Below are 42,077 nucleotides of genomic sequence, written 5' to 3'. Positions count from 1 at the left end.
GCCTGCGTGGCGGGCTGTAGTGGGCACAGCCCGGTGAACAGGCGCCACTGGTTTCGAGGCTCGGCCGCGGGCGGCCTCGCACCTCAACCAGCGGCAGGCAGTCGGTACCAGGGCGCCTCAGACCTCAACCACCGGCGGGCTGGCGCGTGCTGGTGGCTCCGCAGTTTGAGCACCGGCGGGGTGCGCAGTTTCACGGTTCTCCGGACAGGTCCGCGCGCCGGACGTAGCGTCCGGGACGGAGGTCGGAGATGTCATCGATGGGACGCCGGGTGCGGCGGGGCGTGGGCGCCCTGGGGGCGGGCGCGTTGCTCGCGCTGACCAGTTGCGAGCTGGACAGCGGGACCGACGCGGGGCAGGTGGTCGTGACCGAGACGGTCACCGAGACCGTCGTACCCACGCCCGAGCCGACCGAGGTCGACGAGCTGCTCGACGAGCCGACCGACGGCGCCACCGTCGAGCCGGCGGTCGAGGAGGCGACGTACGTCGTCACCCACGTCGTCGACGGTGACACCGTCGACCTCGACAACGGCGAGACGGTGCGGCTGGTCGGGATCGACACCCCCGAGCGCGGCGAGTGCGGCTTCGGGCCCGCGCAGTCCACGATGAAGCGGCTCGTGCTCGGCAAGGAAGTCGTGCTCGTCGAGTCCGACGAGGACCGCGACGTCTACGACCGGCTGCTGCGCTACGTCGAGGTGGACGGCCTCGACGTCGGGCGGCAGATGCTCGACAAGGGCCTGGCGATCGCCCGCTACGACTCGCGCGACGGCTACGGCCGGCACCCGCGCGAGGACGACTACATCGCCGCCGACGAGGCGGCCCCCGACATCACCTGCAAGAGAAAGCCGCAGCAGGACAACCAGCCGCGCGGCCTCCTCGGCAGCGGGAAGAAGGACAAGGGCAGCAGCTGCGAGCCCGGCTACGACCCGTGCGTCCCGCTCTACCCGCCCGACCTGGACTGCGCCGACGTCGGGCCAGTCACCGTCACCGGCCCGGACCCGCACGGGCTGGACCGGGACGGCGACGGCCGGGCCTGCGGCGGGGACTGAGTTGTCACTGACTGCGCGAGCGTGTCGCCTCTCGGGGGCTGGGTCCGCCCAGCAGCAGGCCGCGAGTCCTGGGCTCGCCACGCCGTGCTCCCGGTGGTTGAGGTGCGACGAGCGCTAGCGAGGAGCCTCGAAACCTCCGGGCCTGGACGGCGGACTGTGGCGGGCACAGTCCGGTGCACCACGGCCGGTGGTTTCGAGGCTCGGCCGCGGGCGGCCTCGCACCTCAACCACCGGACCCGGATGGGGCGGCCTCGCACCTCAACCACCGGACTTGGGGTGGGGCGCCTCGCACCTCGCCCACTGGCGCAGGACCGGGCCTGTGGATGACGGCCGACGCGTTCCGCCGAAAAGGCGCAGGGTGGTCGCATGACCACTGACGACCAGCAGATCCCGCCCCGGCTCTCGCCCGACGAGATGCCGCCGTTTACCGACCAGTCCTCCGTCGAGCACGCCTGGCGCTCGCTCATGGGGGAGCTCGGCTTCGCCACCCCGCAGCTGTGGCTGCTGTTCGTGGACGGCGACCGGCCGCGCCACGTCCTCAACGTGGAGGACGTGCCGCTGCACCCCGGCGCCAGCGAGTGCGCCACCCTCGGCCGGCTGGTCGAGCAGCTCGTGGGCGGGGACCGCACCTGCGCGTTCCTCTACGCCCGCCCCGGCGGGCCGGGCCGCACGCCCGGCGACCTCGCGTGGGCGCGTGCCCTCAGCGCGACCTGCGACCGCTGGCCGGTGCACCTGGCCAACGACGTCGAGCTGCGCGTCGCCGCACCGGACGACCTCGCGGCAACCGGCTGAACCGTAGGCGCGACAGGCGCGAGTCTTGCCGCCAGCGGGAGGCTGGGCCTACGGGAGCCGACAGGCGACACGCTCGGCCAGTTCAGCTCAGCCGCAGTTGTCGCAGATGCCCGTCGCGGGGATGGCCATGAAGCAGGTCGGGCAGACCGCGACGACCGGCTCGGCCTTGACCGGCTTCGCCGGCGCCTTGGGCGCGCGCGGGGTGGCGGCGCGGCGGGCCTTCTCGGCCGGGGCGGTCGGCACCCGCGACTCGCGGACGACGGGGATCTCGGGCACCTCGACCACGGGCGGCACCCAGCCCGGCGGGGGCGGGTCGGTGATCTCGAACTGGCCGAGGATCTCGCGCGCCGCGTCGGTCGGCTGGTGCTTGGGCCGGGTGACGATGTCGAAGGGGGAGGACGCGCCCTCGAGGAAGGTCTGCGCGTCGGGGCGCAGTGTGTCCGGGATCCGCCGGTGGCGCCAGCGCTGCGGCGCGGCGCCCTTCTGGGTGATGGTCACCAGGTCCGGACGGTTCCAGCACACCAGGGCCCAGTCGTCGTGGTGGCTGGTGGCCCACACGGCGACGGCGATGTCACCGGCGTCGGCGGCCGCGCGCAGCGCGATCCGCTCCGGGTTGGAGAAGCGGCCCTTCACGTGGATCACACCGGGCAGCGGCTCGGTGACGGTGTACTCCTCGGCCTGCAGCTGGTCGACGAGGCGGGCGAGCTCTGGCGTGGTCTCCATCGTCAACCGAGCCTAGTCGAGTCCTCCCCGTCTGCACCCGTCGCCTCCGCTGCGTTCTCGGTCACGGCGCCGGTCGCCTCCGAGATGATCGTGGCCATCGCCGTGCGGGCCGCGTCGGCGTCGCCGGAGCGTACGGCGCGAGCCACCTCGACGTGCAGCGCCACCGCCTCGTCCTTGGGATGCTCGGGCATGAGGTGGTGGTGGGTGCGCCCGGCCAGCACCTCGGCGACGACGCCGTCGAGCGCGGCCAGCATCTCGTTGCCGGACGCCGCCAGCAGGATGCGGTGGAAGGCGATGTCGGCCTCCAGGAACGCCTCGAGGTCGCCGGCGCGGCCGTGCACGACCATGTCACTGGCCGCGGCCGTCAGCGCCGCGCACTGCTCGGGCGTCGCGCGCTGTGCGGCCAGCCCGGCGGCGACCGGCTCGACGCCGCTGCGCAGCTCGCCGAGCGAGCGCAGCTGACGGGTGCGGTCCTCGGAGTCGAGGCGCCAGCGGATCAGCCGGGGGTCGTAGACGTGCCAGGCCGAGCGGGGGAGCACGGTGACGCCGACCCGGCGCCGCGAGGCGACCAGGCCCATCGACTCCAGCACCCGCACGGCCTCGCGGGAGACCGAGCGGCTGACGTCGTACTCGGTGTCGATGGTGTCGAGGGTGAGCACCGCGCCCTCGGCGAGGTCGCCCGAGACGATGCGACCGCCGAGCGCCTCGAGGACGTCCTCGTGCAGCGCGGTGCGGGCCACGTTCCCTCCAAAGATCAGATTTAATGCGCCGGCGGGGTTGTAAAAAGCAGATTAATACTTGCAGACTGTGACGGCCAGCACACGGGGTACTCCGCCAGGAGTCCGGGTCATCGTCCTCCAGGAGGAGTCATGAGCAGCACCCTGCCGCACCACGGGGGCGCACCGCTGATCGTCGTCATGGGCGTGTCGGGATCGGGGAAGTCGACGGTCGGCGCGGCGCTCGCCCAGCGCCTCGGCGTCCCCTACGAGGACGCCGACGACCTCCACCCGCAGGCCAACATCGACAAGATGACGGCCGGCGTCCCGCTGGACGACGACGACCGCCGTCCGTGGCTGGAGCAGATCGGTCGCTGGCTGGCCGGTCACGGGGAGCGCGGTGGCGTCGTCAGCTGCTCGGCGCTCAAGCGCGCCTACCGTGACCAGCTCCGCAGCCATGCCCCGCGTGCCGTCTTCGTGCACCTGCACGGCACCCGCGAGGTCATCGCGCGGCGCCAGGCCGCCCGGCCCGGCCACTTCATGCCGGCCTCGCTGCTCGACTCGCAGTTCGACACGCTCGAGCCGCTCGCCGACGACGAGGCCGGCACCGTCATCGACGTCGACCAGTCGGTGGACGCGATCGTCCAGCAGTACGTCGACCAGACCGACCCGTCCTGAGGAGTCCCTGCATGTCCGCACAGCTCGTCCTCGCCGCCGGCACCGACCTCGTCGAGCCGGTCGCCTCCGAGGGGCGCCTGGTGGTCGCCGCCCTGCTCGGCATCGCCGTCATCGTCGTGCTCATCATCGGCGCCCGGCTGCACCCGTTCCTCGCCCTGACGGCCGGCGCCCTGACGGTCGGCGTCGTCGCCGGGGTCGGCGTCGAGACCTCGATCGCCAGCTTCACCGCGGGCTTCGGCTCCACGGCCGCCGGCGTCGGCATCCTGATCGCGCTCGGCGCGATGTTCGGCAAGCTCCTCGCCGACAGCGGAGGAGCCGACCAGATCGTCGACACGATCATCGGCCACGCCTCGCCGCGCGCGCTGCCGTGGGCGATGGCCGTGGTCGGCGCGGTCATCGGCCTGCCGATGTTCTTCGAGATCGGCCTCGTGCTGCTGATGCCGGTCATCTACCTCGTCGCCCGCCGCTCCGGGCAGTCCCTGGTCACCATCGGCATCCCGGCCCTGGCCGGCCTCTCGGCGATGCACGGCCTGGTCCCGCCGCACCCCGGCCCGCTCACCGCGATCGACTACCTCGGCGCCGACCTCGGCACCACCCTCGCGCTCGGCATCGCCGTTGCCGTCCCGACCGTGATCATCGCCGGCCCGGTGTTCGGCCTCGTCGGCCGGTACGTCGACGTGCCGGTCCCCGCGGGCTTCGAGGCCACCGACGCCGAGGAGCTCCCGCAGCGGCCGTCCTTCCCGGTCACCCTCGCCTCCGTGCTGCTGCCGGTGGTGCTGATGATGGGCAAGGCGCTGGCCGACATCTTCATCGACGACGAGTCCGACCCGCTGCGGCGCACCCTCGACGTGCTCGGCACCCCGCTCATCGCCTTGCTGATCGCCGTCGTGGTCGGCATGTTCACCCTCGGCATGGGCAGCGGGATGGGCCGCGACGGCATCGCGAAGTCGATCGAGTCCTCGCTGCCGGGTGTCGCGGGCATCCTGCTGATCGTCGCCGCCGGCGGCGGCTTCAAGCAGTCGCTGGTCGACACCGGGATCGGCACGATCGTCGCCGAGCGGGTCGCCGACAGCAACGTCTCGGTGCTCCTGCTCGCCTGGTTCGTCGCCGTCCTGATCCGCCTCGCCACCGGCTCGGCCACCGTCGCCACGGTCACCGCATCGGGCCTGCTCGCACCGCTGACCGACCAGCTCTCCACGGGCGAGGTGTCGCTGATGGTGCTCGCCATCGGCGCCGGCTCGGTGTTCTTCTCCCACGTCAACGACGCCGGCTTCTGGCTGGTGAAGGAGTACTTCGGGATGACCGTCGGCAAGACCCTCGCCACGTGGTCGGCGATGGAGACCCTGCTGTCGGTCAGCGGCCTGGTCTTCGTGATGGCGCTCAATCTGGTGATCTGACACGCTGGACGGGTGGCAGCCCCCGCGCCTGACCCCCTGATCCTGCTGGTGTCGGGGGAGCAGCTCGACGTGATGGTCGAGCAGTTCCACCGCTACGACCGGGAGTACGACGTCCGGTCGGCCGCCAGCGCCGCCGAGGCCACCGCGCTCCTGGAGCAGGCCCGGGCTGCCGGGCAGCCGGTGGCCCTGGTCGCGACGGAGTCGCGGCTGCCGGACACGGAGGTGCTGCACGCGCTGCACGTCTGGCGCACGCTGGTCCCGACCGCCCGTCGGCTGGTGCTGATCCCGGTGGAGCGGCTCGCCGAGGAGAGCGCGGCGCTGCGGCCCTACCTGCGCAAGGGGAAGTTCGACACCTACCACGTCCTCCCGCAGGCCCGCCGCGACGAGGAGTTCCACCACGCGGTGACCGACCTGCTCAACGACTGGGGCGCCACCGTCGCGATCAACGAGGTCGACACGGTGCGGGTCATCACCCCGGACGCCCGACCGATGGCGCTGGCCGTGCGGGACCTGCTGGACCGCACCGGCATGCCCTACTGCGTCTACACCCCCGACAGCCCGCAGGGGCAGGAGGCGCTGGCGAAGGTCGACGGCGAGCCGTCGTACCCGCTGGTGCACCTGACGGCTGCGGTCTGGGAGGACCGGCCGGTGCTGTCGCCGCGCTCGACGCGCGAGCTGGCGGCAGCGTTCTACGGCCGCCCCTCCGACATCGACTGCGGCGAGGTCGTGGACCTCGCGGTGGTCGGCGGGGGTCCCGCCGGGCTGGCGGCCGCGGTCTACGGCGCGTCCGAGGGGCTCTCGACCGTCGTCGTCGAGTCGGAGGTGGTCGGCGGGCAGGCCGGCACCAGCTCGATGATCCGCAACTACCTCGGCTTCCCCCGTGGCATCTCCGGTCAGCGGCTGGGCCAGCGCGCACGGGTGCAGGCGATCCGGTTCGGCGCCCGCTTCTTCACCGGCTGGCCGGTCGTCGAGCTGCGTCCCGCGCAGGACGGGGCACCGCACGTGCTGGTCACCGAGGGCGGTGACGTGCGCGCCCGCGCGGTCGTCGTCGCCTCGGGCGTCGCCTACCGCCGGCTCGGGGTTGCCCCGCTGGAGGACCTGGTCGGCGCGGGCGTCAACTACGGCGCCGCGATGACCGCTGCGCGGGAGATGGAGGACCGCGACGTCTTCGTCGTCGGCGGCGGCAACTCCGCGGGCCAGGCGGCCGTGCACCTCGCCCGCTTCGCGCGGTCGGTCACGATCCTGGTCCGCCGGGAGGACCTGTCGTCGACGATGTCGCAGTACCTCATCGACGAGATCACCTGGAACCCGCGGATCACGGTGCGGCCGTGCACCGAGATCGTCGACGGCGGCCCCGACGAGACCGGGCAGCTGGGCTGGCTCCAGCTGTGCGACGTGCGCACCCGCGCGCAGGAGCGGGTGCCTGCGGGTGGGCTGTTCCTGCTCATCGGCGCCGCCCCGCACTGCGACTGGCTGGGCGAGTCCGTGCTGCGCGACGACCACGGGTTCGTGCTGACCGGGCGGGACGTGCCGCGCGAGCGCTGGATCGACGGCCGGCCGCCGGAGAGCCTCGCCACGTCGGTGCCGGGCGTCTTCGCAGCCGGTGACATCCGCGCCGGGTCGATGAAGCGGGTCGCGGCCGCCAGCGGCGAGGGCGCGTCCGCGGTCTCGCTGGTGCACGCCCACCTCGAGCGGCTCCGGGCCGCGACCACGGCCTGAGCCGACGTACCGCGCCTCCAGCCAGCCGCCCGCACAGCCGTCCGCACAGCCGTCTGGACCACCTGCCGCGGGGCCGTTCACCCATTTCGGGGAAGTTGCCCGCTGCCCGGACCACACCGGCCCGGGCAGTCCTAGCGTCGCCTCACTGACGTGGTTCCGGGACCACGGATGCCCGACGGGCCGGGCTCCGGCCGCGCCGGTGTCGACGTCTCGGGCCGACTCGAGAAGGGCAGAAGGCACATGTGGATCCGGAGAGCTCCCCTCCTGGTGGCCGCGTTGATCGGTCTCCTCTCCACGGCGCTCGTCGCGCCGGCGCTGGCCGAGGACTCGCCACCGGGGCGCCTGGTCAGCGAGGTCGCGGCCAGCGGCACCCCGCACGTCCTCGACGGCAGGGTGCTGTCGGTGACGAAGGTCGGCAACACCGTCCTGCTGGGCGGCGACTTCAGCCAGGCCCGCAACGACAACAGCCAGACCGTGCTCGCGCGCAGCAACCTGCTCGCCTTCAACGCGACCACCGGGGCGATCAGCACGAGCTTCGTGCCAAACCCCAACGGCGTGGTGCAGAAGATCGTCGACGCCGGGGACAACGAGACGGTCTACGTCGTCGGCAACTTCACCAGCATCGGCAACCAGAGCCGCTCCCGCGTCGCCCGGGTGCGGATCTCCGACGGCCAGGTCGTCACGACCTTCAACGCCGGCACGGTCTCCGGGCAGGTCCGCGACGCGGCGCTGCGTGACGGCCGGCTCTGGATCGGCGGCGCCTTCACCCACGTCGGCGGCCGCGCCCAGCGCGCCCTCGCCACGCTCAACCCCACCACCGGTGCACCGACGACCTTCATGAGCCGCGTGATCGCCGGCAACCACAACGACGGTGTCACCCAGGTCCTCAAGTTCGACATCACCCCCGACGGCGACCGGCTCGTCGCGGTCGGCAACTTCCACACCCTCGACGACGTGGTGAACCACCAGCTGCTCATGCTGGACACCTCCGGCGCGAGCGCCGAGCCGGCAGACTTCCGGACGAGCTTCTACGAGGCCCGCTGCTCCACCGCGTTCGACAGCTACATGCGCGACGTCGACTTCTCCCCGGACGGCCGGTTCTTCGTCGTCTCCACGACCGGCGCGTACGGCGGCTCGTCCGGCCCCTGCGACACCACCGCCCGCTTCGAGACCGCGTCCTCCGGCGCCGGCATCCGGCCGTCGTGGGTCAACTACACCGGCGGTGACACCACCTACGGGGTCGAGGTCACCGACTCCGCCGTGTACGTCGGCGGCCACTTCCGCTGGCAGAACAACGCCTTCCGCGGCGACAACGCGGGCCAGGGCGCGGTGGCCCGCGAGGGCATCGCGGCGCTCGACCCGATCAACGGCCTGCCGTTCTCGTGGAACCCGGGTCGCACCAAGGGCGTCGGTGTCTTCGACTTCCTCGACACCCCCGAGGGCCTGTGGGTCGCCTCCGACACCGACCGGATCGGCAACTGGCAGCTCAAGAGCCGCATCGCCCGGATGAACCCCAACGGCGTCTCCTACCCGCGGGTGCGCACCCCCGGGCTGCCGAACGACCTCTACGGCGTCGGCACCGGCGGCAGCATCGCCGACCCGAGCATCCTGTACCGGGTGAACGCGGCCGGCGCCGCCCTGCCGGCCGACATCGGCCCGAGCTGGCAGGCCGACACCGCGGGCTCGCCCTCGCCGTACCACAACGCGGGCCAGAACCGGGCCGGCTACACCACCGTCCCGTCGGTCGACTCCACCGTCCCGGCCGGCACCCCGCGGGCCGTCTTCGACGACGAGTTGTGGGACGCCGCCGGCGGCCAGGAGCAGGAGTGGGCCTTCCCCGTGCCGGCCGGCACCGAGGTCAAGGTGCGGATGTACTTCGCCAACCGGTGCACCTGCACCCAGCAGGCCGGGCAGCGGGTCTTCCACGTCGACGTCGAGGGCGGCCGCGTGCTGACGAACTTCGACATCGTCGCGTCCGTCGGCCACGACCGCGGCACCATGCGCGAGTTCACCGTCACCAGCGACGGCACGGTCAACATCCGGCTCGTCCACGTCGTCGAGAACCCGCTGGTCAACGCGATCGAGATCGTCCGCGCCGACACCGCGCCGGTGACCACCGTCCCGGTGAGCCGGCGGGCGATGACGAATTCCAGCGTCGGCGAGGTCCAGTCGGCACCGTCGGGGTCGGTCGACTGGCTGACCGTGCGCGGGGCGTTCATGCTCAACGGCTGGCTCTACACCGCCCACTCCGACGGCACCTTCAAGCGTCGTACCTTCGACGGCAGCATGTACGGCGCGCCCCAGGCCGTCGACGCCAGCGAGCAGATCGTGCCCTTCCCCGACTGGTCCAGCGACCTCAGCACGATGACCGGCCTGTTCTACGACTCCGGCCGGATCTACTTCACCCGGTCCGGCTCGAACCAGCTGTTCTACCGCTACTTCACCGCCGAGAGCGGGGTCGTCGGGGCGCAGCGGCTGGTCGCCTCCGCCAACGTGGCGGGGATCGACTTCGCCCAGGTGCGCGGCATGTTCGGCACCGGCGAGCACCTCTGGTGGACGACGTCCGACGGCAACCTGCGCCGCATCGACTGGGCGCAGGGCCCGATCTCCGGAGCACCGGTCGGCGGGACGGCCACCGTCCGCTCCGGGCCGGGCGTCGACGGCACCACGTGGGGCGCCCGGGCGTGGTTCCTCTTCCAGGACTCCTCGGGCAACGGCACGGCGCCCAACCAGGAGCCGACCGCGTCCTTCACCGTGTCCTGCTCCGACCTCACCTGCTCCTTCGATGCCAGCGGGTCCTCGGACCCCGAGGGGCCGATCGCGTCCTACGCGTGGGACTTCGGTGACGGGGCGACCGGCAGCGGTGCGACTGCGCAGCACACCTACGCCGCCGCTGGCTCCTACGAGGCGACACTGACGGTCACCGACGGTGCCGGCGCCACCGCGCAGACCCAGCGCACCGCCGCGCCGACGGACCCGCCGGAGCCGCCCGACGCGGAGATCGGGTACGTCGGCGCGGACGCCGCGAACGCGAACAGCACGACCCACCGGGTGCGGGTGCCGGCGTCGGTGCAGCCCGGTGACACGCTGGTGCTGCAGCTGGCGGTCAACAGCACGACGCCGTCGGTCACCGGTCCGGCCGGGTGGACGCAGCTGGAGCAGGCTGCCGAGGGCAACGTCCAGGGCCGGTTGTGGACCCGCACCGCGACGGCGTCGGACGCGGACTCGCTGGTGACGGTGACGCTGTCGTCGATCGCCAAGGCCGACCTGACGGTGGCTGCCTACCGCAGCACCGCCGGCGGCTCCGAGGTGGTCGACAGCGGGGTGCTGATCAGCACCGCGACCGCCACGTCGCTGACCGCGCCCGGGGTGGTCACCACGCCCGGGAGCTGGGTGAGCACCTACTGGGCCGTGAAGAGCTCCTCGACGACCTCGCTGAGCACGACCGGCGGCGGGGTGCGGGAGTCGACCTCCGGCTCGGGCGGCGGCGCGATCTACTCGCTGACCGCGGACTCCGACGGCGTCGTACCCACCGGGCCGCAGGCCGGGCGGGTCGCCACCGCCGACCCGTCGGTGACCCGGCTCGTGGCGTTCAGCGTCGCGATCGGCCTCACCGACGGCCAGGGGCCGGTCATCGACCCCGAGGAGCCGGGCGACCCCGACCCGGAGGAGCCCGACCCCGAGGAGCCGGACCCGGAGGAGCCCGACCCGGGCACGGCCGAGGTCGCGCACGTCGGCGGCGACGCCGCCAACGCGAACAGCACGACCCACCGGGTGCGGGTGCCGGCGTCGGTGCAGGCCGGTGACACGCTGGTGCTGGCGCTGGCGGTCAACAGCACGACGCCGTCGATCACCGGTCCGGCCGGGTGGACCCAGCTGGAGCAGGCGGCCGAGGCCAACGTCCAGGGCCGGTTGTGGACCCGCACCGCGACCGCGTCGGACGCGGACTCGCTGGTGACGGTGACGCTGTCGTCGATCGCGAAGGCCGACCTCACGGTCACGGCCTACCGCAGCAGCGGCGGGTCGTCCGTGGTCGACAGCGCCGTCGCGGTCAGCACGGCGTCCACCACGTCGCTGACCGCCCCCGCGGTGGTCGCGACGCCGGGCAGCTGGGTGAGCACCTACTGGGCGGTGAAGAGCTCCTCGGACACCTCGCTGAGCACGACCGGCGGCGGGGTGCGGGAGGCGACCTCCGGGTCCGGCGGTGGCGCGGTGTTCTCGCTCACCGCGGACTCCGACGGCGTCGTACCTTCCGGGCCGCAGGCCGGGCGGGTCGCCACCGCCAGCCCGTCGGTCACCCGGGCCGTGATGTTCAGCGTGGTGATCGGCCAGCCGTGAGGCCGCGACGCGGTGCCCGCAGGACTGTCCCCGGGTCCTGCGGGTACCGGCCGCGGCATGACCACCGGAATCGATACCGGTCGCCCCACGTCGGGCGACGTCCTCGACCTGATCGCTGACGACCACCGTCGATTCGAGCTGCTCCTGGCCCAGCTCCGCCTCGGCACCGCCGACCGCGACACCGTACGCCGCGCGTTCGCCGACGTGCTGATCGCCCACGGCGAGGCCGAGGAGGAGCTCGTCTACCCCGTGCTGCGCCGCAAGGCCGAGGACATCGACGGCGAGACCGTCGAGCACGGCGAGGAGGAGCACGCCGAGGGCAACGAGGCGCTGCTGAAGGTGCTCGAGCTCAAGGGCACCGACACCCAGGCCTTCACCGACGCCGTGGAGGAGCTCAGCAACCTCATCGCCCACCACATCGCGGAGGAGGAGCTGACCATCATCGAGCCGGCGCGCACCGAGGTGTCGGCCAAGGTCCGCTTCGACCTCGGCGCCAAGTGGGCCGCGCGGCGCAACGAGCTGATCGACCAGGGCTGCGGCTCGGTCGAGAACGTCCGCCGCATCGTCGAGCAGGCGCGCGCCGAGGGCCTGCTCGACGACGATGACGACGAGGACGAGGGCGACGACGAGGAGTGACCCGCTGGCCGGCGCCGGCCGGGGTCAGACGATCCCGGCCGCCCGGCCCACCTCGCGGTAGGCCGCGGCCAGCGAGTCCACCGTCTCGTGGGCGTTGAGCCCGCTCGGGTTCGGCACCACCCACAGCTCCGCGCCGGCGAGGTCCTCCGGCTGGCGCCCCGGCACCGCCCTGGGCCTGCCGAAGGCGGCGCGGTAGGCCGTGATGCCGGCGATCGCGACCACCTTCGGCTGCTCCCGCTCGACGAGCGCCACGAGCTGCGCACCGCCGGCCCGCAGCTCCTCGTTCGACAGCTCCGAGGCCTTCGCCGTCGCACGGGGCACGACGTTGGTGATGCCGATCCCGCGGTCGCGCAGCAGGTCGCGCTGGTCGTCGTCCATGCCGTTGGCCGGGTCGACCGGCGTCGTGATCACCCCGGCCCGCAGCAGCGCGGGGTAGAAGCGGTTGCCCGGGTGGGCGAAGTGGGTGCTCGTCGCCGCGGTCCACAACCCCGGGTTGATGCCGACGAAGAGCAGCCGCAGCTCCTGGCCCGGCCGGGTCGGAAGCAGGTCGGGGACGACGGCGTCGCGGAACGACTCGAGCTCGGCGCGGGAGAAGGTACGGCGGGGCGCGGTGGTCACGGCGACGAGCCTGCCACGATGGGCCCGTGGCCGAACCGCAGCCCATCTGGAACACCTTCGTCGAGGGCGACAACCTCGACGTGCTGGCCGGCCTGCCCGCGGAGTCCTTCGACCTGGTCTACATCGACCCGCCGTACAACACCGGCAACGACTTCGCCTACCGCGACGACTTCCGCGGCGAGCGCGGCGAGGGCGCCCGCGGCCGGCACGCCGCGTGGCGGGCCTTCATGCGCCCCCGCCTCGAGGCCGGTCACCGGGTCCTCGCCCCGACCGGCGCGATCTTCGTGAGCATCGACGACCACGAGGTCGCGCACCTGCGGCTGCTGCTCGACGAGGTGTACGGCGAGGAGAACTTCCTCGCCCAGGTCGTGGTCAACCTCAACCCCAAGGGCCGGCAGCTGGGCCGCGGCTTCGCCACCTCGCACGAGTACCTCCTCGTCTACGCCAGGGACGCCGCCCGGTGCGTCCTGGATGCGTCGTCGGCCTCGACCGTCGTCGAGTCCGACTTCCCGCTCGTCGCGCCCGACGGCCGCCGCTACCGGCGCCTCCCGCTGCGCAACACCAACAAGAAGTTCAACCCGCTCACCGCGCCGACGCTGCACTTCGCGGTCTGGGGCGACCCCGACACCGGGCAGGTGGCGACCGAGCCGTTCCCCGGAGCCGTCGAGGTGAAGCCGGTGTTCGGCGACGGGACGCCGGCCGTCTGGCGCTGGTCCCGCCGCCGGATCGACGAGCGCCCCGACGACCTCGAGTGCCGCCGGGTGCGGGGGGTGGCGGGGGAGCGGGTCGACGTCTACCAGCGAGACTGGCGGCACCCGGTCGGCGGGCGGCGCAAGAAGCTGCGGACCATCTGGCTCGCCGAGGAGGTCGGCTCCACCGACACCGCGGTCGCCGAGCTCAAGGACCTGGTCGGCCACCTCTTCGAGTCGCCCAAGCCCACCGGGCTGCTGCTGCGGATCCTCGACACCATGCCGGACGACGCCCGGGTCCTCGACTACTTCGCCGGGTCCGGCACCACCGGGCACGCGGTCGCGCTCGCGAACGCGGCCGACGGCGGTCGTCGTACCTGCCTGTCGGTGAACGCGCCCGAGCCCACCCGGCCCGGCTCGAACGCCGAGCGGGCCGGCTACGCAACGGTCTCCGCGATCACCCGCGCCCGGCTGCAGGCGGTCGCCGAGCGGGTCGGGGGCGGGTTCGTCGAGCAACCCGGCCCCGCCTGAGCGCGGGCCTCAGCCGATTCCGGCGGCCTTCTCCAGCGCGGCGAGCTCGTCGTCGAGGAAGGTCAGCAGCCGCTGCAGGTGCGGCACCGTGCGCCGGCAGCCGGTCAGGCCGAAGCCCATGTTGCCGGAGTACGACGTGCAGGTGATGTTGAGCGCCATGCCGTTGATCGGGATGGAAACCGGGTAGGTGCCGACGAGCTTCGCGCCGTTCCAGTAGTGCGTGTCCCGGGGACCCGGCACGTTGCTGATGATCAGGTTGAACGGCGGGCGCACCACGCCCTGCATGCCCAGGGCCGGGATGACTATCGAGGGCGCCATGCCGATCGCGCTCATCGCGACGATCTGCGCCGGCGTCATCGACGACAGCGCCTCCTTGCCGTCCTGCATCGACTGGTTGATGGTGCGCAGCCGGTCGGCGGGGTCGGCCAGGTCGGTGGCCAGGCGCACCATCACCGCCCCGATCGCGTTGCCGCCCTCGGCGGAGGCGACGCCGGCCTGCTTGGCGTTCAGCCCGACCGGGACCATCGACACCATCGAGCGGTCCGGCAGGGCGTCGAGCTCCTCGAGGTAGGTCCGCATCGCGCCGCTGCACATGGCCAGCACGACGTCGTTGATGGTCGTGCCGGTGGCCTTGCCCACGGCTCGCATCCGCTCCACCGGCCAGTCCTGGGCGGCGAAGCGGCGCGCGCCGGTGATCGACTGGTTGAAGATCGTGCGCGGGGCGGCCAGGGAGACGGCGGACGTCTCGTTGCGCAGTCCCTTGCGCAGCGTCTTGACCAGCGCCGCCGGCATCCCGGCCGCCTCGGCGCTCAGGCTCATCGCGCTGCGCAGCGCGTCGGCCGGCAGGTCCGCGAGCGACTTGGCGGCGCTGGCCGCAGCGGTCAGCGGGTCGTGCCCCTCACCATCTCCCTCGCCCGGTTGCTGCCCGCGCCGGTTGCGGGGCGCGGCGTCCGCGGCAAAGGGCGCCGGCATGCCGCGCCGGTCGGGGTCGTCGGAGAGCACGCTCGCCATCAGCCGCATCGCCGAGATGCCGTCGACCAGCGCGTGGTGGAGCTTGGTGTACATCGCGACCCGGCCGTCGGCCAGGCCCTCGATGACGTGCGTCTCCCACAGCGGCCGCTCCCAGGCCAGCCGGGTGGAGTGCAGCCGGCCGACCAGCTCGAGCAGCTCCCGCACCCGGCCGGGCTGGGGGAGCGCGCTGTGGCGGACGTGGTGCTCGATGTCGAGCTGGTCGTCGTCGCGCCAGACCAGGGTGCCGCCGGTCCGCACCGAGCGGTGCGGGTGCTTCACGAACAGCGGTGCCAGCTGCTCGGTGTCGCGCATCGACTCGAACATCTCCCGGACGTAGCCCGGACCGGCGTCGGCCGGCCGTTCGAAGAGCTGCAGGCCACCGACGTGCATCGGCTGGCTACGGTTCTCCGCGAGCAGGAAGGCGGCCGAGGTCGGGTCGATGGGCCGGAACCCCGGAACAGAAACCACGGAGGTCCCCTTTCGTCGCAGGGCCCGATCCTTGCGCGTCCGGGTCCCGGTCACAACCGCCTGCCGCGTTTCATCTGCCCTCGAACCGGTTAGGACTCGGACGTGAACGACTTCTCGACGCCCGCGGGCTGGTACCCCGACGGCGACGGCTGGGAGCGGCGCTGGGACGGCAACGCGTGGACCGACGAGCGGCGCCGCAAGGCCGAGCCCACCCAGGTCCGCCAGCGGCACGACGACGCTGCGCCCACCGCCGTACCCGGTCAGCAGGCGCAGCCCGGGCAGTCCGGGCAGCCCGAGCAGCCCGGGCAGCCCGGGCAGGGACCGTCGTTCCCCGGCGCCCCGACCGCGCCGCCGCCGGCCCAGGCACCTGCCGGACCGCCGCCGTCGGCACCGCCGGGCTACGGCCACGTCCCCTCGCAGCCGGGGCCGGGCAGCTGGCCCACCCCCGGCAGCTGGCCGAACAGCGGGCAGGGGCCCAGCGGCCAGGGGCAGGGCCCCGGGCAGCCGTGGGGCCAGCCGTCGTACGGCACCCCGGCGGGCGGTCCGCGCAAGAGCCGCCCCGGGCTGTGGCTCACCCTGGCCGCCGTGCTCGTCCTCGTCGCGGGGGTCGGCATCACGCTCGCCGTGCTGCAGCCGTGGAGCGGTGGTGGCGGGTCGGGCGACGACCCGACCGACGAGCCGGCCACGGCCGCCGTGCAGGGCGACATCAACGGCGACGGGTACGGCGACGCGCGGTTCTACTTCTACCTCGACTACGACAAGGTGACGCGGGTCGAGGCGCTGAGCAACGGCAACGGCTTCGAGACCCGCGAGACCGCGGTCGACCCCTACCGGGAGCCCAACGAGATCTTCCTCGACTGGGACGGCGACGGCGCCAACGACCACCTCGCGTGGAAGTTCGTGGCCTCCGGCAAGCAGGTCACGCTGACGTCCTCCGACGACGCCTTCCCCGAGGACCAGACGTTCACGCTGTCGCTGTCGACGCTGAAGGAGTACGGCGACGCGGAGATCCAGCTCGCCCACGGTGACTTCGACGGCGACGGCGACCAGGACCTGGTCATCGCCAGCCCCAACGACCGCAACGTCGACGTCAGCGTGCTCACCAACGACGGCAAGGGCACCTTCTCCGCCCCGCGGCTGTGGCTGTCGATGCCGAACGCGGTGATCGACGTGGTGCGGCTGCACCCCGGCGACTTCGACGGCGACGGCGACACCGACCTGTGGGTCCAGCTGCCGGCCGAGCGGGTCAGCGACAAGGACTATGGCGGCTACTACTCCGGGGACCGTGGCTACGCGCTGCTGACCTCGACCGGCAAGGGGTTCGACGCCGGCGCGGTCAACAAGCCGGGCGTCTACCTCGACGCGCTGCGCGCCGGCGACGTGACCGGCGACGGCAAGACCTACCTCATCGGCGTCCGCACCAACTCCAGCACCGGGATCATCGACGTCAACGCCTACGACGTCTCCAGGGGCCGCCTCGAGGAGGTCGCCGGCTTCACGGGCAGCTCGAAGATCGGGTCCCGGACGCTGCAGGGCGCCGTGCTGAGCGACGTCACCGGCGACGGCAAGGCCGACCTCGTGTTCGTGGTGAAGGCCTTCGGCGAGTCGAAGTTCACCGGCGTGCAGGTGATGACGTCGACCGGGTCGGGCTTCGAGTCCGCGCTGGTGTGGACCGACACCCCGGTGTGCGAGGACGACGACTGCCGCATCGAGTTCATCGGGGTACCGCGCTACTGACGGCCCCCGGCCCCGGTCGCCCGGCTGCCCCGGCTAGCCGGGGCGCTGGTCGAGCTCGACGCGGAGCTCGCGGACGACGGAGTCGACGACGGCGACCAGGTCGTTGTCGGTGCGCCCGGCCACCACCCGCTGGCGCTGGTACGACGGACCGCGGGTCGGGATGTCGAGGACGGACGCCAGCTCCGCGGAGCAGCCGAGTCGCTCCGCGGTGGGCGCGAGCTGCTCGACGAGCTCGGCGAGGTCCTCGGTGACCAGCCGCTCGTTCGACTCGGCGTCGAGGATCACGATCGCGTCGACGCCGTACCGTGCGGCGCGCCACTTGTTCTCCTGCACGTGCCACGGCGGCATCGTCGGCAGGCGCTCGCCGGCGGCGGCGCGGCCGTCGAGCCAGACGACCAGGCAGTGCATGAGCGCCACCAGCGCGGCCATGTCGGTGAGGGTCGAGACACCGTCGCAGATGCGGTTCTCGAGGGTGCCGTGCGTGGGGGCGGGGCGCAGGTCCCAGCGGATCTCGCTGAGCTCGTCGATGACGCCGGTGGTGACCTGGTCGTGCGCGAACGCCTCGAACTCCTCCCACCGCTCGAACTGGAACGGCAGGCCCGCGGTCGGCAGCTGCTGGAACATCAGCGCCCGGTTGGAGGCGTAGCCGGTGTCGACGCCCATCCAGATCGGCGAGGACGCCGAGAGCGCCTGCAGGTGCGGGTAGTAGGTGAGCAGCGCGGCGAGGACCGGCATCACCCGGCTCTTCTCAGGGAGGCCGACGTGCACGTGGACGCCCCAGATCAGCATCTGCCGGCCCCACCACTGGGTGCGGTTGATCAGCTCCTCGTAGCGGTGGCCCTCGGTCAGCTGCTGCCCGGTCCAGCTCGCGAAGGGGTGCGTGCCGGCGCCGTACAGGTCCAGGTCGAGGTCGTCGGCCGCGGAGGTGACGTGGCGCAGCGTGTCGGTCAGGTCGGCCATCGCGTCGGCGACGGTGGGGCACACGCCGGTCACGACCTCGACGGTGTTGCGCAGCAGCTCCTTGTGCAGCTTGCCGGGGTCGGGCATCCGCGGCTTCGCCCGCGCGAAGAGATGGGCGGCGTCGTTGCGGAGGTCGCGGGTGCGGCGGTCGACCAGTGCGAACTCCCACTCCACCCCGAGCGTCGGCTCGGGCGAGCCGTGGAAGTCGATGCGCACCTCCTCAGCGTAGGGGGCGTCCGGTCGCGGTGGCGAACCTGACAGCATGGGGGGATGGACGACCTGCGGACCCTTCACCGCACGCTCGACCTGTGCCTGAAGGTGGGGGAGGTGCTGCTCTCGTCAGGCGCCGGTGCGCCGGACGTCGTCGCGACGATGCGGGCCCTCGCGCGGGCGCTCGGCGTGCGCCAGACCCAGGTCGACGTCACCTTCACGTCGCTGGCGATGAGCGTCCAGCAGGGGCTCGACGAGCCGCCGGTCGTGCAGCTGCGCTCGGTCACCCAGCGCGACATCGACTACGAGGACCTCACCCGTGTCGACCACCTGGTCCGCGACGTCGTCGCCGGGAAGGTGGGCCTCGAGGACGCCCGTACCGAGCTCGCGGCGATCGTGTCGTCCGGCCACGCCCGTCCCCGCTGGGCGGCGACCCTCGGCGTCGGCGTGATGTGCGGCGGCGTCGGCCTCCAGCTCGGCGGCAACGCGGTCGTGGTGCTCGTCGCGATGCTCGCCGCCGTCTGCATCGACCGGCTGCAGATGTGGATGACCCGGCGGCGGCTGCCCGGCTTCTACCAGCAGGTGGCCGGCGGCGTCGTCGCCACCGTCCTCGCCGCCCTCGGCACCCGCCTCGCCGAGCCGTGGGTGCACCTCAACGCCTCGCTCGTCGTCACCGCGAACATCATCATGCTGCTCGCCGGCATCGGCTTCGTCGGCGCGATCCAGGACGCCCTCTCCGGCTTCTTCGTCACCGGTGGGGCGCGCGTGCTCGAGGCGGTGCTCGCGACCGCCGGCATCATCGCCGGCGTCAGTGGCGGCCTGTCGCTGTGCGCGCAGATCGGGCTCGACATCCCACGGCTGACCCTGCCCCGCTTCGACCTGGTCAGCCTGACCGCCACCGCGATCGGGGCAGGCATCGCGGCCGCGGCCTTCGCCTTCGCCTGCTACGCCCCGCTGCGCACCCTGCTCCCGATCGGCGTCCTCGGAGCCGGCGCGATCACGGCCACCGGCCTGATCATCGAGGCCGGCTTCGGCCGCCCCTGGTCGGTCGGCATCGCCGCCTTCATGATCGGCCTCTTCGGCTACACCGTCGGCCGCCGCTTCCGCGTCCCGCCGCTCGTGGTCGTCGTCTCCGCCGTCGTCCCGATGCTGCCCGGCCTCTCCATCTACCGTGGCCTCTTCCTGCTCTCCGAGGGCGGCGGCGAGCAGGTCGCCCAGGGCCTCCTCGCCATGGTCACCGCCGCCTCCGTCGCCATCGCCCTCGCCTCCGGCGTCATCCTCGGTGAGTACGTCGCCCAGCCGGTCCTGCGCGAGGCCCGCCGCGTCGAGGCCCGCCTCGCCGGCCCCCGCCTCGTCGGCGTCACCCGCGTCGTCCGCCGCAAGCGCCAGCGCCACCCCCAGCGCCAACCCGATCCCGACTCGTCCTGACCCCACCCCCGCCCACCCCACCCCGCCGAAGTGCGGGTTGTGGCGGCGCGAGGTGCGGGTTGTGGTCGCGCGAGGTGCCGATTGTGGTCGCGCGAGGTGCCGATTGTGGCGGCGCGAGGTGCCGATGGTGGCGGCGCGAGGTGCGGGCTGTGGCTGTTCGAGGTGCGGGATCAGGTCGTTCGGACGCGTTCACACCTGTCACGCGACCGTCCACCTGCGGTCCGCATCCCTGTATACGACGACAGCCATCCACACGCCGCGTGCGACGGATCGAGGAAGTCTCGGACCGCGTCCACGCTGGCGGCATGGACATCCTCGATCGCCTCGGACCTGGTCCGTTCACCTACGCGATAGCCCGCGAATCGGGCGTCACCCGGGCGCAGCTGCGCCATCTCGTCGACCACGGCGTGCTCCGGCGCCCGCTGCGCGGCGTGTACGTCGCGAGTGCGCTCCGCGACTCCGTCGACCTCCGGGCAAGGGCGGCCGCCCTGGTCGTACCTCCTCGCGGCGTGGTGTGCGACCTCTCGGCTGCCTTCCTGCACGGCATCGACCTCCTCGACTTCGCAAGCTTGGACCTGTTGCCCGACGTGGAGGTGGTGTCGGCCGCCGGCGAGCCGACTCGCCGCAACGGCATCTTCGGCGGCAAGCGGACGCTGCGGCCGGAGGACGTGATGTCGATCGGCGGCGTTCGAGTGACCACTCCGCTCCGCACTGCTTGCGACGTTGCCCGGCTGCGCGGCCGGTTGCGCGCGATTGCGGCCCTGGATGCGTTCCGGCGGGAGCATCAAGTCACCGAGACGCAGCTGACTGCGATGTTGCCGCGCTTCAAGGGACACCGTGGCGTCGTACAGCTGCGCGAGCTGGTCCCGCTCTCGACCGACGAAGCGGACTCACAGCCGGAGTCGTGGATCCGCCTGATGATCCATGACGCGAGCCTCCCCATGCCGGAGCCCCAGGTCTGGACCCTGCTGCCGGAGTGGGGTTGGGTGCGGACCGAGAACGCCTACGCCCACCTCCGCATCGCCGTGGAGTACGACGGCGAGGAGTTCCACACGTCCGAGGATGATCGCGAGCGGGACGAGAGGCGGCGCAAGGCTCTCCGGGACGCCGGCTGGATCGTGATCGTCGTCCGCAAGGACGGGTTCAGCCCGACCGCGCGGCAGCGGTGGATGAGGGAGCTCGCCGACGCGATCGCGCTCCGATCGCCGACGGCACCGACCAAGCGCGTCTACTCGAGGGGCCCCGATCACCCGGCGTACCGGCGCCGTCGCACCGTCCGGCGCTGACCTCCAGTGCGCACCTCAACCCGCACCTCGTGCCGCCACGGCCCGCACCTCGAGCCGCCACGGCCCGCACCTCGCGCCACCACAACCCGCACCTCGCGCCACCACAACCCGCACCTCGCGGTGCAGGGCGTCACACCTCGCGGCCGGGGAGGGTTTCGACGAGGGCGGGGAGGGAGGTGGTGATGACCTGGAGGAGGTCGTCGCGGGTGAGGCCGGCGGGGTCATCGCACCAGGTGAGCACGAGGTCCTCGACCATGGCCTGCCAGGCGTGGATGAGGAGGCGGACGGCGGGGGTGTCGGGCAGGACGAGGCCGTCGGGGTCACTGGTGAAGAAGCGGTCTGCGAGGGCGGCGAAAGTGGTGTCGTAGATGGCGCGCAGCTTCTCGTTGCCGCCGCGCGCGGCGGTGACGAGCGAGCGGTAGCCGGTGTGGTGCGCGACGACGTAGTCGACGTAGCCGCCCAGGGACACGAGCAGGCGGTCCATCGGCTCGCCCGCCGCCGGGGGAGCGGTACGACGGTAGAGCTGGTCGGCCGCGTGCTGCACGACCGCCTCGTAGTACCCCTGCTTGCCGCCGAAGTAGTGGTAGAGCAGGCCGCGTGAGATGCCGGCCTCCTCGGCGAGCAGGTCGATCGACAGCTCGTCCAGCGAGCGGGTGGCGAGCAGCCGGAAGCCGGTCTCGAGCAGCTGCGTGCGGCGCTGGTCCGGGCTGAGCCGGGTGCGACCCGTGCCGCCCGGCGCGCTGCCGGGGCCGGGGGCGGAGGGGGAGGGGGTGGGCGCCGTCACGCCACCCACTCTATTGACAGATGTTCAATAGTGCCAATAGCGTCGAGGTCATGAGTGCAACTCCGAGTCGCAGGAACGTCGACCACCTCGTCGTCGGCGCGGGCTTCGCCGGCCTGGCGGCCGCGATCAAGCTCGACGAGGCCGGCGAGCGCGACTTCGTCGTCGTCGAGAAGGACAGCGACGTCGGCGGCACGTGGCACATCAACACCTACCCCGGCGCGGAGTGCGACGTCCCCAGCCAGCTCTACTCCTACTCCTTCGCGCTCAACCCCGACTGGTCGAAGGTCTACTCCCCGCAGCAGGAGATCTGGGCCTACACCCGCCGGGTCGCCGAGGAGTCCGGCACGCTCGACCGCTTCGTGTTCGACACCGCGGTCGTCGACGCCCGCTGGGACGACGAGCAGCAGCGCTGGGTCGTGCGCACCGAGGGCCCCAACGGCGTCGTCGAGTACGCCGCCCGCACGCTCATCTCCGGATCCGGCGGCCTGTCCGAGCCGCGCCTGCCCGACATCGAGGGCATCGACGGCTTCCAGGGCGAGGTCTTCCACTCCGCCCGCTGGAACCACGACGTCGACCTCGCCGGCAAGCGGGTCGCGGTCATCGGCACCGGCGCCTCGGCCATCCAGCTCGTCCCCGAGCTGCAGAAGCTCCTCGCCGAGTCGGGTGGCCACGTGGACGTCTACCAGCGCACCCCGAACTGGGTGATCCCCCGCAACGAGCGCTCGTTCACCGCGATCGAGAAGGCCGTGTTCCGCCACGTCCCCGGTGCGCAGCGGGCCCTCCGGACGCTGGTCTACGGCACCCTCGAGGCGCGCGTGCCCGCCTTCGCCCGCTTCCCGCAGGCCATGGCCGCGGTCGAGCTGCAGGCCAAGCGCAACATCGCCAGGGCCATCAAGGACCCCGAGCTGCGCAGGAAGGTCACCCCGACCTACCGCGCCGGCTGCAAGCGGATCCTGATCTCCAACAAGTGGTACCCCGCCCTCGCCGCCGACAACGTCGACCTGGTCACCGACCCGATCGCGAAGGTCACCGGCAACGCCGTCGTCACCGCGGACGGCACCGAGCGGCCCGTCGACGTGCTCGTCGTGGCCACCGGCTTCTACGTGACCGAGCCGCCGATCGCACAGCACATCACCGGCCGCGACGGCCGCACGCTGGCCGACGTCTGGGACGACGGCGGCATGGCGGCGTACAAGGGGACGACGATCCACGGCTTCCCCAACCTGTTCCAGATCGTCGGGCCCAACACCGCCCTCGGCCACTCGTCGATGATCTTCATCATCGAGTCGCAGGTGCGGTACGTCGTCGAGGCAGCCCGCGCGATGCGGCGCTCCGGCCTCGCGGTCGTCGAGCCCAAGCAGTCCGCGCAGGACGCGTGGACCGCGCAGGTCCGCCGCAAGATGAAGCCGACGGTGTGGCAGACCGGCGGCTGCGCGAGCTGGTACCTCGACAAGTTCGGCAACAACACCACGCTCTGGCCGGGACAGACGTTCACGTTCCGCCAGCACCTCCGCTCGTTCGACCTCGACAAGTACGACGTCGAGCCCGTCCGCGCACCGCAGCCCAGGGAGAAGGTCAGCTCGTGAAGAACCTCAGCAACAAGGTCGTCGTCATCACCGGCGCCGGGTCCGGCATCGGTCGGGCCCTGGCGGTGAACCTCGCCGGCAAGGGCGCGCGGCTCGCGCTGTCCGACGTCAACGAGGACGGCCTCGGCGAGACCGTCGAGCTCGCGGTCAAGGCCGGCTCGCCGGACGTCCACACCGCCCGGCTCGACGTGTCCGACAAGGAGGCCTTCGCGTCGTACGCGACCGAGGTCGCCGAGCACTTCGGCCAGGTCAACGTCGTCATCAACAACGCCGGCGTCGCGCTCGCGGGCGAGGTCACCGACCTCTCCTACGAGGACATGGAGTGGATCGTCGGCATCAACTTCTGGGGCGTCGTCTACGGCACCAAGGAGTTCCTGCCGCACCTGATCGCCTCCGGCGACGGTCACGTCGTCAACCTGTCGTCGCTCTTCGGGCTGCTCGCGATGCCCGGCCAGAGCGCCTACAACGCCACCAAGTTCGCGGTCCGCGGGTTCACCGAGGCGCTGCGCGAGGAGATGCTCATCGCCGGGCACAAGGTCGGCGTGACCTCGGTGCACCCTGGCGGCATCAAGACCGCGATCGCCCGCAGCGCCCGCGTCTCCGACAAGGAGGACAAGGCCGCGACCGCGAAGCTGTTCGACGAGAAGCTCGCGCGGATGACGCCTGATCGCGCCGCCGAGATCATCGTCAAGGGCATCCAGAAGAACCAGGCCCGCGTGCTCGTCGGCATCGACGCCCACGCCCTGCACCACTTCCAGAAGCTCGCCGGATCGCGGTACGAGGACGTCGTCGCCCTCGTGTCGAAGAAGGTCCTCCCGGCCAAGGCCGTCTGACACCGGCCGACCCACTAGCCTCCCAGTTGTGGAGGCTTCGCTCGATCGGATGTGGTCGCGCAGCCGCCTGTCGCTGCGCGGCCGCATCGGCCGGTGGCGGTCCAAGCTCTGGGTCGTCGTCCAGTGCTCGGTGGCGGCCGGCGTCGCGTGGTTCATCGCCGCCGACCTGCTCGGGCACGAGCTGCCGTTCTTCGCGCCCATCGCGGCGGTGGTCTCGCTCGGCACGTCGTACGGGCAGCGGCTGCGCCGCGTCGCCGAGGTGACGATCGGCGTCGCGATCGGCGTCCTCATCGCCGACGTGCTCGTCGCCGGCATCGGCTCCGGGGCGTGGCAGCTCGCGCTCATCGTCTTCCTCGCGATGTCGACCGCGCTGCTGCTCGACGCGGGGATCCTCTTCGTCACCCAGGCCGCCGTCCAGTCGATCGTGGTCGCCACCCTGCTGCCCGGGGCGCAGGGTGCCTTCCTGCGCTGGACCGACGCGCTCATCGGCGGCTCGGTGGCGCTGGTCGCGGCGATGGCGGTGCCCGCCGCGCCCCTGCGCCGCCCGCGGGAGCAGGCGGCGCGGGTCGCCAGCAAGATCGCCGACCTGCTCCGCGCCGCGTCGGACCTCATGGTCGACGGCGAAGCCACCCCGGCCCTCGAGCTGCTCGCCGACGCCCGCAGCACCGACCGGCTGATCCGCGAGCTCCAGGCCGCGGCGGACGAGGGCATGTCCGTCGTCAGCTCCTCGCCCTTCCGGCTGCGCCACCGCGAGCCGCTGCGGCGGATGGCCGAGCTCGTCGACCCGCTCGACCGGGCCCTGCGCAGCACGCGGGTCCTGGTCCGGCAGACCTCGGTGGCGGCGTACCGCCGACGCGAGATCCCGGGGGCCTACGCCGTCCTGACCGCCGACCTCGCCGACGCCGCCGACGCCGTGGCGGCCGAGCTCGCCGCCGACCGGGTCGCGGTCGCCGCGCGCGATACGGTGCTCGCCGTCGGCGCCGCCACCGGCGTGGTCGAGCGCAGCGGCGTGCTCACCGCCGAGGCGATCCTCGCCCAGCTGCGCGCGATCGTCGCCGACCTGCTGATGGTGACCGGCATGGGCCAGCTCGAGGCGACCGACGCGCTGCCGCCGCCGCGCTGAGCCACGCTGAAACCGCGTGCTGGAGCGGCCCGCTTGCCGGCGGGTGACAGGATCCTGACGTGACCAACGTGGTGGAGGAGAGCGTCGAGGTCGACGCGCCCGTCGACAAGGTGTTCGCGTACGTCGACGACCACACCCACACCAAGGACTGGATGTTCGGGCTGGCGAGGATCGAGCCGGTCTCCGAGCAGCTCCGCGGCGTCGGCGCGCAGTACGACGGGGTCATGAAGGTCGGCGTACCGCTGAAGGCGCGGGTCGAGTGCACCGCCTGGGAGCAGGACCGGTACATCGAGATCCGGACCGTCAAGGGCATCCACACCACCCAGCGGTGGACCTTCACCGACCTCGGCGGCGACCGGACCCGGATCGAGGCGTGGGTCAGCTACACGCTGCCGGGAGGGCCCGCCGGCCGGGCCATCGCGTCGGCCGTGAAGCCGGTCGTCGGCACCGCGGTGCGCCACACCAGCGTGGCGCTGGTGCGCAACGTCGAGGCGCTGTAGCCACGACCCGCACCTCGCGCCGCCACGACCCGCACCTCGCGCGACCACGACGCGCACCTCGCGCGACCACGACGCGCACCTCGCGCGACCACAGCGCGCACCTCGCGCGACCTCAACGCGCACCTCGCGCAGCCACAAGTCACACCTCGCGCAGCCACAACGCGCACCTCGCGGTGCGAACCTTCACACTTCGCGGGGCGAACCCTCACACCTCGCGGTGCGAACCCTCACACCTCGCGGGGTGGGTGGGTGGGTCAGTCGGCCTGGGCGGCGTAGAGGGGATAGGGGTCGTGGAGGGGGCGTGCGAGGGCGTCCTGGAGCCAGGCGGCGTCGCGGGCGGCGGCGCGCTGGCGGGCGTCGACGGAGCCGTCGGAGGTGAGGTTGGAGGCGAAGATGCCGGCGGCCGACGTGGGGAGGAAGTCCTCGTAGACGATCGGCTGGAGGCGGCCGTCCTCGTCGCGGCGGTAGTAGGCGAGGCCGGCGTCGTGCAGCTCCGGCTCGGTGTCGGGGAAGGCGTCGATGCCGCGCTCGTCGTAGAGCGCCCGGCCCTCGGGGGTGAGGGCGACGCCGCGGGCCTCCACCTCGCCGAAGCGGACCCGCAGCTCGCCCTGCACCACCGAGCCGTCGGGCTCGCGGAAGGCGCGCGGCTCGGCGAGTGCGCGGAAGGACGTCTGGCGCAGCAGGACGTCCGGCTTGCTGGTGCGCGGCGGGCCCTGGATCCGGTCGATCATCGTGATGCCGCGCTCGGTCATCCGGCGGTAGAGCTCGTCGATGTCGAGCACCCGCGGGGTCAGGTGGTTGATGTGCGTCGAGGTGACGCCGCCGATGTCCGCGGCGACCGAGGAGATCGACTCGAGGTGGTCGTACCACGCGCGGTCGACCGGCTCCGCCGACAGCGCGAAGGACGCGGCGGCGAGCTCGATGAACCGCTCGGCGTCGTACGACGACAGCCCCTCCTGCTTCTCGGCGAGGTCGGCGAGGTCGAGCAGCTCGTCGGGGAAGAGCCGCCGCGCGGCCAGGAACTCCTCCAGCCGGGCCTGGGTGGTCGCGTCGAAGAAGCGGCGGTCGTCGACGACGAGCAGCGAGGTGAACACGCGGAAGGGGTTCGCCGCGAGCTCGGCCGGGTCGACGGGCCGGAAGGCGGTCGAGACCACGGGGATCGGCCGGTCCGCCTCGCGCAGGTCGTAGAACCCGACGGGGTGCATGCCGCAGGCGCCGAAGACGCGCGCGACCTGGGCCAGCTCGTCGGGCGTGCCGACCCGGATCGCGCCGTGCCGCTCGGCGGTGACCCGCTCGATGGACCCGAGGCGCTCGGCCTCGGGGCCCATCGCGGCGAGCACGTCGGCGTTGACGGCCTCGGACACCTCGACCAGCGTGGTGTAGGCCGGCACCTCGGTGCCGTAGAGGGTCGACAGCGAGCGCGCGAACCGGGCGCGCAGCTCGGTCGCCCCGACCATCCCCGTCCGGTCGTCCTCGACCGGGTGGCTCATCCGAACTCGACCCCCTGGGCCAGCGGCAGCTCGGTGGAGTAGTTGATGGTGTTGGTGGAGCGGCGCATGTAGGCCTTCCACGCGTCTGACCCGGACTCGCGGCCGCCGCCGGTCTCCTTCTCGCCGCCGAAGGCGCCGCCGATCTCGGCGCCGGAGGTGCCGATGTTGACGTTGGCGATGCCGCAGTCGGAGCCGGTGGCGGACACGAAGGTCTCGGCCTCGCGCACGTCGAGGGTGAAGATCGCCGACGACAGGCCCTGCGCGACCTCGTTGTGCAGCGCGATCGCCTCGTCGAGGTCGCGGTAGGTGAGCACGTAGAGCAGGGGAGCGAAGGTCTCCTGCTTCACGATGTCGGTCTGGGCGGGCATGTCGACGATCGCGGGCACGACGTACTGCCCGCCGGCGACGGCGCCGGACATCTGGTCGGCGCGGGTGCCGCCGGTGACCAGCCGACCGCCGTCGGCCTGGGCCTGCTCGACGGCGGCGAGGAAGGCGTCCGTCGCAGCGGCGTCGACCAGCGGGCCGACGAGCGTCGACTGCTCGAGCGGGGAGCCGATCGACAGCGTGCCGTAGGCCTTCGAGAGCCGGTCGAGCAGCTCGTCGTGGACGGACTCGTGGACGATGACGCGGCGCAGCGAGGTACAGCGCTGGCCGGCGGTGCCGACGGCGGAGAAGACGATGCCGCGCACGGCGAGGTCGAGGTCGGCCGACGGTGCGACGATCGCGGCGTTGTTGCCGCCGAGCTCGAGCAGGCAGCGGCCGAGGCGGGCAGCCACCCGCGGCGCGACCAGCTTGCCCATCCGGGTGGAGCCGGTGGCCGAGACCAGCGGGACCCGCGGGTCGTCCACGAGGGCCTCGCCGACCGCGCTCGTGCCCAGGACGACCTGGGACAGGGCGGCGGGTGCCCCCACCCGCCGGGCCGCCTCCGCCGCCAGCGCCTGGCACGCGAGCGCGGTCAGCAGGGTCTTCTCCGAGGGCTTCCAGACCACGGCGTCGCCGGCGGCGAGCGCGACGGCGGCGTTCCAGGACCAGACGGCCACCGGGAAGTTGAAGGCCGAGATGACGCCGACGACCCCCAGCGGGTGCCACTGCTCCATCATCCGGTGGCCGGGGCGCTCCGAGGCGATGGTCAGGCCGTGCAGCTGCCGGGAGAGGCCGACCGCGAAGTCGCAGATGTCGATCATCTCCTGGACCTCACCCAGGCCCTCGGAGCGGATCTTGCCCGCCTCGATCGAGACCAGCTCACCGAGCAGCTCCTTGTGCTCGCGCAGGAGCTCGCCGAGCTCGCGCACGAGCTGGCCGCGCACGGGCGCCGGCACGGTGCGCCACTGCTCGAACGCCGCGTGGGCGTCGCCGACGACGGAGCCCACCTGGTCGGGCGTGTGCGCGACGAGGCGGCCGAGCTCGGAGCCGTCGACGGGCGAGGTGGCGACGAGGTCGCCGTCGGGGGAGAAGGGGTCTCCGGCGCCGAGGGCGGTGAGGATCTCGCGGGAACGGGTGGCCAGGTCGGTGGGGGTGCTCATCAGCTGATCTTTCCGTGGTCGGCAAACAGGCGGCCCGCGTGGGTCGCGTAGAGGTCCTCGAGGGCGATGTCCTCCTGGCGGACGAAGCCCTCCTGCGGCAGGCGGCCGTCGGCCACCAGCTCCACGACGGCGACGGCCGAGGAGGCGGTGGTCCAGGAGATCGCGCGCCAGGTGCGGTCGGTCCCCTCGCCGTCGGGGAGCGTGACCGGCAGGTAGCCGCGGACGTGGTTCTGGCGCAGCGGCTGCCCGTCCTTGACGCCCTCGACGGCGGCGTGGAGGTAGACGATGTCGTCGTTGACCGGCGGCTTGGCGTCGACGAGGATCCGGCCGACCTCCTCGCGGCGGTCCCGCAGGCCGAGCTCGTCGAAGAGGAAGTGCATTTGGTCGAAGTGGCCGGGGTAGCGCAGCGTCTTGTAGTCGAGGCGCTGCACGCGGCCCTCGTAGGTCTGGCACATCGTGCCGAGGCCGCCGGAGGTGAGCGCGGCCTCGAGCTCGATGCCGCCGATGACGACGCGCTCCTTCTCCTCCATCGCCGGCACCATCTGGCGCCGGCCGGAGCGGAGCACCTCGCAGTCGTTGAGGTACTCGTTGACCACGCCCTCGGCGGACCAGTTGAACGCGTAGCCGAGCAGGCCGGTGGGGTTCTGCGGCAGCGCGCCGACCTTGAGCTCGATGGAGCGGATCTCCTCGAACTCCTTGGCCAGCGACGCCCCGACGATGCCGATCAGGCCGGGGGCCAGGCCGCACTGGGGCACGAAGGCGACGCCCGGGTGCTCGGCGGCGAGCTCGATGACGCGCTGCGTGGTCGGCACGTCCTCGGTGAGGTCGAAGTAGTGGCAGCCGACCTCGGCGGCGGCCTCCGCGACGTCGATGTTGCGGTCGTAGGGCAGGCAGGACACGACGGCGTCGACGCCGCGCAGTGCCTCGCGCAGGGCATCGGTGTCGCTCACGTCGAGCTCGGCGGCCTCGAAGCGCAGCCCCGGGCGGGACCGGGCGTCGTACCCGCTGACCTTGAAGCCAGCGTCGGTGAGCAGGCCGGCGACGAGCTCGCCCACCTTGCCCAGGCCGATCACGCCGACCTGGTTGATCGCCCGCTTCGGGGCGGTCCCGGTCGGCGGGGTGGGGGGAGGGGTGGTCGTGGTCATCGCAGCGCTCCTTCGAGCTGGTCGAGGCCCCAGGCCAGGTCGTCGGCGGAGATGACCAGCGGCGGGGCGAGCCGGATGGTCGAGCCGTGGGTGTCCTTGGCGAGCACGCCGAGCTCCACCAGCCGCTCGCAGACGTCGCGGCCGGTGCCGAGGGCGGGGTCGACGTCGACGCCGGCCCACAGGCCGCGGGAGCGGAAGGAGACGACGCCGTGGCCGACCATCGCCTGCAGCCGCTCGCGCAGCAGGACGCCGAGCTCGGCGGCGTGTGCCTGGTGCTCGCCGGTGCGCAGCATCTCGACCACCTCCAGGCCGACGGCGCAGGCGAGCGGGTTGCCGCCGAAGGTCGAGCCGTGCTGGCCCGGGTGCAGCACGCCGAGCACGTCGCGGTCGGCGACCACGGCGGAGACCGGCACCACGCCGCCGCCGAGTGCCTTGCCGAGCACGTAGAGGTCGGGTACGACGTCCGCGTGGTCGCACGCGAAGGTGCGCCCCGTGCGGCCGAGCCCGGACTGGATCTCGTCGGCGACCATGAGCACCCGTTCGCGGGTGCACACCTCCCGGACGCCGTGCAGGTAGTCGTCGGGCGGGATGATCACGCCGCCCTCGCCCTGGATCGGCTCGATGAGCACGGCCACGGTGCTCGGGGTGATCGCGGCCTCGAGGGCCGCGAGGTCGCCGTAGGGCACCAGGTCGAAGCCGGGCGTGAACGGGCCGAAGCCGTCGCGCGCGTCGGGGTCGTCGGAGAAGCCGACGATGGTGGTGGTCCGGCCGTGGAAGTTGCCCGCGGCCACGACGATCCGCGCGCTGTCGGCCGGCACGCCCTTGACGTCGTACCCCCACTTGCGGCTGACCTTGATCGCGGTCTCCACCGCCTCGGCGCCGGTGTTCATCGGCAGCACGAGGTCCTTGCCGGCGAGGTCGCCGAGCGCGGCGCAGAAGTCGGCGAACCGGTCGTGCACGAAGGCGCGGCTGGTCAGCGTGAGCCGGTCCAGCTGGGCGTGCGCCGCGGCGAGCAGCCGCGGGTGGCCGTGCCCGAAGTTCAGTGCCGAGTAGCCGGCGAGGAAGTCGAGGTAGCGCCGACCGTCGACGTCGGTGACCCAGGCGCCCTCGCCGTCGCGGAGCACGACGGGGAGCGGGTGGTAGTTGTGGGCGGTGCGGGCCTCGGCCCGGGCCACCTCGGCCGCGGTGCGGCGGGGAGTGACGCCGGTCCGCTCGGTGGTGAGGCGCATGCGGATCCCTCCGTTCCCAAGACGATCGTGCAGGAAATCCTTCGGCCTGGCCAGACCTCTGCCGGGGAAGTTCCCGTTGCCTGACAATCTCCGTCCACTGTAACCCACCTCACACGACGGACCGCAAGCTCGTGGCCCGACGCGTCCAACCGATCGGCTGCGCGTTCCGTCGATAAGGGTGAAGGCGATGCCGGAGAAGCAGAGGAGATGACGTGGCGAGACGCGACGAGGCGTTCACGGCGTACGTCGCCGCGCGGCGACCCCAGCTGATGCGCGCGGCGTGGTTGTTGTGCGGGGACCCGCACCGGGCGGAGGACGTGGTCCAGGCGGCGCTGGCCAGGCTGTACGTCGCGTGGCCGCGGGTGCAGCGGGCGGACTCCGTCCACGCCTACGTGCGCCGGGCGGTGGTCAACGCCCACATCGACGAGACCCGGCGCCCCTGGCGGCGCGAGGCGAGCGCGGGCGACCGCCTGCCAGACGCGCCGGTGACCGGCCCGGACGTGGCCGAGCTCGAGGCCCTGTGGGTCGCGCTCGGCGCGCTCCCGCCGAAGCAGCGGCGGGTGGTCGTGCTGCGCCACTACTGGGGGCTCAGCGTCGAGGAGACCGCCGCCGACCTCGGGGTCAGCCCCGGCACCGTGAAGAGCCAGACCTCCGCCGCCCTGGCCGCGCTGCGCGACGCGCTGGCCGAACCCGTCCACCACGAGACCGAGCTGGAGTACCGATGAGCAACCCGAGCAGCACCCCCCTCGAGGACCGCCTGGACCAGCAGCTGCGGCTGCTGGCCGACCAGCTGGACGTGCCGGCCACCGACCCGGACGCCGACCTGCGCCGCGGCCGACGGCGGCACCGCCGGGTCCGCACCGGCGCCGTCGCCGGCACCGCCGCGACCGTGGCCGCCGTCTCCGCCGCCGGGTTCAGCACGGGCGGGCAGCTGGCCGCCGACGACGCCCCCGTGCCCGACCGGACCACGCCCGCGACCCATGACGGCCCGGCCGCCGCTGGGCCCGGCCCGGCCCTGCCGGAGGTCGAGGTACGCGACGTGCGGCCGGGCGCCCTCACCGACGCACTCGCCGCCGGTGCGGGCCTGGCCGCCGGCGACGACCGCACCGACCGGTTCCTGGCGATGGCTGCCCGCATCGACACCGAGGTCGGGGACCAGGCCTGGCGCGAGGTCGGTCTCGGCGAGGTCGAGTCCTGGTCCGGCGCCGGCGTCGACGACTGCCCGGCCGGCTGGACCTGCGAGGACGTCGACGTCGAGGGGGCCACGCGCGCCGCCCTGGCCACGCGCCGCGGTGAGGTGCAGGCCGTCGCCGACTTCGGGGACCAGGTGCTGACCGTCATCCTCGGCCGCTCCGGCCTCAGCGGAGTCCCTGCCTGGCGTGGGTGACCCCCGCGGGTTCCGTCCCGGCTCCGGGCAGGTGGGAGACTGGTCCGCGCTGTGGACATCTCCTACCCGCCCGACCTCCCGGTCAGCGCCCGCCGTGACGACATCGCCGCCGCGATCCGTGACCACCAGGTCGTGATCGTCGCGGGCGAGACCGGCTCCGGCAAGACCACCCAGCTGCCGAAGATCTGCCTCGAGCTCGGCCGCGGCATGCCGGCCCCGGACGACCCGGCCGCCCGGCCGCGGATGATCGGGCACACCCAGCCACGCAGGATCGCCGCCCGCTCGGTGGCCGAGCGGATCGCCGAGGAGCTCGGCACCGAGCTGGGCGACCTGGTCGGCTACCAGGTCCGCTTCACCGACAAGACGTCGAAGCAGAGCCGGGTCAAGCTGATGACCGACGGCATCCTGCTCGCCGAGCTGCAGCGCGACCGGATGCTGCGCCGCTACGACACGATCATCATCGACGAGGCCCACGAGCGCAGCCTCAACATCGACTTCCTGCTCGGCTACCTGCGCCAGCTGCTGCCGAAGCGGCCGGACCTCAAGCTCGTCATCACCTCGGCGACCATCGAGACCGCCCGCTTCGCCGAGCACTTCGCGGCACCCGACGGCACGCCCGCACCGGTGATCGAGGTCAGCGGCCGCACCTACCCGGTCGAGGTCCGCTACCGCCCGCTGGTCGACTACGGCGACCTGGCCGAGGGCGACGTCGACGGGGACGGCGAGCCGATCGTCCGCGACCAGACCGAGGCGATCGTCGACGCCGTCCGGGAGCTGTCCGCCGAGGGCCCGGGCGACGTGCTCGTCTTCCTGCCCGGCGAGCGGGAGATCCGCGACACCGCCGAGGCGCTCGCGCCGCTCGGCGAGGGCATCCGCGGGATCGACGTCCTCCCGCTCTACTCGCGCCTCTCCGCGGCCGAGCAGCACCGCGTGTTCGCGCCCGCGAAGGGCTCGCGCCGCCGCGTGGTGCTGGCCACGAACGTCGCCGAGACCTCGCTGACCGTGCCCGGCATCCGCTACGTCGTCGACACCGGCGTCGCCCGCATCTCCCGCTACTCCGCACGCACCAAGGTGCAGCGCCTGCCGATCGAGCCGATCAGCCAGGCGTCGGCCAACCAGCGCTCGGGCCGCTGCGGCCGCGTCGCCGCCGGCATCGCGATCCGGCTCTACTCCGAGGAGGACTTCGAGTCCCGCCCGGAGTTCACCGACCCCGAGATCCTGCGGACCAACCTCGCCTCGGTCATCCTCCAGATGAGCTCGCTCGGCCTGGCCGACAAGGGCGGCGACATCAGCCGCTTCCCGTTCGTCGAGCCGCCCGACCGGCGACACGTGCAGGCCGGCGTGCAGCTGCTCGAGGAGCTCGGGGCCGTCGGCCCCCGTGGCGACCTCACGAAGACCGGCCGCCGCCTCGCGCGCCTGCCGATCGACCCGCGGCTGGGCCGGATGCTGCTCGAGGCCGAGCGCCTGGGCTGCGTGCGCGACGTGCTCGTGATCGTGGCCGCGCTCTCGCTGCAGGACCCGCGCGAGCGTCCCGGCGCCGAGCACCCGAAGGAGCAGGCGCAGGCCGACCAGCTGCACGCCCGGTTCAAGGCCGAGCGCTCCGACTTCCTCACCCTGCTCAACCTCTGGAACCACCTGCGCCAGCAGCAGAAGGAGCTGTCCGGCAGCGCGTTCCGCCGCATGTGCAAGCGGGAGTTCCTCAACTACCTGCGGGTGCGCGAGTGGCAGGAGCTGGTCGCCCAGCTGCGGCAGGTCACCAAGGAGATGGGCATCCGGCTGGAGGCGCCCAGCGACAACCCCGACGCGGACGGCATCCACCAGGCGCTGCTGTCGGGCCTGCTCTCCCACGTCGGGCTGCTGGAGGAGCGGGAGAAGCCGAAGCCCGGCGCGAAGCGTGACGGCCGCCGCCCCGGCCCGCGGGAGTACCTCGGCGCCCGCGGCGCCCGGTTCGCGATCTTCCCGGGCTCCGGCCTGGCCCGGAAGAACCCGCAGTACCTCATGGCCGGCGAGCTGGTCGAGACCGGACGGCTGTGGGCCCGGCAGAACGCCGAGATCCAGCCGCAGTGGGCCGAGCGGCTCGGCGCGCACCTGGTCAAGCGCTCGTACTCCGAGCCGCACTGGTCGCGCAAGCGGCAGTCGGTGATGGCCACCGAGCGGGTCACCTTGTACGGCGTCCCGCTGGCCACCGACCGGCCCGTCAACTACGGGAAGATCGACCCGGAGCTGTCCCGCGAGCTGTTCATCCGCCACGCGCTGGTCTACGGCGAGTGGGACACCCGGCACCGCTTCCTGCGCGAGAACCAGCGCCTGCTCGAGGAGGCCGAGGAGCTGGAGCACCGCGCCCGCCGCCGGGACCTCGTCGTCGACGAGCACACCCTCTTCGACTTCTACGACGCCCGCATCCCCGAGGGGGTCGTCAGCGGCGCCCACTTCGACCGCTGGTGGCGCGACGAGCGCCGCAAGCGCCCCGACCTGCTCACCTTCGACCCGGCGATGCTCACCCACGACGCCGCCGACGAGGTCAGCGAGGAGGACTACCCCGAGCAGTGGTCGGTCGCGGGGGGCCTCACCTTCCCGATCAGCTACCACTTCGAGCCGGGTGCGAAGGACGACGGGCTGACCATCGACATCCCGGTCTCCACGCTCAACCGCGTCGACGACGAGGACTTCTCCTGGATCGTGCCCGGCCTGCGCGAGGAGCTCGTCGTCGAGCTGATCCGCGGCCTGCCCAAGCAGCTGCGCGTGAACTTCGTCCCTGCGCCCAACACCGCCCGCGAGTTCCTCGCCGCCGTCCCGGCGGGGGAGGAGCCGCTGCTCGACGCCCTCGAGCGCTACCTGCGCTCCACCACCGGCGTGCACGTCCCGCGCGACGCCTGGGACCTCGCCGCGCTGCCGGCCCACCTGACCCCCAGCTTCCGCGTCGTCGACGACCGCGGCCGCGTCCAGGGCCGCGGCAAGTCGCTCGCCGACCTCAAGGCGCCGCTCCAGCCGCAGTTCGACGAGGCCATGGCGTCGGTCGCCTCCGACTCCGGCGTCGCCCGTACCGGCGAGACCGACTGGGTCTTCGACGACGTGCCGCAGACGGCGACGTGGACCCGCGCCGGGCACGAGGTGGAGGCCTACCCCGGACTGGTCGACGAGGGCGGCACGGTCGGGCTGCAGGTCTTCGGCTCCACCGACGAGCGCGACGCACGGCACCGCCTCGGCGTCGTACGCCTGCTGCTGCTGGCGCTCGGCGACGCACCGGTCAAGGGCGTCGTCGACGGCCTGTCCAACACCGACAAGCTCGGCCTCTCCGGCACGCCGTACCCCACCACGCACGCGCTGATCGCCGACTGCCTGCGCGCCGTGGTCGTCGACGCGGTCGACGCCCGCGGGCCCGTCCACTCCCGCAAGGAGTACGACGACCTGCTGGCCGCGGTGAGCGCCACGGCTGCCGACGCGGTGCGGACCACGGTGGCGGACCTGCTGCGGGTCCTGGAGACCTGGCGCGAGGTGGACCGCCTGCTGAGCGGGCGGGCGGACCTGCCCCTGCTCCCAGCGCTGGCCGACCTGCAGGCCCAGCTCGGCCGGCTGGTCCACGACGGCTTCGTCGGCGAGGCCGGAGCGGCGCGGCTGCGGCGCTACCGCACCTGGCTGCTGGCGATGAAGGAGCGGCGCACGGCGCTCGAGGTCGGCGGCAACGCGGCGCTGCACAAGGACCGGCAGCGGATGGACCTGGTCCAGCCGCTGCAGGAGGCGTGGCTGGCCCGGGTGGCGGCCCTGCCCGAGGGACGGCCGCCGGGCGCAGGGCTGCGTGCCATCCGGTGGATGCTCGAGGAGTACCGCGTCTCCCTGTGGGCGCAGCAGCTCGGCGTCGACGGCCCGGTCTCCGACGTGCGGCTGCGCAAGGCGTTCGACGCGCTGGGCGCCTGAGGCCCGGCGACTACGCTGAACCGGTGTCCGAGCGTCCCCACCACAAGCCCGTCCCGCGCGAGACGGCCTTCTTCGACGAGCACCAGGACGGGGTGGACCCCGCACTGGTGACCGAGGCGGCCGAGCGGGCCGCGGTGCTGCTGGTGCGCGGCGCCCAGGACAGCGACGACGACGGCGTGGCGGACCGACTCGTGCACCTCGCCGACACCGAGGGCATCGAGGCGATCGCGGAGGTCTGGTCGCACGCGGCCGCCGACTCGCTCGCCGGCTGCCTGTGGCGGCTCTACCTGCTGCGCTCGTGGGTGCACGCGGACCCGACCGGGGTGGCCCGCCAGTTCGAGGCCGGCCGGTCCCGCGCCGAGGTCGCCCGGGTGGTCGCCGGCGTCGCCGACCCGCCCGGGCCGGACGAGCTGCGCCTGATGGTGGACGAGGTGCTGCGTGGCATCGCCTCCGGGGACTTCGCCGACGTGCTCTTCCGCGCCTCCGCCTTCGCGCGGGTCGTCGCGGTGGGCCGCGCCGGGATCGCGGAGGTCGCCGACGCGGACGTGCGGCGCATCCTCCTCCTCGCCGAGCAGCTCGAGGCCGCCGGGCACCTCGAGCTGTCACGGGGCCTCGGGCGGTCCCGGCTAGACTGACGCACCGAGCACGCCGGGTCGCGGCAGCCCCGGGTCCCAACTCAAGCCGCCACGAGCGGCCACGCGCCGTGAGGCGCTCCCGGCCCGGTGTGCTCGACACTCCCTGGCAGAAGGTGGTTTACACGTGGGTCGGTTCGACTGGCGGACGGGCGCCGTCGTCGTCGTGGTGGCGGTGAGCGTGCTGGTCGGGATGGTGGCGCTGGCCCAGGGCAACGGGAGCAACAACCCGCCGCCCCCGGCGCCGTCCAAGCCCACGCGGGCCCAGCTGGAGTTCGCGGTCTGGGGGTCCGGCGAGGAGATCGCTGCCTACCAGGCCGTCGTCGACGCCTGGAACGCCAGCAGCCAGGACACCAAGGTCACCATGACCTCCTGGCCCGACGCCTCCTCGATGCTGGCCGACCTGCGCTCGGGCAAGACCGAGCCGGACCTCTACCTCCTGCCGCGCTCCGAGCTGGCCACGACCATGGAGGAGGGCGACAACATCGGGTTGCTCGACCTCATCAACGAGCGCGAGATCCCGATCGGTGACGACTTCGCCCGCGCGGCCGTGCAGGCCTTCTCCCACGACGACGACCTGCAGTGCATGCCGTACACCGCCTCGCCGATGGTCATCTACTACAACACCGACCTCGTCGACTTCGAGGCGATGGACGCCGAGGGCCTGCCGACGCCCCGCGAGGACCACGCGAGCTGGAAGATGGCTGAGCTCCGCGCCGCCGTCGAGTACGCCAGCCGCCCGCGGCGAGGCACCCGCGGCATCTACATCGAGCCGTCCCTGCGCGGCCTCGCGCCGTTCATCTACTCCGGCGGCGGCCAGGTCTTCGACGACCCGGCGGAGCCGACCAGCCTCGCCCTCGGCGAGGACGGCTCGGCCGACGCCCTGCAGGAGACCCTCGAGCTGCTCCGCGACCCGCGGCTGACGCTGTCGGCCAAGCAGCTGTCGCGCCGTACGCCGCTGCAGTGGTTCGAGCGCGGTAAGCTGGCCATGATCGCCGGCTTCCGCTCGCTCACCCCGCAGCTGCGGGAGGCGGGCGTCAGCTTCGACGTGCTGCCGATGCCGTCGCTCGGCTCCAGCCGGACCGTCGCCGACCTGACCGGCATCTGCATCGCCCCCGGCCGCCCTGGCCGCACCGGCGCCGCGGCGAACTTCCTCAGCTACCTGGTCGACGACGAGGCCATCGGCCGGATCGCGGAGACCGGCTACCTGCAGCCGGCCAAGCTCACCGTGGCGCTGAGCGAGGCGTTCATGCAGCCCGAGCAGCAGCCCGAGCACGGCACGGTGTTCACCCAGTCGCTGCGCAACATGGTCCTGCAGCCGCTGCTCGTGCCCGAGGCCGAGCTCGAGGCGCTGGTGGCGCCGGACCTGGTCGACCTGCTGACGACGCCCTACTTCGAGGACCTCCGCGAGGACCTGCGGGCGATCGACGAGAAGTCGCGGACGCTGCTCGACCCGGACTACGAGCCTGAGGAGTCCGACGAGGAGTCCGACGGGGAGTCCGACGACCCGTCAGGCGCCTCCCCGTCCGGGCCCTCGGGGTCGCCGTCGGTGCCCGACGTCGAGCCGTCGTCGACGGTCACCGACGACCGCAAGCGCGACTGACCCGGCTCGGCGTCGAGGATCGCGCGGCTCAGCGCCTGCGCGGTCAGGCCGACCTGCCAGCTCCGGGCGCCCAGGCCGCGCAGCTGGTCGATGACCGCCTCCAGCAGCTCCACCGGCTCGCGGGTCCTCGGCGGCGTCCACATCGTGCGGCGCAGCGTGTCGGGGGTCAGCAGGTTCTCCAGCGGGACCTGGTGCTCCTCGGCGATCCGGCCCACCGCGGCGCGCGCGAGCTCGAGACGGCGGGCGGCGACGGGGTCCTTGTCGGCCCACGCCCGCGGGGCGGGCGGGCCGTCGCCGCCGGTGACCCGGGTCGGCAGCTGGTCCTCGGGCATCTGCGCCGCCTCGCGGACCGCGGCGAGCCACTCGTTGGCGTAGCGCGACGCACCGCGGCCGTGGAAGCCCTGCGTCGACATCAGCTCGCCGCGGTTCTTCGGCATCGCCGTCGCCGCGGCGACCAGCGCGGAGTCGGGGATCAAGCGGCCCGGCGTGACGTCGCGCTCCCGCGCGATCCGGTCCCGGGTCTCCCACAGGGCCCGCACCGCGCCGAGGGTACGACGGCCGCGGACCTTGTGCAGGCCGGAGGTGCGCCGCCACGCGTCGACCCGCACGGTCGGCGTGAACGCGCGCAGGTGCTCGAACTCCTGGCGGGCCCAGTCGGCCTTGCCGGCCTCCTCGAGCTGGGCTGCGAGCAGGTTGCGCAGCTCGACCAGCACCTCGACGTCGAGGGCGGCGTACTCCAGCCACGGCTCGGGCAGCGGACGCGTCGACCAGTCGACCGCCGAGTGCTCCTTGAGCAGCTGGCGGTCGAGGAGCACCTCGACCAGGGTCGCGAGCCCGACGCGCGGGTAGTTCAGCAGCCGGCCCGCGAGCTCGGTGTCGAAGAGGGCGGCAGGCTTGAGTCCCACCTCGGCCAGGCAGGGCAGGTCCTGGGTCGCGGCGTGCAGGATCCACTCGGTGTCACCGATGGCCTCCGCGAGCGGGGACAGGTCGTCGAAGGCGATCGGGTCGACGAGCCCGATCCCGGCACCCTCGCGCTTGAGCTGGATGAGGTAGGCGCGGTTGGAGTAGCGGTAGCCCGACGCCCGCTCGGCGTCGATCGCGACCGGCCCGGAGCCCGCGGCGAGCGCGGCGCAGTAGTCGGCCAGGGCCTCGGGGGTCTCGATGACGGGCGGGAGGCCGTCGGCGAGTGCGAGCAGCTCGACGGGAGGTGCCTCGTCCGCCGACGGGCCCTCCGCGTCGGTGTCCGGCTGGTCCGGCTGGTCCGGCTGGTCAGCCATCAGCCGGCGCCGCCCCGCTGGCCACGACGGGAGGGCATCACGGCCACCCCGTCCGGCACCGGCTCCAGGCCCCCGGCGGTGCACATGAGCTCGCCCCACGCCTCGGCGTGGGAGGCGAGGTCGGTGGTGTCGACCGGCGTCCAGGACGCGCGGATCTCCAGCTGCGCGTTGCCCGGCTCGCCCGCCATGGAGCCGTAGCTCTCGGTCGCCACCCGGGTGACGGTGCCCGACTCGGCGACGTACTCGGCGCCGTGCGCCCGCAGCGCGTCCAGCAGCCAGGTCCAGCCGACGTCGGTGAGCATCGGGTCGGTGGCGAGGTGGTCCTCGATCTCGGCGCGGCAGTAGGCCACGCAGCGGAAGGTGCCCTCCCACGCCTCGTTGCCCGCGGGGTCGTGGAGCACCACGAGGCGACCGGTCGCGACCTCCTCGTCGTCGACGGTCACGTCCGCCGACAGCGCGGTGGCGTAGGGCGCGATCCGCTGCGGCGCCGGCATCTCCTCGCAGAACACCTCCGGGCGGAAGGTCGCGGCCCGGAGGCTGTCGACGGCCGCGCTGAACTCCCGGGGTACCCCGGCCGCGCCGGATCCCTGGTGCGTCTCTTGCCGGGCGACCATGAGGTCACCATAGGCCGGGGAGCCGGACGGATGTGCGTCCCACGCCGTCGACCTGAGACCCTGACCCCGTGACGACCGGACTCGAGCACAGCGCGTTCCTGAAGGCCGCCCGCGGGGAGGCCGCCCCGCACACCCCCGTGTGGTTCATGCGGCAGGCCGGCCGCTCCCTGCCCGAGTACCTCAAGGTGCGCGAGGGCATCGGCATGCTCGAGTCGTGCATGAACGCCGAGCTGATCACCGAGATCACGCTCCAGCCGGTGCGCCGCTACGGCGTCGACGCGGCGATCTTCTTCTCCGACATCGTGCTGCCGCTCAAGGCCGTCGGGGTCGACCTCGACATCGTGCCCGGCGTCGGCCCGGTCGTCGCCAACCCGGTCCGCACGCTCGAGGACGTCGCCGCCATCCCGGACCTCACCCCCGAGCAGATCCCGTTCATCACCCAGGCCGTGCAGGCCCTCGTCGGCGAGCTCGGCAGCATCAACGGCGGCACCCCGCTCATCGGTTTCGCCGGCGCGCCGTTCACGGTTGCGTCGTACCTCGTCGAGGGTGGGCCGTCGAAGGAGCACGCGAAGACCAAGGCGCTCATGTTCGGCGCCCCCGACGTCTGGGACGCGCTCATGCGCAAGATCGCCGACGTCGCCTCGGTCTTCCTCGAGACCCAGGTCGCCGCCGGCGCCTCCGCCGTCCAGCTCTTCGACTCCTGGGCCGGCGCGCTGACCCCCGGCGACTACGTCCGCCACGTGCAGCCGCACTCCGCGCGCGTGCTCGCCCGCGTCGGTGAGCTCGGCGTGCCGCGCATCCACTTCGGCGTCGGTACGTCGAACCTGCTCGACCTCATGGGCGAGGCCGGTGCCGACGTCGTCGGCGTCGACTGGCGCACCCCGCTGGAGCGGGCGATCCCGCTCGTCGGGGACCGCGGCGTCCAGGGCAACCTCGACCCCACCCTCGTCTTCGCCCCGACCGAGGTGATGACCGCCCGCGCCGCCGAGGTGATCGAGGCCGGCCGCGCCGCCCGCGGCCACATCTTCAACCTCGGCCACGGCGTCATCCCGAGCACCGACCCCGACCAGCTGGCCCGGCTCACCGACTTCGTGCACGGCTACGGCGTTTGATGGCGCGAGCGCGTCGCCGGCTGGCTTGATGGCGCGAGCGCGTCGCCTGTCGAGGGCTGCGCGCAGTCCTCGCAAGCTCGGCCCGCACTTGCCCTCGACGCGCCTCCGGCGCGGGCGCCGCGCTGCCGCGCGCGCAGTTGGCTCCGGTAGGTGGCTGGGTTGGCCTGGCGGCACGCCTTGGGTTCGCCTCGCCTGACTCCCGGTGGTTGAGGTGCGAGGCCGCCCGCGGCCGAGCCTCGAAACCTCCGGGCCTGCAGGGCGGACTGTGCTGGGCACAGCCCGGCGTGCTGGTGCCGCTGGTTTCGAGGCTCGGCGCTGGCGCGCCTCACACCTCAACCAGC

The 42,077-nt window shown here is 73.0% G+C and carries 32 protein-coding genes and 1 pseudogene; 21 read left to right on the top strand and 12 right to left on the bottom strand.

Annotated features, from left to right (window positions below; genetic code table 11):
- The first annotated feature begins 248 nt into the window (after positions 1 to 248).
- Entirely contained in the window at positions 249 to 1,046 is a 798-nt protein-coding gene (locus NOCJ54_RS28555) for a thermonuclease family protein (protein ID WP_157514970.1), read from the top strand.
- Between the two features lie 366 nt (positions 1,047 to 1,412).
- Positions 1,413 to 1,838 carry a hypothetical protein gene (locus NOCJ54_RS26960; RefSeq protein WP_051486096.1) on the top strand — a complete coding sequence of 142 codons (426 nt, stop codon included), beginning with the start codon at positions 1,413 to 1,415 and terminating at the stop codon, positions 1,836 to 1,838.
- Positions 1,839 to 1,925: 87 nt separating this feature from the next.
- On the opposite strand, the gene NOCJ54_RS0119000 is transcribed toward NOCJ54_RS26960, so the two are convergent.
- A complete protein-coding gene (locus tag NOCJ54_RS0119000; RefSeq protein WP_028656757.1) occupies positions 1,926 to 2,561 on the bottom strand; it encodes a hypothetical protein in 636 nt (211 codons plus the stop codon).
- A 2-nt stretch (positions 2,562 to 2,563) separates the two neighbouring features.
- Positions 2,564 to 3,301 carry a FadR/GntR family transcriptional regulator gene (locus tag NOCJ54_RS26955; protein WP_051486094.1) on the bottom strand — a complete coding sequence of 246 codons (738 nt, stop codon included), beginning with the start codon at positions 3,299 to 3,301 and terminating at the stop codon, positions 2,564 to 2,566.
- A 129-nt stretch (positions 3,302 to 3,430) separates the two neighbouring features.
- On the opposite strand from NOCJ54_RS26955, the gene NOCJ54_RS0118990 reads away from it, so the two are divergent.
- The 5 genes from NOCJ54_RS0118990 to NOCJ54_RS0118970 all read left to right on the top strand — a co-directional run bounded on the left by NOCJ54_RS0118990 (position 3,431) and on the right by NOCJ54_RS0118970 (position 12,045).
- A complete protein-coding gene (locus tag NOCJ54_RS0118990) occupies positions 3,431 to 3,955 on the top strand; it encodes a gluconokinase (protein WP_051486092.1) in 525 nt (174 codons plus the stop codon).
- A gap of 11 nt (positions 3,956 to 3,966) precedes the next feature.
- Positions 3,967 to 5,352: a GntT/GntP/DsdX family permease gene (locus NOCJ54_RS0118985; protein ID WP_028656755.1), complete on the top strand. Its 1,386-nt coding sequence runs from the start codon at positions 3,967 to 3,969 to the stop codon at positions 5,350 to 5,352.
- A 12-nt stretch (positions 5,353 to 5,364) separates the two neighbouring features.
- Positions 5,365 to 7,071: an FAD-dependent oxidoreductase gene (locus tag NOCJ54_RS0118980; RefSeq protein ID WP_028656754.1), complete on the top strand. Its 1,707-nt coding sequence runs from the start codon at positions 5,365 to 5,367 to the stop codon at positions 7,069 to 7,071.
- Positions 7,072 to 7,221: 150 nt separating this feature from the next.
- The gene (locus NOCJ54_RS30385; RefSeq protein WP_232221835.1) at positions 7,222 to 11,409 is read left to right on the top strand and encodes a PKD domain-containing protein; all 4,188 of its coding nucleotides are present in this window, start codon (positions 7,222 to 7,224) and stop codon (positions 11,407 to 11,409) included.
- A 57-nt stretch (positions 11,410 to 11,466) separates the two neighbouring features.
- Entirely contained in the window at positions 11,467 to 12,045 is a 579-nt protein-coding gene (locus NOCJ54_RS0118970; protein ID WP_028656753.1) for a hemerythrin domain-containing protein, read from the top strand.
- A 24-nt stretch (positions 12,046 to 12,069) separates the two neighbouring features.
- Here the strand turns inward: NOCJ54_RS0118970 and NOCJ54_RS0118965 are convergent, their stop codons facing one another.
- Complete coding sequence (locus NOCJ54_RS0118965; RefSeq protein ID WP_028656752.1) at positions 12,070 to 12,663, bottom strand: mismatch-specific DNA-glycosylase; 594 nt, start codon at positions 12,661 to 12,663, stop codon at positions 12,070 to 12,072.
- A 26-nt stretch (positions 12,664 to 12,689) separates the two neighbouring features.
- Here NOCJ54_RS0118965 and NOCJ54_RS0118960 point away from each other — a divergent pair, with 26 nt between their 5' ends.
- The gene (locus NOCJ54_RS0118960; RefSeq protein ID WP_028656751.1) at positions 12,690 to 13,883 is read left to right on the top strand and encodes a site-specific DNA-methyltransferase; all 1,194 of its coding nucleotides are present in this window, start codon (positions 12,690 to 12,692) and stop codon (positions 13,881 to 13,883) included.
- Positions 13,884 to 13,892: 9 nt separating this feature from the next.
- On the opposite strand, the gene NOCJ54_RS0118955 is transcribed toward NOCJ54_RS0118960, so the two are convergent.
- Positions 13,893 to 15,362 (bottom strand): WS/DGAT/MGAT family O-acyltransferase, encoded by a 1,470-nt coding sequence (locus tag NOCJ54_RS0118955; protein ID WP_036518689.1) that lies wholly within the window; start codon positions 15,360 to 15,362, stop codon positions 13,893 to 13,895.
- A 102-nt stretch (positions 15,363 to 15,464) separates the two neighbouring features.
- Here NOCJ54_RS0118955 and NOCJ54_RS28545 point away from each other — a divergent pair, with 102 nt between their 5' ends.
- The gene (locus NOCJ54_RS28545) at positions 15,465 to 17,099 is read left to right on the top strand and encodes a DUF2510 domain-containing protein (protein WP_028656749.1); all 1,635 of its coding nucleotides are present in this window, start codon (positions 15,465 to 15,467) and stop codon (positions 17,097 to 17,099) included.
- A 33-nt stretch (positions 17,100 to 17,132) separates the two neighbouring features.
- Here NOCJ54_RS28545 and NOCJ54_RS0118945 read toward each other — a convergent pair whose 3' ends face one another.
- Positions 17,133 to 18,275 carry a glutamate--cysteine ligase gene (locus tag NOCJ54_RS0118945; protein ID WP_028656748.1) on the bottom strand — a complete coding sequence of 381 codons (1,143 nt, stop codon included), beginning with the start codon at positions 18,273 to 18,275 and terminating at the stop codon, positions 17,133 to 17,135.
- A 54-nt stretch (positions 18,276 to 18,329) separates the two neighbouring features.
- Here NOCJ54_RS0118945 and NOCJ54_RS26940 point away from each other — a divergent pair, with 54 nt between their 5' ends.
- Both NOCJ54_RS26940 and NOCJ54_RS26935 read left to right on the top strand, forming a co-directional pair.
- A complete protein-coding gene (locus NOCJ54_RS26940) occupies positions 18,330 to 19,697 on the top strand; it encodes a threonine/serine ThrE exporter family protein (protein ID WP_051486087.1) in 1,368 nt (455 codons plus the stop codon).
- A 305-nt stretch (positions 19,698 to 20,002) separates the two neighbouring features.
- On the top strand, positions 20,003 to 20,983 hold the full coding sequence (locus tag NOCJ54_RS26935; protein ID WP_157514969.1) for a type IV toxin-antitoxin system AbiEi family antitoxin domain-containing protein: 981 nt from the start codon (positions 20,003 to 20,005) through the stop codon (positions 20,981 to 20,983).
- Positions 20,984 to 21,113: 130 nt separating this feature from the next.
- On the opposite strand, the gene NOCJ54_RS26930 is transcribed toward NOCJ54_RS26935, so the two are convergent.
- On the bottom strand, positions 21,114 to 21,767 hold the full coding sequence (locus tag NOCJ54_RS26930; protein WP_051486085.1) for a TetR/AcrR family transcriptional regulator: 654 nt from the start codon (positions 21,765 to 21,767) through the stop codon (positions 21,114 to 21,116).
- Between the two features lie 50 nt (positions 21,768 to 21,817).
- Here NOCJ54_RS26930 and NOCJ54_RS0118925 point away from each other — a divergent pair, with 50 nt between their 5' ends.
- Genes NOCJ54_RS0118925 through NOCJ54_RS0118910 form a run of 4 tightly spaced genes read left to right on the top strand, consistent with a single transcriptional unit; the run spans position 21,818 to position 25,809 of the window.
- A complete protein-coding gene (locus NOCJ54_RS0118925) occupies positions 21,818 to 23,353 on the top strand; it encodes a flavin-containing monooxygenase (RefSeq protein WP_028656747.1) in 1,536 nt (511 codons plus the stop codon).
- Positions 23,350 to 24,186 carry an SDR family NAD(P)-dependent oxidoreductase gene (locus tag NOCJ54_RS0118920; protein ID WP_028656746.1) on the top strand — a complete coding sequence of 279 codons (837 nt, stop codon included), beginning with the start codon at positions 23,350 to 23,352 and terminating at the stop codon, positions 24,184 to 24,186. Before NOCJ54_RS0118925 ends, NOCJ54_RS0118920 begins: the two co-directional genes overlap by 4 nt.
- 49 nt (positions 24,187 to 24,235) lie before the next feature.
- Entirely contained in the window at positions 24,236 to 25,309 is a 1,074-nt protein-coding gene (locus tag NOCJ54_RS0118915) for an FUSC family protein (protein WP_051486083.1), read from the top strand.
- A gap of 59 nt (positions 25,310 to 25,368) precedes the next feature.
- Positions 25,369 to 25,809, top strand: coding sequence for an SRPBCC family protein (locus NOCJ54_RS0118910; RefSeq protein WP_036518686.1), 441 nt, complete (start codon positions 25,369 to 25,371; stop codon positions 25,807 to 25,809).
- 254 nt (positions 25,810 to 26,063) lie between these two features.
- Here NOCJ54_RS0118910 and hglS read toward each other — a convergent pair whose 3' ends face one another.
- The 4 genes from hglS to rocD are packed head-to-tail and all read right to left on the bottom strand — an operon-like array spanning position 26,064 to position 31,196.
- Positions 26,064 to 27,299 (bottom strand): 2-oxoadipate dioxygenase/decarboxylase, encoded by a 1,236-nt coding sequence (gene hglS, locus NOCJ54_RS0118905; protein WP_232221834.1) that lies wholly within the window; start codon positions 27,297 to 27,299, stop codon positions 26,064 to 26,066.
- On the bottom strand, positions 27,296 to 28,822 hold the full coding sequence (amaB, locus tag NOCJ54_RS0118900; protein ID WP_028656742.1) for an L-piperidine-6-carboxylate dehydrogenase: 1,527 nt from the start codon (positions 28,820 to 28,822) through the stop codon (positions 27,296 to 27,298). The genes hglS and amaB overlap by 4 nt, the downstream gene beginning before the upstream one ends.
- A complete protein-coding gene (locus NOCJ54_RS0118895) occupies positions 28,822 to 29,967 on the bottom strand; it encodes a saccharopine dehydrogenase family protein (protein ID WP_051486082.1) in 1,146 nt (381 codons plus the stop codon). The genes amaB and NOCJ54_RS0118895 overlap by 1 nt, the downstream gene beginning before the upstream one ends.
- Entirely contained in the window at positions 29,964 to 31,196 is a 1,233-nt protein-coding gene (gene rocD, locus NOCJ54_RS0118890) for an ornithine--oxo-acid transaminase (protein ID WP_028656740.1), read from the bottom strand. The genes NOCJ54_RS0118895 and rocD overlap by 4 nt, the downstream gene beginning before the upstream one ends.
- A gap of 212 nt (positions 31,197 to 31,408) precedes the next feature.
- On the opposite strand from rocD, the gene NOCJ54_RS0118885 reads away from it, so the two are divergent.
- The 5 genes and pseudogenes from NOCJ54_RS0118885 to NOCJ54_RS30380 all read left to right on the top strand — a co-directional run.
- A complete protein-coding gene (locus NOCJ54_RS0118885; protein WP_028656739.1) occupies positions 31,409 to 31,921 on the top strand; it encodes a SigE family RNA polymerase sigma factor in 513 nt (170 codons plus the stop codon).
- Positions 31,918 to 32,583 carry a hypothetical protein gene (locus tag NOCJ54_RS0118880; protein WP_028656738.1) on the top strand — a complete coding sequence of 222 codons (666 nt, stop codon included), beginning with the start codon at positions 31,918 to 31,920 and terminating at the stop codon, positions 32,581 to 32,583. The genes NOCJ54_RS0118885 and NOCJ54_RS0118880 overlap by 4 nt, the downstream gene beginning before the upstream one ends.
- 39 nt (positions 32,584 to 32,622) lie before the next feature.
- Entirely contained in the window at positions 32,623 to 36,498 is a 3,876-nt protein-coding gene (hrpA, locus tag NOCJ54_RS0118875) for an ATP-dependent RNA helicase HrpA (protein WP_269634548.1), read from the top strand.
- Between the two features lie 23 nt (positions 36,499 to 36,521).
- A complete protein-coding gene (locus tag NOCJ54_RS26925; RefSeq protein ID WP_036518683.1) occupies positions 36,522 to 37,133 on the top strand; it encodes a hypothetical protein in 612 nt (203 codons plus the stop codon).
- Between the two features lie 190 nt (positions 37,134 to 37,323).
- Positions 37,324 to 38,370 (top strand): annotated as a pseudogene (locus tag NOCJ54_RS30380) (ABC transporter substrate-binding protein); the annotation flags it as partial.
- A gap of 218 nt (positions 38,371 to 38,588) precedes the next feature.
- Here the strand turns inward: NOCJ54_RS30380 and NOCJ54_RS26920 are convergent.
- Positions 38,589 to 40,010: a ribonuclease D gene (locus NOCJ54_RS26920; RefSeq protein WP_084255448.1), complete on the bottom strand. Its 1,422-nt coding sequence runs from the start codon at positions 40,008 to 40,010 to the stop codon at positions 38,589 to 38,591.
- Positions 40,010 to 40,624 (bottom strand): DUF3000 domain-containing protein, encoded by a 615-nt coding sequence (locus NOCJ54_RS0118855; protein ID WP_028656735.1) that lies wholly within the window; start codon positions 40,622 to 40,624, stop codon positions 40,010 to 40,012. The genes NOCJ54_RS26920 and NOCJ54_RS0118855 overlap by 1 nt, the downstream gene beginning before the upstream one ends.
- 68 nt (positions 40,625 to 40,692) lie before the next feature.
- Here NOCJ54_RS0118855 and hemE point away from each other — a divergent pair, with 68 nt between their 5' ends.
- Positions 40,693 to 41,736, top strand: coding sequence for a uroporphyrinogen decarboxylase (gene hemE, locus NOCJ54_RS0118850; RefSeq protein WP_028656734.1), 1,044 nt, complete (start codon positions 40,693 to 40,695; stop codon positions 41,734 to 41,736).
- Positions 41,737 to 42,077 lie beyond the last annotated feature (341 nt).

It is taken from the genome of Nocardioides sp. J54, from assembly GCF_000519005.1.
Lineage (GTDB): Bacteria > Actinomycetota > Actinomycetes > Propionibacteriales > Nocardioidaceae > Nocardioides.
This window is presented reverse-complemented; position numbering and strand designations above follow the sequence as displayed.

Excerpts from the sequence above, each read along its gene's own strand:
- NOCJ54_RS0118895 (WP_051486082.1), bottom strand. The coding sequence starts at position 29,967 with ATGACCACGACCACCCCTCCCCCCACCCCGCCGACCGGGACCGCCCCG.
- NOCJ54_RS0118985 (WP_028656755.1), top strand. The coding sequence starts at position 3,967 with ATGTCCGCACAGCTCGTCCTCGCCGCCGGCACCGACCTCGTCGAGCCG.
- rocD (WP_028656740.1), bottom strand. The coding sequence starts at position 31,196 with ATGCGCCTCACCACCGAGCGGACCGGCGTCACTCCCCGCCGCACCGCG.
- NOCJ54_RS26935 (WP_157514969.1), top strand. The coding sequence starts at position 20,003 with ATGGACATCCTCGATCGCCTCGGACCTGGTCCGTTCACCTACGCGATA.
- NOCJ54_RS26940 (WP_051486087.1), top strand. The coding sequence starts at position 18,330 with ATGGACGACCTGCGGACCCTTCACCGCACGCTCGACCTGTGCCTGAAG.
- NOCJ54_RS0118970 (WP_028656753.1), top strand. The coding sequence starts at position 11,467 with ATGACCACCGGAATCGATACCGGTCGCCCCACGTCGGGCGACGTCCTC.
- NOCJ54_RS26960 (WP_051486096.1), top strand. The coding sequence starts at position 1,413 with ATGACCACTGACGACCAGCAGATCCCGCCCCGGCTCTCGCCCGACGAG.
- NOCJ54_RS0119000 (WP_028656757.1), bottom strand. The coding sequence starts at position 2,561 with ATGGAGACCACGCCAGAGCTCGCCCGCCTCGTCGACCAGCTGCAGGCC.
- NOCJ54_RS0118925 (WP_028656747.1), top strand. The coding sequence starts at position 21,818 with ATGAGTGCAACTCCGAGTCGCAGGAACGTCGACCACCTCGTCGTCGGC.
- NOCJ54_RS0118855 (WP_028656735.1), bottom strand. The coding sequence starts at position 40,624 with ATGGTCGCCCGGCAAGAGACGCACCAGGGATCCGGCGCGGCCGGGGTA.
- NOCJ54_RS0118990 (WP_051486092.1), top strand. The coding sequence starts at position 3,431 with ATGAGCAGCACCCTGCCGCACCACGGGGGCGCACCGCTGATCGTCGTC.
- hglS (WP_232221834.1), bottom strand. The coding sequence starts at position 27,299 with ATGAGCCACCCGGTCGAGGACGACCGGACGGGGATGGTCGGGGCGACC.
- amaB (WP_028656742.1), bottom strand. The coding sequence starts at position 28,822 with ATGAGCACCCCCACCGACCTGGCCACCCGTTCCCGCGAGATCCTCACC.
- NOCJ54_RS0118915 (WP_051486083.1), top strand. The coding sequence starts at position 24,236 with ATGTGGTCGCGCAGCCGCCTGTCGCTGCGCGGCCGCATCGGCCGGTGG.
- NOCJ54_RS26920 (WP_084255448.1), bottom strand. The coding sequence starts at position 40,010 with ATGGCTGACCAGCCGGACCAGCCGGACCAGCCGGACACCGACGCGGAG.
- NOCJ54_RS0118880 (WP_028656738.1), top strand. The coding sequence starts at position 31,918 with ATGAGCAACCCGAGCAGCACCCCCCTCGAGGACCGCCTGGACCAGCAG.
- NOCJ54_RS28555 (WP_157514970.1), top strand. The coding sequence starts at position 249 with ATGTCATCGATGGGACGCCGGGTGCGGCGGGGCGTGGGCGCCCTGGGG.